Here is a 56,784-nt window from a genome sequence, read left to right on the forward strand (position 1 = left end):
AAGAAGCTGCCGGCCTTTCTGCGGGAAAGCCTGACCTACGATCGCGGATCGGAAATGACCTGTCATGTCGAGCTGGCTGAACGATTGAATCTGGATATCTGGTTCGCGGATCCCTACGCGCCTTGGCAACGAGGCAGCAACGAAAATACCAACGGCCTGCTGCGCCAGTTTCTACCCAAAGGAATGGACCTGTCAGGCGTGACCCAGATGCAGTTGAACGATATTGCCAAGCTGATGAACGGACGCCCTCGTCAAACCCTCAACTGGAAAACCCCCGAAGAGGCCATGGCGATGGAATTGGCTGCCACCGGGTTGGCTAAACGTTGCACTTGATTCTTGAGACCGCCCACCGATGAGGCTAGCCCAATCGTCTTAGTTGGAAAATATCAGCTCTTCAGGGCGGTCGGCAGGCGAATTCCGCCAGCGTTATCCACTGCAGCGCAGAGTGAGGGCGCGCCTTGTTATAGTACTCGCGCCAGACGTTGATTTGGCGTCTGGCGTCGCCCAGCGACAAGAACCAAGGTGCGTTGAGGCATTCTTCGCGACAGCGTCTATTGAGGGGTTCATTCTTCGCACTGTCGGTCGACTTGTCGGGACGAGAGACGTCTATTTCCGCGCCATTCTGGTACGCCCATTGGTCGAGTGTCTACGAAATGAATTCGCTGCGATTGTCTGCCTTGATATAGCCTGGGCGCACGATGCAAAGCAGCAGTCTTCATGACCCAGTTCGCGCTGCTTTACCCGGAACGATTCAACATTGGAGTTTGAATCTCACACACACGGAATTCCGGATACCTCCCGTGGGAAAAGCTTCCCTCCGTCTCCGCCACAAGCGTTGACAAAGCCCCGCAAGTTCTCGGACTTGCGGGGCTTTTTCCTTCGGTTGTCACCTTTATACCGTCGCACCCCTCAATCCCCCTCGACTTCCCCCAAGCTCCCGCGCTAAATAGCGATATAGCCTCGCGCCCCTCAGCCGGAGTCCCGCCCCGCATGCATTCCGTCCTCACGCTTCTTTCGCATCGCCCCGTCGACGGGCTCGTCGCCAACCACGCCGATTATGCGCACAGCCACGGCTACCGCCACGCGGTCGTCGACAGCGCGCACATCTACGGCGAGCGTCAACAAGTGCTTCACAAGTACCACGCGATCATCGCGCAGCTCGCGGCGATGGAGCCGCAGGCATTGCTTCTCGTGCTCGACCCATTCTCCGTCGTACTGGCCCGGCACGCACTGCCGGAGATCGCCGACGGCTACGACGCGATCGTCACCACCCAGACGCCGACGTCGCCATTACCCGCGCCCAGCGGCATGATCTTCCGCAACGTCCCCGACGTTCGCGAGCGCTTGCGGCGTCTTACGGTCGAACTCGGCAAGTGGGCGATGCATCTGCCCGAGCGGCAGAACGAATGCGAAGCGACGCTGCTCGCCGAACACTTCCCGCCGTTGCCGTTCGATCAGCCGCTGTCGAACCGCCATTACGCATCGGCCCAGACCGTGTGGCGCGACGGCCATGCAATCGACGTGGTCGTGAGCGCGCGTCCGCTCGTCGCGCATCAGGCGCCCGAATGGCGGCAGATCGACGGCGTATGGGCGCCGACGCCCGACTACGACTTCCGCTACGTGCTCGCGCTCGTCGACGATGCGGCGCGCGTGCTGCACGGCGAACAGCCGCACGCGATGGCCGACTGGCGCGCCGCGCAACAGCGCACGCGCGAGCCGGTGCGGCATCTGAATCCGCAGGCGCGCATTGCATTCGTGAGCCTGCATACGTCGCACATCGCCGGCTACGGCGATCTGCACGAAGAGAACTTCGTTCGCTATTGCACGCGACACGGCTACGCGTACCACGCCTATCGCGAGCCGCCGTCGTTCCTGCCGCCCGGCGTCGACGCGAACTGGGCCAAGCTGCATCTGATTCGCGAACACCTGCCGCAGCACGACTTCGTGTTCTGGGTCGATGCCGACATCCTCGCGATCGACCAGCGTCAGCCGGTCGACGGCGTGATCGACGGCCGCGATTTCGTGATCGGCACCGATCACACGGCCTGGGCGATCAACTCCTGCATGATCGGCGTGCGCAACGTCGCGCCGATGCATGAACTGGTCGGCCGCATATGCGCCCGCATCGAGAGCTTCGACGACCGCTCGTCGGTATACGCGAGCGGCGGCGACCAGCAGGCGATCTACGTTGAACTGCTGGCGGCCGGCATGATCGATGCGCGCTACATCGTCGATGCGACGTCGCTCGCCTCGTCGCCGGTCTATGCGACGCGCGACAGCCGCTTCGTCCATTTCCCCGCGCAGCACAATCACTATCGCGCGGTGTCGATGCAAGTGTGGGACCGGCTGAGCCGCGAGCGCTGACACGACGCGCGGCCGCCGATGCCGCGCGTTGAAGCCAAAACGAAAGGGTGCCTGTAAGGATCGAGCGGCGCTCCGACCTCGCGCGCTGCGGCTCGTCGTTGCATGCACAGCAGCATGCTTCCGGAAAAAAATGCGACGGCGCGCGCCCTCCGGCACGCCAGGTGCCCGTTCAATACGAAAAATTACGCATAAAAATCAGCGGTCTATCGGGCGAACGGAATTTCATGTTCTGTTGCGCTGCAAAAAATAATTAATCGCCTTATGCTGGTTAACCCGATAGCGCTTGAGCGGCATCAATCTTTGTTCTGATTCCGCTTTACATTTTGCCAACATTGTCGATCCACGAAATCTATCTGTCGATTTGATTTCGTTCCTTCGTCGCGTCTGTTCCCGATGCAGCGCGCGACCCACCCAGGGCCTGTTGACATGCATGAGTTCCCCTTTCTGAGCCTGGCGATCTGGGCTCCGATCCTGTTCGGCGCGTGTTTGCTGCGCGCCGGTTCCGACGATCGCGTACATCGCATCAGAGTGATCGCGCTCGTCGGCGCGCTTGCCGGCCTGGCCGCGGTCGTGCCGCTCGTCGCCGGTTTCGACGCGCATTCGGCCGCGATGCAGTTCACCGAATCGCGCGACTGGCTGGCCGCTTTCCACGCCGGCTGGCGCGTGGGCATCGACGGTGCGTCGCTGTGGCTCGTCGTGTTGACGGCGTTCACGACGCCCGTCGTCGTGATCGCCTCGTGGGAGTCCGTCACGGTGCGCGTCGCGCAGTATTACGCGTCGTTCCTGATCCTCTCCGGGCTGATGGTCGGCGTGTTCGTCGCGCAGGACGGGCTGCTGTTCTTCATCTTCTTCGAAGCGACGCTGATCCCGCTGTATCTGCTGATCGGCACGTGGGGCGGCGAGCGTCGCGTCTACGCCGCGGTGAAGTTCTTCTTCATGTCGTTCGCCGGTTCGCTGTTGCTGCTGATGGCGATGCTGTACCTGTCAGCGAAGTCGCATACGTTCGACATGAACGCATGGCGCACGCTGCAGCTCGGCTTCACGCCGCAGCTGCTCGTGTTCCTCGGCTTCTTCGCCGCGTTCGCGGTCAAGGTGCCGATGTGGCCGGTTCACACGTGGCTGAGCGACGTCTACAAGGACGGCCCGACCGGCGCCGCGCTGATGCTCGCGATGCTCAAGCTCGGCGGCTACGGCTTCCTGCGCTTCGCGCTGCCGATCACGCCGGACGCGAGCCACTTCTTCGCGCCGGCCGTGATCGCGCTGTCGCTGTTCGCGATCGTCTACGCAAGCCTGATCGCGCTGGCGCAGACCGATCTCGGCAAGCTGCTCGCGTATTCGACGGTCGCGCACATGGGCATCGTCACGCTCGGGCTGTTCCTGTTCAACCGCATCGGCGTCGAAGGCGCGATCGTGCAGCTGGTGTCGTACGGCTTCGTCGCGGGCGCGATGCTGCTGTGCGTGAGCGTGCTGGTCGATCGCACGAAGCAGCGCGAGATCGCCGCGTACGGCGGCGTGGCCGGCGTGATGCCGCGCTTCGCGACCTTCTCGATGCTGTTCGCGATGGCGAACATCGGCCTGCCGGGCACCTCGGGCTTCGTCGGCGAGTTCATGGTCATCATGGGCGCGATCCGCATGAACTTCTGGATCGGCGCGATCGCGGCGCTGACGCTGATCCTCAGCGCGTCGTACACGCTGTGGATGGTCAAGCGCGTGATCTTCGGCAAGGTCGCGAGCCCGCGCATCGCGAAGCTCGCCGACCTCGGCCGGCGCGAGGTCGTGCTGTTCGCGTCGCTCGCGCTGATCGTGCTGATGGTCGGCGTCGATCCGAAGCCGTTTACCGACGCGATCGACCCGACGGTCGGGCGGCTGATCGAAGACGCGAGCCATTCGAAGCTGCCTGCCGGCGACGACGCCGCGCCGGCACGACCCGCCTACATGGCCGCCGCGCACGGCTGACCGGAGGAGGCCGCGCGCAGCGGCCGCCTCGTCAGACGAATGCGATGGTTGCGCGCACATCCAGTGGCGCGGCGCTTGTCGCGCCGGCTTCCGGCGCGCGGCCGGCTGCGTGAAATTGCCCCGCGACAATGTGTCTCACATCGGATTTTGCAATGATGATTTGTCGTACATCAAGGTTTTTGCTTGCGTCCGGGCGACGTATGATGCGGCCACTTTCGTGGATCGAATGCGCATCGGGCATACGCAAACGGTTTCAATGACTCTCGGGCTGTGTGATGAAAAGAAGAGCTTCAAGAGGCTGGGCGGCGCTGATGTCAATCGGCGCGGCACTGAGCCTGTCAGGCTGTAATTTTGACGTACTTAATCCGAAAGGAAGCGTCGGCGCTGCCGAAAAGGCGCTGATCGCGACGTCGACATGGGCGATGCTGATCGTCGTCGTGCCGGTGATCCTGCTCACGCTGTACTTCGCGTGGCGTTATCGCGCGTCGAACCGCAACGCGACCTATGCGCCGCACTGGTCGCACTCGACCGCGATCGAAGTCGTGATCTGGACGGTCCCGACGCTGATCATCCTGTTCCTCGGCGTGCTCACGTGGAACACCACGCACGAACTCGACCCGTACAAGCCGCTCGAATCGGCGGTCAAGCCGATCGACGTCGAAGTCGTCGCGCTCGACTGGAAGTGGCTGTTCATCTATCCGGAGCTCGGCATCGCGTCGGTGAACCAGCTGGCGATTCCGGTCGGCACGCCGGTGAACTTCCGCATCACGTCGGACTCGGTGATGAATTCGTTCTTCATCCCGCAGCTCGGCGGCCAGGTGTACGCGATGGCCGGCATGCAGACGCGCCTGCATCTGATCGCCGACGAAGCCGGCGACTACGCGGGCACGTCGGCCAACTTCAGCGGCCGCGGCTTCTCCGACATGAAGTTCCGCACGCTCGCCGAGCCGCGCGAGCAGTTCGACGCGTGGGTGCAGAAGGTGAAGGCTTCGCCCGACCGGCTCGACGCCACCGTGTACGGCACGGTCGCGCAGCCGAGCGAGAAGGCGCCGGTGCGCTACTTCTCGTCGGTCGATCCGAAGCTGTTCCACAACATCATCGCGAAATACAACGATGGCCACGTCCTCGACCTGAAGGACGCCGCCTGCGGCACGAAGGGGTAACGCATGTTCGGCAAACTCACACTATCGGCGATCCCGTTCGATCAGCCCATCATCATGGGAGCCGGCGGCTTCATGGGGCTCGTCGTGCTGGGCATTCTCGCCGGCCTCACGATCACCGGCCGCTGGAAGTGGCTGTGGACGGAATGGTTGACGACGGTCGACCACAAGCGACTCGGCGTGATGTACATCATCGTCGCGCTGATCATGCTGCTGCGCGGCTTCGCCGACGCGATCATGATGCGTCTGCAGCTCGCGCTCGCGTACAACTCGCCCGGCTACCTGCCGCCGCATCACTATGACCAGGTCTTCACCGCCCACGGCGTGATCATGATCTTCTTCATGGCGATGGTGTTCATGGTCGGTCTGATGAACCTGATCGTGCCGCTGCAGATCGGCGCGCGCGACGTCGCGTTCCCGTTCATCAACTCGCTGTCGTTCTGGATGACGGCGGTCAGCGCGATCCTGATCAACGTGTCGCTCGTGATCGGCGAATTCGCGCAGACGGGCTGGCTCGCGTATCCGCCGTTGTCGGAGCTGCAGTTCAGTCCGGGGGTAGGGGTCGACTACTACCTGTGGGCGCTGCAGATCTCGGGCGTCGGCACGCTGCTGACCGGCGTGAACTTCTTCGTGACGATCCTGAAGATGCGCGCACCGGGCATGTCGCTGATGAAGATGCCGGTGTTCACGTGGACGGCGCTCTGCACCAACGTGCTGATCATGGCGTCGTTCCCGATCCTGACCGCGACGCTCGCGCTGCTCGGCCTCGACCGTTACCTCGGCATGCACTTCTTCACGAACGAAGCCGGCGGCAACGCGATGCTGTACCTGAACCTGATCTGGGCGTGGGGCCATCCGGAGGTGTACATCCTGATCCTGCCCGCGTTCGGCATCTTCTCGGAAGTCATCGCGACGTTCTCGAAGAAGCCGCTGTTCGGCTACAAGACGATGGTCTACGCGTCGTGCGCGATCATGGTGCTGTCGTTCCTCGTGTGGCTGCATCACTTCTTCACGATGGGTTCCGGTGCGAACGTGAACGCGTTCTTCGGGATCATGACGATGATCATCGCGATCCCGACCGGCGTGAAGGTGTTCAACTGGCTGTTCACGATGTATCGCGGCCGGATCGAATTCACGACGCCGGTGCTGTGGACGATCGGCTTCATGGTGACGTTCACGCTCGGCGGGATGACCGGTGTGATGATGGCGATCCCGGGCGCCGACTTCGTGCTGCACAACAGCCTGTTCCTGATCGCGCACTTCCATAACGTGATCATCGGCGGCGTGGTGTTCGGCTATCTCGCTGGCTTCAACTACTGGTTCCCGAAGGCGTTCGGCTTCAAGCTGAACGAGAAGCTCGGCAAGGCGGCGTTCTGGTTCTGGCAGATCGGCTTCTACGTCGCGTTCGTGCCGCTGTACGTGCTCGGCTTCATGGGCATGACGCGTCGTCTGAACCACTACGACAACCCGGCATGGCATCCGTGGCTGCTGGTCGCCGCGTTCGGCGCCGTGCTGATCGCGATCGGCATCGCGTGCCAGCTGCTGCAGCTCGTCGTCAGTATCCGCAACCGCAACCTGCCGGCCTATCGCGACACGACGGGCGACCCGTGGGGCGGCCGTACGCTGGAATGGGCGACCTCGTCGCCGCCGGCCGACTACAACTTCGCGGTGCTTCCGCAGGTGCGCACGCTCGACGCGTATGCCGACATGAAGGCGCGCGGCGACGCCCGGCCGAACCCGGCAGCGATCCGCGACATCCACATGCCGTCGAATACCTGCGCGGGCCTGGTGATCGCGATCTTCAGCCTGGTGCTCGGTTTCGCGCTGGTGTGGCACATCTGGTGGATGGCGATCGGCGGGCTGATCGGGATCGTCGCGACGCTGGTGATCTACAGCTCGCGCAATAACGACGGCTACTACATCCCGGCATCGAAGGTGCGCAAGATCGAAGAGAAGCAACCGGCGGCGCGCGTGTCGACGCGTGTCGACGTGGAACTGGAGGCCAACTGATGCTGCAGAAAACCTTGAGCGCAACCTTGCTCGAGCACGACGACCATCCGCCGTCGCACTCGGTGTTCGGCTTCTGGCTGTACCTGATGACGGACTGCGTTATCTTCGCGGCGCTGTTCGCGACCTTCGCGGTGCTGGGCAACCAGACCGCGGGCGGTCCGACCGCGAAGGACCTGTTCGACATCCCGGGCGTCGCGGTGGAAACCGCCGCGCTGCTGCTGTCGAGCATCACGTACGGCTTCGCGATGCTGGCCGGCTACAAGCAGCGGCGCGGTGCGCTGCTCGGGTGGCTCGCGGTCACGTTCGTGCTCGGCGCCGCGTTTCTCGCGATGGAGCTGCGCGAGTTCTCGCACCTGATCGCGGACGGCGCGGGCCCGCAGCGTAGCGCGTTCCTGTCGGCGTTCTTCACGCTGGTCGGCACGCACGGGCTGCACGTAACCGCCGGCCTGTTGTGGATGATCGTGCTGGCCGGACAGATCGTGCTGCGCGGCGGCGATCTGACCGATCGCGATCTGCGGCGCCTGACGTGCCTGAGCCTCTTCTGGCACTTCCTGGACATCGTCTGGATCTGCGTGTTTTCCTTTGTCTATCTCGCGAGCGTGATCTAAATGGCTCATTCGCATTCGTCTCAAATGGAAGAAGGGCACGGCAGCGTTGGCGGCTATTTCGCCGGTTTCATCCTGTCGGTGCTGCTGACGGCCGCGTCGTTCGGCCTCGTGTTGGGCGGCGTGCTGTCGCCGCATGCGTCGCTGATCGCGCTGGCCGCGCTCGCGTTCGTGCAGATCGTCGTGCACCTCGTGTACTTCCTGCACATGAACGGCTCGTCGGGCCAGCGCTGGAACGTGATGGCGTTCAGCTATACGGTGCTGACCGCGGCGATCCTGATCGTCGGCACGTTGTGGGTGATGCACAACGTCAGCATGAACATGATGTCGCGTTGAGCGACGGCGCGCCGCAGCGGATCTGCTGCGGCGCGCATCTCATGTAAGGAAGGGCGGCACGCGAGTGCCGCCTTTTTTCATTCGGCGCGTGCAGTTCGCGCGGAACTCGGCGGCGAGGCGGCGCTTCGCGTTGTCCAGGCCCGCCGGGGAGTAGGGGCTCGCGTATGCGGGCCAGCCGGCCGGCGCAAATACTGGCGTCAATTGTTACGAGACGTTAGCTCGCATGTGCGGCTGCGATGCCGCGAATCAGTTCTTACAAAGTGGAAATATGCGGTGAGGCGGCTTGTCGCTATAGTCGAATCACACATCACACGACTCGAAGAGGATCCATGAAGACTTTGCGTGTTGCCTCGCTCTTGACCGGTATGACGGCCTTGCTCGTGTCGGGCGCAGCAATGGCGGGAGTCAACGTCGGTATCAACGTCGGCGTGCCGGCGCCGGTCTACGTCGCTCCGGCGCCGGTGTACGCGCCGCCTCCTCCGCCGCCGGTCGTCTACCAGCCGGCACCGGTCTACGCACCGGCGCCTGTTTATGCGCCCGCGCCGGCCATCGTGATCGGCTGGCATGGCGACCGTTACTGGGATGGCCGCCGCTACTGGGGCCGCGACGAGTGGTATCGCCATCATGGCCGCGGCTGGGATCGCGGGCATGGGCACTGGGACAACGGGCGCCACAACGGCTGGCGGTGATTGGTTGAGGTGCGCCGAGTCGCTCGAGCGGCGCGAGCAGGTCGGGCGTCCGAGCACCGGAGCACCGACTGGCCGGGCACCCAAGCACCCGAACGTCGCGCTCCCAACGGCCGCGCGGCCGAGCGCCCCAAGCGCTCCAACGACACGCCCGCCCACCCGACGAACCGCCCATCGGCACACCCGCCCACGGGCGGTTTTTCTTTGCCCGTGCGGACGTGCGCGCAGTTCCAGCCAAGCGTCGCCACGCCGCACGCAGGCCGCCATCTGGCTCGATGTCGACTTGAATGGGTAGAATCGACCCCGTTCCATCCCTCAATCGACCGACAGGGCCTCTATGACGAAGGGTTCGCGCCACGCTGCCGCCGCGTCCATCCGCTGCGGCGTCGCGCACGTGCTGCGCACGGCCGGCCGCAGCGCGGCCGTATGGGCAATACAGGCGGTGCTGGCCGCGACGGCCGCGCACGCCGCCTATGCGATCGCACAGTATGGCGAGCCGAAATATCCGCCGGGCTTCAAGCACTTCGACTATGTGAACGCCGACGCGCCGAAGGGCGGCACGCTCGTGCTCGCGAACCCGAACCGGCTGACCTCGTTCGACAAGTTCAATCCGTTCACGATGCGCGGCAACTCGGCGCCCGGCATCGACATGCTGTTCGAAAGCCTCGCGACCGGCAGCATGGACGAGCCGTCGTCCGCGTACGGGCTGCTCGCCGACGACATCGACATCGCCGCCGATCGCCGCTCGGTCACGTTCCACCTGAACCCGCGCGCGCGCTTCTCGAACGGCGATGCGGTCACCGCCGACGACGTCAAGTTCTCGTTCGACACGCTGAAGAGCAAGCAGGCCGCGCCGCAATTCGCCGCGTATTTCGCCGAGATCACGAAGGCGGTCGTGGTCGATCGCGCGACCGTGCGCTTCGAGTTTCGCAGCGCGAATCGCGAGTTGCCGCTGATCGCCGGCGGCGTGCCGGTGTTCTCCCGCAAGTGGGGCTTGCGCGCCGACGGTTCGCGCATCCCGTTCGACCAGCTCGCGTTCGAGCAGCCGATCGGCAGCGGCCCGTATCTGATCGAGCGCTACGACAACGGCCGCACGATCACGTACCGGCGCAATCCCGCGTACTGGGGCGCCGACCTGCCGGTGCGGGTCGGCACCGACAACTTCGAGCACATCGTCTACAAGCTGTACGGCGACGGCGTCGCGCGGCTGGAGGCCTTCAAGGCCGGCGAGTACGACGTGCTCGTCGAATACATCGCACGCAACTGGGCGCGCCGCGACGTCGGCAAGCGCTTCGACAGCGGCGAGCTCGTCAAGCGCGAATTCCGCCAGCACAACGGCGCGGGGATGCAGGGCTTCTTCATGAACTTGCGCCGGCCGCTGTTTCGCGACGTGCGCGTGCGTGAGGCGCTCGACCTCGCGTTCGACTTCGAATGGCTGAACCGCCAGTTGTTCTACGGCGCCTACACGCGGCTCGACAGCTATTTCGCCGACACCGACCTGCAGGCGACCGGCACGCCGGGCGCGGGCGAGCTGAAGCTGCTCGAGCCGCTGCGCGCGCAGCTCGACCCGGCCGTGTTCGGCCCGATGGTCACGCAGCCGAGCACGAATCCGCCCGGTTCGCTGCGCGCGAATCTGCTGAAGGCGCGCACGCTCCTCGCGCAAGCCGGCTGGACCTATCGCGACGGCGCGCTGCGCAATGCGCGGGGCGAGCCGTTCAGGTTCGAGATCCTCGACGATTCGGGTGCCGCGATGGAAGGCATCGTGACCGCGTATCAGCGCAACCTCGCGAAGCTCGGCATCGACGCACGCTTTCGCACGGCCGACTACGCGCTGCTGCAAAAGCGGCTCGACGCGTTCGATTACGACATGACGACGGTGCGCCTGCCCGGCGTGCAGGTGCCGGGCGCCGAACAGTATTCGCGCTACGCGAGCAAGTTCGCCGACGAACCGGGCTCCGACAACCTGATCGGGCTGAAGTCGCCGGCCGTCGACGCATTGCTGCATGCGCTCGGCACCGCGCAGACGCGCGACGAGCTGCTCGACGCGACTCACGCGCTCGACCGCGTGCTGATGCACGGCTATTACGCGGTGCCGCAGTGGTACAGCACCACCCACCGCATCGCGTACAAGCGCTCGCTCGGCTACCCGCAGACGCTGCCGCTGTACTATTCCGCCGAGGGCTGGGTCGTGTCGACGTGGTGGGCGAAGCCCGACCACTGAAGCCTGCCTGCCGTTCGTTCAACCCAGCCTATCGATCACGAGTCGCCGCCCTATGTGGAGCTACATCCTCAAACGTCTGCTGCTGATGATTCCGACGCTCGTCGGCGTGCTCACGCTCACCTTCGCCGTGATCCAGTTCGTGCCGGGCGGCCCGGTCGAACAGGCCGTGCAGGAATTGCGCAAGGGCGCCACGGGCGAGGGTGCGGTGCCGTTCGGCATGCGCGCGCATACCGGCGTCGACGCGCAGCAGCTCGCGCAGCTCAAGGCGCTGTACGGCTTCGACAAGCCGCCGCTCGAACGCTACTGGCTGATGCTCAAGCGCTTCGCGCGCTTCGATCTCGGCGACAGCTACTTCCGCCACCAGAGCGTCTGGTCGCTGATCGTGCAGAAGCTGCCGGTATCGATCAGCATCGGGCTGTGGACCTTCTTCCTCACGTATCTGATCTCGGTGCCGCTCGGCATCGCGAAGGCCGTGCGCAACGGCTCGCCGTTCGACGTCGCGACGAGCCTCGTCGTGCTGGTCGGCTATGCGATTCCCGGCTTCGTGCTCGGCGTGCTGCTGCTCGTGCTGTTCGGCGGCGGCTCGTTCTGGCAGCTGTTTCCGCTGCGCGGCCTCACGTCGGACAACTTCTCGCAGCTGTCGCTGCTCGGCAAGGTGCTCGACTATCTGTGGCACATCGCGCTGCCGATCACCGCATCGGTCGTCGGCAGCTTCGCGGTCATCACGATGCTCACGAAGAACGCGTTCCTCGACGAGATCCGCAAGCAGTACGTGCTCACGGCGCGCGCGAAGGGGCTCACCGAGCGCACGGTGCTGTGGAAGCACGTGTTCCGCAACGCGATGCTGCCGCTGATCGTCGGCTTTCCGGCCGCCTTCATCGGCGCGTTCTTCACCGGCAGCCTGCTGATCGAGACGCTGTTCTCGCTCGACGGCCTCGGGCTGCTGTCGTACGAATCGGTCGTGCGGCGCGACTATCCGGTCGTGCTCGGCACGCTGTACCTGTTCACGCTGATCGGGCTCGCGACCAAGCTCGTCTCCGACCTCTGCTACGTGTGGGTCGACCCGCGCATTCAATTCGAAAACCTGGAGCGCTGACATGAAACCGTCCGTTCGCACGCCGATCGCCGGCGCGCCTCTACGCCTGCCCGCGCGCGCCGGGCGAGGTGCGCGATGAGCCGGGCCATCGCGTCGTCCCGCATCGACGCCGCGCGGGCGCGCGTGTCGCCGTCGCCCGCGCGGCGTGTGTGGCAGCGCTTCCGCCAGCAACGGCTCGGCTACTGGAGCTTCGTGATCTTCGTCGTCGCATTCGCCGCGAGCCTCGCGGCGCCGCTGTGGTCCAACGACAAGCCGCTCGTCGTGCGCTACGACGGGCACACCTATTTCCCGATGTTCCATGCGTATCCGGAGACGACCTTCGGCGGCGACTTCCCGACGCCGGCCGATTATCTCGATCCGTACGTGCGCAAGCGCCTCGAAGCGCCGGGCAACTTCGCGATCTACCCGCCGAACCGCTATTACTACGACACGCTGAACTATTTCTCGAACGTGCCGAACCCCGCGCCGCCGTCGCGCGCGAACTGGCTCGGCACCGACGCGCAGGGCCGCGATCTGCTCGCGCGCCTCGTGTACGGGTTTCGCGTGTCGGTCGAGTTCGCGCTGATCCTCACCGCCATCGGCACGCTGCTCGGCATCGCCGCGGGCGCGGTGCAGGGCTTCTTCGGCGGCCGCATCGACATCGTCGGGCAGCGTCTGATCGAAATCTGGAGCTCGCTGCCGGAGCTGTATCTGCTGATCATCTTCGCGTCGATCTTCGAGCCGAGCTTCCTGCTGCTGATCGTGCTGCTGTCGCTGTTCGGCTGGATCGGCCTCGCCGACTACGTGCGTGCCGAATTCCTGCGCAACCGCACGCAGGACTACGTGCGCGCGGCCCGCGCGATGGGCCTCACGAACTGGCAGATCATCTGGCGCCACGTACTGCCGAACAGCATGACGCCGGTGATCACGTTCCTGCCGTTCCGGATGAGCGGGGCGATCCTCGCGCTCACGAGCCTCGATTTCCTCGGCCTCGGCGTGCCGCCGCCGACGCCGAGCCTCGGCGAACTGCTCGCGCAGGGCAAGGCCAATCTCGACGCGTGGTGGATCTCGCTGTCGACGTTCGGCGTGCTGGTCGCGACGCTGCTGTTGCTGACCTTCATGGGCGACGCACTGCGCAATGCGCTCGACACGCGGATCGCCGACTCGGTGCGCGCCGCAGGAGGCCAGCGATGAGCGCCATCGACGCCTCGCAGCCGGGCGAACCGCTGCTGTCGCTCGAGCATCTGCACGTGCGCTTCGGCGACACGGTGGCCGTCGAAGACGTGACGCTCGCGATCGGTCGCGGCGAACGCGTCGCGCTGGTCGGCGAGTCGGGCTCGGGCAAGAGCGTGACCGCGCTGTCGATCCTGCGGCTGCTGCGTGATGCGGACGTGAGCGGCACCATCCGCTTCGCCGGGCAGGATCTCGCCGGCAAGAGCGAGCGCGAGATGCGCGGGCTGCGCGGCTCGGACATCGCGATGATCTTCCAGGAGCCGATGACGGCGCTCAATCCGCTGTACACGGTCGGCGCGCAGATCGCCGAGACGATCGTGCTGCACGACGGCGTGACGGCCGGCGAAGCGCGCAAGCGCACGATCGCGCTGCTCGCCCGCACCGGCATCGCGGAGCCCGAGAAGCGCGTCGACAGCTACCCGCACGAGCTGTCGGGCGGCCAGCGGCAGCGCGCGATGATCGCGATGGCGCTCGCCTGCCGGCCGCGCCTGCTGCTGGCCGACGAGCCGACCACCGCGCTCGACGTGACGATCCGCGCGCAGATCGTCGACCTGCTGCTCGAACTGCAGCGCGACGAGGCGGAAAAGCGCGGGATGGCGATCCTGCTGATCACGCACGATCTGAACCTCGTGCGGCGCTTCGCCGAGCGGGTCGCCGTAATGGAGCACGGCAGGCTGGTCGAGAGCGGGCCGGTGGAGCGGATCTTCGCGCAGCCCGAGCATCCGTATACGCAGCGGCTGCTGAACAGCCGGCCGCAGCGCACGGTCGCGCCGGTGCTGCCGATCGCGCCGGTCGTGCTCGACGCGCGCCACGTCAGCGTGCAGTTCGCGCGCAAGCGGCCGGGGCTGGCCGGCTGGTTCGGGACGCTGCCGGTGACGGCGGTGGATGACGTGTCCGTGTCGGTGCGGCAGGGCGAGACGCTCGGGATCGTCGGCGAATCCGGCTCCGGAAAGTCGACGCTCGCGATGGCGCTGCTCGGGCTGCAACGGACGGTGGCCGGCGAGATCGAGTTCCAGGGGCGCGCGCTGTCGACCTATCGCGGCCGCGAACAGACCGCGCTGCGCTCGAACATGCAGGTCGTCTTTCAGGATCCATTCAGTTCGCTGTCGCCGCGTCAGACGATCGAGCGGATCGTCGGGGAGGGGCTCGAGTTGCATCGCCCGGAACTGAGCGCGGACGCGCGCCGCGCGAAGTCGCTGACGGTGCTGCGCGAAGTCGGCCTCGACCGCACGGTGCTGCATCGCTATCCGCACGAGTTCTCCGGCGGCCAGCGGCAGCGGATCGCGATCGCACGCGCGCTCGTGCTCGAGCCGCGCATCCTGATCCTCGACGAGCCGACTTCCGCGCTCGACGTGTCGATCCAGCAGCAGGTGCTGAAGCTGCTCGCGAATTTGCAACAGAAATACAACCTGGGCTATGTATTCATCAGCCACGATCTGGAGGTGATCGGCGCGATGGCGCACCGCGTCGCGGTGATGCAGGGCGGGGCGGTCGTCGAGTCCGGCGACGTGGCGGATATCTTCACGAGACCGTCACATCCTTACACACAAAAGCTGTTGAAAGCCGTCTGGAAAGCGTGATAGCGGGTCCAATGGTCCAACCATCTCGATTGTATTTTTTAATTTGTTTTGACAAACGATTACGCGCTGGCTAGTATCGACCGAAATTTTCCGCCAATCAGCTGATTTTTAAGCAAATTCCATCGACCAATGCAGCATCGATCCCTGTCCCAGGCATGTGTGCGCACCGTCGCCGGGCTGTTCATCGGCGCCCTGATCGCAGCAGCTCCCGGCGCGTTCGCCGACGAAGTCAGCAGTTTCAATCAGAATGTCAGCAATTCGACTCAAATCGGGTCGACTTCCCTCCAGCAGACCTCTGCGCAGCCGGCTAGTGGCGGCGCGAAGTCGTTCCTGTCCGGCATGGCGGGCAAGGCGGGCGACGTCGTGGTCAGCGCGCTGAACATGATCGGCGTGCGCTATCGCTGGGGCGGCAATTCGCCGGACTCCGGCCTCGATTGCAGCGGCTTCGTGCGCTACGTGTTCCAGGATACGCTCGGCATGTCGCTGCCGCGTCGCGCGGAAGAAATGAGCCGCGTCGGCGAGAAGGTCAGCATGAGCAACCTGAAGCCGGGCGATCTCGTGTTCTTCAACACGATGCGCCGCACGTTCTCGCACGTCGGCATCTACATCGGCGACAACAAGTTCGTGCATTCGCCGTCGACCGGCAGCACCGTGCGCGTCGACGATCTCGACAGCGGCTACTGGGAAAAGCGTTTCACCGGCGCGCGCCGGCTCGAATCGACGTTTCCGATGAACGCCGAGGATCTGCGCCAGCGCGTGCGCGCCACGATCGGCGACGACGCCGCGAACGGCAGCAACTGATCCGTTCGTCAGGTCGAAAAAAACCCTGTCACCGAAAGGCGACAGGGTTTTTTGCTTTTGGGGCCGTGCGCGCTCATGCGGCCACGCCGCCGCGCGCGGCCGCGAGCTTGCGCTGCAGTTCGGGCATGATGCGCGCCACCGCTTCCTCGCCCGCGAGGATCGCCGCGTTGCGCTGATTGAAGTCGCTGCCGCCCATCGCGGCGAGATTCGGGCGGATCACGACGTCCGCATACTTGTCGAGCTCGTAGGTCTTGATCGTCTGGCCCATGATCGTGAAGGTCTGCAGCAGCATCTCGATCGGGTTGTCGGTCGCCGCGCCGTCCGGCCGCGACGAGATGTCCACCGCGATCACGAAGCTCGCGCCCATCTTGCGGGCGAACGACGCGGGCACCGGGCTCACGAGGCCGCCGTCGACGTATTCGCGGTTGCCGATCTTCACGGGCTCGAACACCGACGGCACGCTGCACGACGCGCGCACCGCGAGCCCCGTGTTGCCCTGCTGGAACAGGATCGGCTGACCGTTCTGCAGGTCGGTCGCGACGACGCCGAGCGGTTTGGCCATCTTCTCGATCGGCCGGTTGTTCAGCGTCTTGTTCAGGAAGTTCTGCAGCGCGATGCCCTGCAGCAGCCCGCGCGAGCGGAACGGCAGCGCCCAGTCGCTGATCGCGGCCTGATCCATGTCGAGCGCGATCTTGTTGATCTGCAGCCCGCTCATGCCCGACGCGTACAGCGCGCCGACCACCGAGCCCGCGCTGGTGCCGGCGACGAGGTCGATCGGGATGCCGCGCGCCTCGAGCGCCTTCAGCACGCCGATGTGCGAAAAACCGCGGGCGGCGCCGCCGCCGAGCGCGATGCCGATCTTCACGGGCTTCTGCGCGGTCGCGGCATTGTCGGGACGGGACTTCTCGCCGAACGACGTGCATGCGGCGAGAGTGGCGGACGCGCATGCGATCGTGAAGTGGCGGCGCGACAGGCGAGGGGACGACATCGAATGATTCTCCGGCGGCTGGGTGGCGGGCCTTGCGGCCCGCGGCGGCGATGGATTGCGAGCGGCCGCGCGGGGCAATCCGGGCGGCCGGCGCCGCGCCCGCGGGCGGTGGCGGCGCGCACATCATAAAGCAAGCGGTGCGCTTGGCGCGCAGACCGGCGCGAGTATAATTCCGGCTTCTTTCCCGTTCCGGGCGCGGCCGGCCCCGTCGTTGTGCGGTTTGCCGCCGTCGTCCCGCGTCGAATCATTCATGCGCCCCAGGCGTTCGAGTTACCGTTTATGACCCGTCCTGTCCGTACCCGCTTCGCACCGAGTCCAACCGGCTTCATCCACCTCGGCAACATCCGCTCCGCGCTCTATCCGTGGGCGTTCGCCCGCAAGATGAAGGGCACGTTCGTGCTGCGTATCGAGGATACCGACGTCGAGCGCTCGTCGCAGGAAGCCGTCGACGCGATCCTCGAAGGGATGCAATGGCTCGGCCTCGATTTCGACGAAGGTCCGATCTACCAGATGCAGCGCATGGATCGCTATCGCGAGGTGCTGGCGCAGATGCTCGAACAGGGCCTCGCTTACCCGTGCTACATGTCGGCCGAGGAGCTCGATGCGCTGCGCGAACGCCAGCGCGCGGCCGGCGAGAAGCCGCGCTATGACGGCACGTGGCGCCCGGAGCCTGGCAAGGTGCTGCCCGAGCCGCCGGCCGGCGTGAAGCCGGTGCTGCGCTTCCGCAACCCGCTGACCGGCACGGTCGTGTGGGACGACGCGGTGAAGGGGCGTGTCGAGATCTCGAACGAGGAGCTCGACGACCTCGTGATCGCGCGTCCGGACGGCACGCCGATCTACAACTTCTGCGTGGTCGTGGACGACATGGACATGAACATCACGCACGTGATCCGTGGCGACGACCATGTGAACAACACGCCGCGCCAGATCAACATCCTGCGCGCGCTCGGCGGCGAGCCGCCCGTCTACGCGCACCTGCCGACCGTGCTGAACGAGCAGGGCGAGAAGATGAGCAAGCGCCACGGCGCGATGAGCGTGATGGCGTATCGCGACGCGGGTTTCCTGCCGGAGGCCGTCGTCAACTATCTCGCGCGCCTCGGCTGGTCGCACGGCGACGCGGAAATCTTCTCGCGCGAACAGTTCGTCGAGTGGTTCGATCTCGAGCACCTGGGCAAGTCGCCCGCGCAGTACGACCACAGCAAGCTGAGCTGGCTGAACGCGCACTACATCAAGGAAGCCGACAACGCACGCCTCGCCGCGCTCGCGAAGCCGTTCCTCGACGCGCTCGGCATCGACGACGCGGCGATCGCGACCGGCCCCGCGCTCGACGCGGTGATCGGCCTGATGAAGGACCGCGCGACGACGGTCAAGGAAATCGCGGAAGGCGCTGCGATGTTCTATCGCGTCCCGGCGCCCGACGCCGATGCGCTCGCGCAGCACGTGACCGACGCGGTGCGCCCGGCGCTGGCCGATCTCGCAGCCGCGCTGAAGGCCGCCGACTGGACCAAGGAAGCGGTATCGGCAGCGTTGAAGGCGACGCTCGCGACGCACAAGCTGAAGATGCCGCAGCTTGCGATGCCGGTCCGGCTGCTGGTGGCGGGTACCACGCATACGCCGTCGATCGACGCGGTGCTCGTGCTGTTCGGCCGCGACGCGGTCGTATCGCGTATCGAGGCCGCGCTGGCTTGAGGTTGGGGCGGCGCGAGGCTGCCGTCCGGCGACGCGATGGCGGCTTCGCAAAAAATTTCGCGCCAATCGCAAAAAGGGTATTTACAAGTTCAAATTCGGTCCATATAATCTCATTTCTGTTCTGCAAGGGGGTATAGCTCAGCTGGGAGAGCGCTTGCATGGCATGCAAGAGGTCAGCGGTTCGATCCCGCTTACCTCCACCATCAGAACAAAACAAATTGATTTGCGAAGCGCTGGTAGTAATAAATGCTTCACAAAAAGATTTAAAGCAGTTAGAATTCCGGCCTTCGCTGTTGACGGTAAGTGAATAGCGAAAGTCAGACAGATCTGAAAAGATCATGTCCCCTTCGTCTAGAGGCCTAGGACATCACCCTTTCACGGTGAGTACAGGGGTTCGAATCCCCTAGGGGACGCCAGAATTTAGCGGCGTTTCGTAGAAGTGTCGCGAGGCTTGCAGGAACGTAACCGACGTCCTGCGGGTAACGGTGCAGAAAGTTGGAGCGGTAGTTCAGTCGGTTAGAATACCGGCCTGTCACGCCGGGGGTCGCGGGTTCGAGTCCCGTCCGCTCCGCCAGAACGAAGCCCGTTCAAGACGTATTTGAGCGGGCTTTTGTATTAAGGATGTAAGCAGTACGTTGTCCCCTTCGTCTAGAGGCCTAGGACATCACCCTTTCACGGTGAGTACAGGGGTTCGAATCCCCTAGGGGACGCCAGATTCAGCGGCGTTTCGTAGAAGTGTCGCAGCGCTTGCAGGGCGTGAACGAGGTCCTGCAGGTGGTGATGAAGAAAGCTGGAGCGGTAGTTCAGTTGGTTAGAATACCGGCCTGTCACGCCGGGGGTTGCGGGTTCGAGTCCCGTCCGCTCCGCCAGAACGAAGCCCGTTCAAAGAACGTATTTGAACGGGCTTTTTCGTTAAAGATGTAAGCAGTACGTTGTCCCCTTCGTCTAGAGGCCTAGGACATCACCCTTTCACGGTGAGTACAGGGGTTCGAATCCCCTAGGGGACGCCAGATTTCGGCGTCGTTCGAACAAACGATGCGCCGGCAGGAAGTAACCGACGCCTGCCAGGCAAGAAGCAAGACTGGAGCGGTAGTTCAGTCGGTTAGAATACCGGCCTGTCACGCCGGGGGTCGCGGGTTCGAGTCCCGTCCGCTCCGCCAGAAAATGAAGAAGCCCGCCTCGTGCGGGCTTTTTCATTTGCGTTTTCTTCTCGTGCCCGCATGCGGGCACGTGACTGCTGAGCGGAGGAAGCCGCCTGCGCGGCTTCCGGCGGGACGCGAAGGGTTGCGCGTGCACGCGCAACCGCGGCCTGCGGGATGTAGGCGAGTCCCGTCCGCTCCGCCAGAAAATGAGAAAGCCCGCCTCGTGCGGGCTTTTTCATTTGCGTTTTCTTCTCGTGCCCGCATGCGCGGGCGCCTTGATCCTCATCGCCGCTCCGAGAAATTCGCGATTGCATCCGCCGGCGACTGCGCTATCGTGGCGGAGTGCGATCTCGACCCAAGCGCGATGCTCGATCCGACCGACCTGCGACTGCTGTATCAGCTCCGACCTGCGGAGTCCGGCGATTTCCCGTTTGCCGAGGCGCTCACGCACGGCAACATGGGCGCCTATTACAAGCGCCATGGGCTCGTGTGGCGCAGCGACCTGTTCTACGCGAGCTGGCGCGAATCCGAGAACTTCATCCTGGAAGCCGACGGCGAGCGCATCGGCGTGCTGCGCGTGACCGAGGAGGGCGATTCGCTGCATATCCGCGACGTGCAGATCGCCGCCGGTCATCGAGGGCAGGGCGCCGGCACCTACATGCTCGACATGTCGCATCGCTGGGCACGCGCGCGCGGCCTGCACGAACTGCAGTTGCGCGTGTTCGTCGACAACCCGGCCGCCCGCCTTTATCAGCGCATGGGCTATCGCGTCACCGGGCCGCGCCCGGCGCAGCTCGGCTCGATCCGGCACATGGTACGCGCGGTCTGAGCGCACGCACCCGGCACACCGTGCGAGTTACCCGATCGTGTCGAGCGCACCGCGGCCGTCGGTGTCGTCCTCGTCATCATCTGCGGCCGGCACGCGGTCTTCCGTGCCGCGATGCTCGAAGCCGCGCAGCATGAACGCGCGCGGGCTTTCGCCGAATGCACGGCGGAACATCGCCGAAAACGCGCTCTGGCTCTGGTAGCCGAGCTCGCGCGCGACATGCGACAGCGCGCGCCCCTGGTTCAACAGCGGAATCGCCCGCGCGAGCAGCGCCTGCTGCCGCCACTGCGAAAAACTGACGCCTAGCTCCTGCTTGAACAGCCGCGAAATCGTGCGCGTGCTCGCGCCGACCTCGCTCGCCCAATGCTCGAGCGACTCCGCATGCGCCGGCTGCGCGAGCACCGACTCGCACAGCATGCGCAGCCGCTTTTCTTCCGGCATCGGCACCGCGAGCGGCAGCGGTTCGGCATGGCTCAGCTCGTCGAGCACGAGCCCGCACAAGAGCCGCTCGCGCGCGCTGCTCAGCGCGCGGGCATCGAGCGCGACGATCAGTTCGCGCAACAGGCCCGTGACCTCGACGACTCGGCATGCGTCGAGCCCGTCCGGCACGATCGATTCGTCGAGATAGACCGTGCGCAGGTACGCCTCCTCGACGATCACGACCTCGTGCGTCACGTGCGGCGGCACCCAGATCGCGCGCGACGGCGGCACCATCCAGGTCGTGCCGGTCGTGGCGACCCGCAGCACGCCGCGCGACGCATACGCGAGCTGCGCCCATGCATGCGTGTGCCGCGGAATCCGCCGGCCCGCGTCGACCTGCCGCGCGCGCACGCGCATCGGGTGCACGCGGGTCGGTGCGAATTCGGGCGGAATGTCGATGACGTCGTACGGGTTCGATGCGTCGGCTTGGGCGGGCGGATTCATGGGCGATTCGGTCGGCGCGGCTGCGATGCCGTTATTGTAGAAGGCGCCGCGCAGGCGCATGCGGCGGTTTTTCAGCTGATAATGACCGGCCCGAATGAACTTTGTATGGAGCTGCGCGCATTCCGTCCGGCGTAACGCACGCCGTCGCCGCGACGCCCCGGCGATACCAGAATCGAAGAGGAGAACCACGATGCGCCATGTATTCGTCTACGGCACGTTGCGAGCAGGCGAGGCCAACGACATCGGCCATGCGGCCGCGCGCCACGGCATCCCTGCGCCCACGCTCCTCGGAGCCGTCGCGCTGCCCGGCGAACTGTACGATTTCGGCACTTATCCAGGCATGGTGGCCGGTGCGGCCGGTCAGTCGCTCGTGTGGGGCGACGTGTACGCGGTCGACGAACTGTTGCTGCCCGTGCTCGACGAGATCGAACGCGTCTATCCCGGCGTCGACACGTTGTTCCGGCAGGAACCGGTGACCGTCGAACTCGGCGGCCGAGCCTATGCGTGCGTGTACTACCCGGTCGCCGCGCATGCGGCCGCCGACCGCCCGCGCATCGCGTCCGGCGACTGGGTCCAGCATCGCCGCGAGCGCGAAGCGGCCTGAGCCTGCGCGCCGCGCACGCGCACGCTCCCGCTCACGCGGCCAGCGAAAAAAAAGCGCCCCGCGGGGCGCCTGGTCCAGCCGGCCGCCGTGTCGCACGGCCGGCGGCGGCCTGGCGGCGTCGGCCGGATCCCGCAGGATCCGGCCGCGCGGTCAGATTTCCTCGTACAGCGGCAGCGTCAGGAATTCGGTGAAGCCTTCCGACGTCGACATCTGTTCGAAGATCGCCGCGGCCCGCTCGTACGGCTGAGTGTTGCCGCCGACCGAGCGCTTCACGTTTTCCAGCTCGGCCTTCGTGTATTCGCGCACGAGTTCGGCGGTCACCTTGCGGCCGTCGTCGAGCACGCCCTTCGGCGAGCGGATCCACTGCCACACCTGCGAACGCGAGATTTCCGCGGTGGCCGCGTCTTCCATCAGGTTGTGGATCGGCACGCAGCCGTTGCCGTCGAGCCACGCGCCGAGGTAGTGGATGCCGACGTTGATGTTGTTGCGCAGGCCGGCTTCGGTGATCGGTGCTTCCGGCTGGAAATCGAGCAGGTTGCGGCCTTCGATCTGCACGTCGTCGCGCTGCTTGCCGATCTGGTTCGGCTTGTCGCCGAGCACCTTGACGAATTCCTCCATCGCGATCGGCACCAGGCCCGGATGCGCGACCCAGCCACCGTCGTAGCCGTCGGTCGCGTCGCGCTGCTTGTCCGAGCGCACGCCGCCCATCGCCTTGTCGTTCGCTTCCGGATCGTTCTTGATCGGAATCAGCGCGCTCATCCCGCCGATCGCCGGCGCGTTGCGCTTGTGGCAGGTCTTCAGCAGCAGCAGCGCGTATGCGCGCATGAACGGCACCGTCATCGTGATCTTCGAGCGATCGGCCAGGCAGAAGTCGCGGTCATTCTTGAACTTCTTGATCGCCGAGAAGATGTAGTCCCAGCGGCCGGCGTTCAGGCCCGAGCTGTGTTCACGCAGTTCGTACAGGATCTCGTCCATCTCGAACGCGGCGAGGATCGTCTCGATCAGCACCGTCGCGCGGATCGTGCCGCGCGGGATGCCGACCGCTTCCTGCGCGGCGACGAAGATGTCGTTCCACAGGCGCGCCTCGAGATGGCTTTCCATCTTCGGCAGATAGAAGTATGGGCCCGAGCCGCGCGCAATCAGTTCCTTCGCGTTGTGGAACAGGTACAGCGCGAAATCGAAGATCCCGCCAGACACGCGCTGGCCGTCGACCGTCACGTGCTTTTCGTCGAGGTGCCAGCCGCGCGGACGCACGATCAGCGTCGCGACCTTGTCGTTCAGCTTGTAGGACTTGCCGTTCTGCTCGAGCGAGATCGTGCGGCGCACCGCGTCCTTCAGGTTGATCTGGCCGTCGATCTGGTTGGTCCAGCTCGGCGCGTTCGAATCCTCGAAGTCGGTCATGTACGAGTCCGCGCCCGAATTCAGCGCGTTGATGATCATCTTGCGCTCGACGGGACCGGTGATTTCGACACGGCGGCATTGAAGGTCGGCCGGCAGCGGCGCGACCTTCCAGTCGCCTTCGCGGATCGCCTTCGTATCGGCGAGGAAATCGGGGCGCTCGCCGGCGTCGAGGCGCTTCGTGCGCTCGACGCGCGCCTGCAGCAGCGCCTGGCGACGCGGCTCGAATGCGCGATGCAGCGCCGCGACGACGGCGAGCGCGTCGGGCGTCAGGATCGCTTCGTAGCCCGGCTTGATTTCGCCGGTGATCGCCATGCCTTGCGGCAGCGTGATCGGGGTGCTCATGAGTGTCATCTCCTTGGTCGGTCAGTTGCGGTTTCGGTGAAAGGGTGAGGCGGCAGCGCGGCGCGCGTCATGCGCCCGGGCCGGGGCGCGCGCGGTTGGCCGTTCTGCCGGACGAAGCCGGGGTGGCGAGGAATGCGAGCAGGTCGGCCATGCCACTGCCGGTGCCGTCGGGCGACACGCCGAGCTCGTCGGCGGGCGCGCCGGTGCGGTTCAGCCAGAACGTCGTGTAGCCGAACCAGGCGGCGCCCGCGACGTCCCACGCGTTCGACGACACGAACACGAGCTCGCGCGGCTGCGCGCCGAAGGCGGCGGTGCCGAGCGCGTACGCGAGCGGACTCGGCTTGTACGCGCGCACGGTGTCGGCGGACAGCACGCGATCGAACAGGCCGGCCATGCCGGCGCTCTTGATCGCGATGTCGAGCATGTCGGGGTTGCCGTTCGACAGGATCGCGAGCGCCGGGCGCGGTTCGAGCGCGCGCAACCGGCGCAGCGCGGGCACCGTGTCGGGATAGGTCGACAGGCATGCGTATTGGTCCATCAGCCGCTTTTCGGCCGCGCTGTTCAGCGCGAGGCCGAGCGCGCGTGCGGCGAAGCGCAGCGCGTCGAGCGTGATGTCTCGAAACGGGCGATAGCGCGCGCCGGCCGGATCGGCGAGCGTGCGCAACTGCGAATATTCGATCTGCTTGCGCCGCCACAGCTGCGACAGCCGGTCGCCGTGACCGGGAAACATCTGCTCGGCCGCGGCCACGACCGCATGCACGTCGAACAACGTGCCGAATGCGTCGAACAGGATGGCGGCGGGAGAGGAGAGTGTCGTTGTGGCCGACATAGCCTTGCGCTCCAGTTTCAGAGGTCGAATCGATTCTATTCGTGATCGCAGCTTCTAAAAAAGACGCGAATCATCACTTGATTTTTTACTTTCACATACATAATCTTGGTCGCTCAGACGAATTGAAGGGCGGCGGCGCCGTCGCCTGTTGCGAGTCATGGACCGGTTCAAGCAGATCGAAACGTTCGCCGCGGTCGCGGCGAAGGGCAGCCTGTCGGCGGCCGCGCACGCGGAGGGCGTCGCGCCGGCGATCATCGGCCGCCGCCTCGACGCGCTCGAGGAGCGGCTCGGCGTGAAGCTGCTGGTGCGCACTACACGCAAGCTCACGCTGACCTTCGAAGGCTCGGCGTTCCTCGAGGATTGCCAGCGGATCATCAACGACATGCAGAACGCCGAAGCCAGCGTGTCGGCGGGCGGCGTGAAGGCGAGCGGCCATCTGCGCATCTCCGCGCCGGCGGGCTTCGGGCGGCGTCACGTCGCGCCGCTCGTGCCGGAGTTCAGCGGCGCGCATCCGGACGTATCGGTCACGCTCGACCTGTCCGACCGGATGGTCGACCTCGTCAACGAAGGGTTCGATTGCGCGGTGCGGCTCGGCGAGCTGCCCGATTCGTCGCTGGTGTCGCTGAAACTGGGCGAGAACCGCCGCGTGTGCGTCGCGTCGCCCGCGTATCTCGCGCGCCGCGGCACGCCGGCGACGCTCGCCGAGCTCGCGCGCCACAACTGCCTGGCGCTTGCCGCCAACGCGAACCAGCAGCGCGGCTGGACGTTCCAGGAGGACGGCAAGGTCGTGTCGATCCGCGTGAGCGGCACGATGGAGTGCTCGGACGGCGCGGTGCTGCACGAATGGTGTCTCGCCGGCTACGGCCTCGCCTGGCGCTCGTGGTGGGAGGTCGGCGACGACGTCGCGGCCGGCCGTCTGGTCAGCGTGCTCGACGCGTTCGCGGCGCCGCCGATCGGCATCCATGCGGTGTTTCCGCAGCGCCGCCATTTGCCGTTGCGCGTGCGGCTCTTTCTCGACTATCTGAAGCACACGTACGAACGGCCGGGGTATTGGGGCGCATAGGGCGCATGGCATGCTGCCGCGTCGTCCCGCGCGTTTCCGATATGAGGGCGAACCCGCTGCCGGCGTCGGCAGCCAGGTTTCGCGCACTACAATCGAAGCTGGCGTGCGCGACGTTCCGCGGCGGCTTGGCTCGCGGACGCGGCGCGCGCGGTCCGACTGACGCAGGAGGGCGCGATGTTCCGGCACATCCTCGTTCCAACTGACGGCTCCGAGCTGTCGCAGAAGGCGATCGACGGCGCGATCGATCTCGCGCGTGCGGTCGGCGCGCGCGTCACCGCCTATGCGTGCCTGCCGCAGTACCCGTACTCGCCGTTTTCCGAGGTGATCATCGAGCCGCCGGCCGATTTCCGGGCCCGCAGCGAGCGCGAGGCGCGCGCGCATCTCGACGACGTGCAGGCCGCCGCGAAGGCGGCCGGCGTCGCATGCGACAGCTGGACGAGCGTGCATCCGTCGCCGTACCTCGGCATCATCGAGGCGGCCGAGCGCGGCGGCTGCGACGTGATCTTCATGGCGTCCCACGGACGTCGCGGGCTCGGCAGCCTGCTGATCGGCAGCGAAACGCAACGCGTGCTGACCCATACGAAAATTCCGGTGATCGTCTATCGGTAACGGCGGCGGCCTCGGCGCTACGGCCGTACGACCGTACGACCGTACGGCGGCGCCGAAAAAGGGCGCGCCGGACCAGGCCGGCGCGCGTCGTTGCAGGCGGCCGAAGCCGCGCGGCCGGTCGCGCGACTTTCGTCGCGCGCCTGCCGTCTCCTCCCTGATTGTTGTCCGGTGCGGTGCTGGCGCGCCTTATGCCACCTTCTTGCCGTCGAAGAACTGTTCGTCCTCGGTCGAGCCGTGCAGCGCGGTGGTCGACGCTTCGCGCTCGACCGTCTGCGTCACCGCGTCGAAGTAGCCGGTGCCGACCTCGCGCTGGTGCTTGACCGCGGTGAAGCCCTTGTCGGCCGCTTCGAACTCGGCCTGCTGCAGTTCGACGAACGCGCTCATCTGCGTGCGGGCATAGCCGTGCGCGAGGTTGAACATCGAGTAGTTCAGCGCGTGGAAGCCGGCCAGCGTGATGAACTGGAACTTGTAGCCCATCGCGCCGAGTTCCTTCTGGAACTTCGCGATCGTCGCGTCGTCGAGGTTCTTCTTCCAGTTGAACGACGGCGAGCAGTTGTACGACAGCATCTTGCCCGGGAACTGCTTGTGGATCGCCTCCGCGAACTTCTTCGCGTACTCGAGATCCGGCTTGCCCGTCTCGCACCACACGAGGTCCGCATACGGCGCATACGCGAGGCCGCGCGAGATCGCCTGCTCGAGGCCCGGCTTGGTGCGGAAAAAGCCTTCGACCGTGCGCTCGCCGGTGAGGAACGGCTTGTCGTTGTCGTCGATGTCGGAGGTGATGAGGTCCGCGGCTTCCGCGTCAGTGCGGGCGACCAGGACGGTCGGCGTGCCCATCACGTCGGCGGCGAGCCGTGCCGCCGACAGCTTCGCCACGGCCTCGCGCGTCGGCACGAGCACCTTGCCGCCCATGTGGCCGCACTTCTTCACCGACGCGAGCTGGTCCTCGAAGTGGACACCCGACGCGCCGGCCTCGATCATCGCCTTCATCAGCTCGAACGCGTTCAGCACGCCGCCGAAGCCGGCTTCCGCGTCCGCGACGATCGGCGCGAAGAAATCGACGTAGCCTTCGTCGCCGGGGTCCTTGCCTTCCGACCACTGGATCTGGTCGGCGCGCGTCAGCGTGTTGTTGATGCGCTTGACGACGAGCGGCACCGAGTTCGCCGGGTACAGCGACTGGTCCGGGTACATTTCACCGGCGACGTTCGCGTCGCCGGCCACCTGCCAGCCCGACAGGTAGATGGCCTTCAGCCCGGCCTTCACCTGCTGCATCGCCTGGTTGCCGGTGAGCGCGCCCAGCGCGTTGACGAACGGCTCCTCGTTGATGAGCCGCCAGAGCTTTTCCGCGCCGCGCTTCGCGAGCGTGTGCTCGACGGCGATCGAGCCGCGCAGGCGGACCACGTCGTCGGCCGTGTAGCCGCGCTTGATGCCCGTCCAGCGCGGATCGGTGTCCCACTGCTTCTGCAGTTCCAGTGCCTGTTGCTGTCGCGACATGATGTGCTCCTTGATACGGTGTATTGCCTGATGGTTCGAATCGGACGCTGATGATGCTGTTTCGCGAGACCGGTGAAGGTCGCGAAGTCTTGTATAAGAGTCTAGGCAAACCGCTGGAGCGGAAACAGAGGCTTTTCGGAACCCGCTGAAATTTTTTAATCGTTATGAATCAGTGGGATATGCGGAGCGTGTCGCATTGAGAAACGGGTTTTTCCATCACGCAACGGCGCGGGTTGTGCCACGCAGCATGATTTTTTACGACGCAAAAAAATTTCCCGCATCGTGAAATGTGGAGCGAGACGAAAAAAAACCGGCGCGGGTGCGCCGGTCTTGCCGATGGCTGGGGCGGCGGGGCCGCCCGGGGCGTGCTTACGACGCCGAGTTGCTGCGACGCGGGCCGCCGCTGCGCTGGCCGTCGCGGCGCGGACCGCCGTCGCGGCTGCCGCCCGGCTTGCCGCTCCAGCCGCCGCCGTTGCCGTTACCAGTGCCGCCGCCGTAGCTACGGCCATTGCCGCTGCCGTAGCCGCCGCCCGGCTTGCCGCCGAAACGGCGACCGCCGTTACCGCCGCCCGGACGGCCGCGACCGCCGCTGCCCGGCGTGCGGGTCGGTGCCTTGCGCGGCTCGAAGCCTTCGATCACGTTGACCGGCAGCGGCGAGCGCACGAAGCGCTCGATGCGCTTGAGCGCGCCTTGTTCCGCGTGGTGCACGAGGCTCACCGCGGTGCCCGAGCGACCGGCGCGGCCGGTGCGGCCGATACGGTGCACGTAGTCTTCCGCGAACTTCGGCAGGTCGTAGTTGAACACGTGCGTGATGCCGGGGATGTCGATGCCGCGGGCCGCGACGTCGGTCGCGACCAGCACGCGCACGCGACGCTCGCGCAGCGCACGGATTGTGCGGTTGCGCGCGCCCTGCGGCAGGTCGCCGTGCAGCGCGGCCGATTCGAAGCCGGCGTCGGCGAGGCGGCCGGCGAGCTGGTCGGCGTCGATCTTGGTCGCCGTGAAGATGATCGCCTGGTCGAGCGCGTCGTCGCGCAGCAGGTGATCGAGCAGGCGATCCTTGTGGTCGCGGTCGTCGACGTAGTGCACCGTTTGCGCGATGTTCGCGCGCGACTCGATCTTCGCGACGATCTCGATGCGCTCCGGGTTGTTCAGCAGACGGCTCGTCAGCGAACCGATCTTGCCGTCGAGCGTGGCCGAGAACAGCATCGTCTGGCGCGACGCGGGCGTCGCGGCGACGATCGTTTCGATGTCGTCGATGAAGCCCATGTCGAGCATGCGGTCGGCTTCGTCGAGCACGAGCATCTTCAGTTCCGACAGGTCGATGCGGCCGCGCTCGAGGTGGTCGAGCAGGCGGCCCGGCGTCGCGACGAGGATCTCGGGGTTCTTCGCGAGCAGCATCAGCTGCTGGCCGTAGGCCACGCCGCCGAGGATGCTGACCGTGCGCAGGCGACGCAGGTGCTTGCCGTAGGTCGTCGCGGCCGTGGTGACCTGCATCGCGAGTTCGCGGGTCGGCGTCAGCACGAGCAGGCTCGGACGAGCGACCGGTTGCGGGCGGCGCGCACGGCGGTCGCCCTGGTTCGGTTCACGCGGCGCGCGCGGTTGCTGCGCCTGCGATTTCTGGAGCTGCGCGAAGCGTTCGATCGCGGGCAGCATGAAGGCGGCCGTTTTGCCCGAACCGGTCGGGCTCGATACCAGTAGATCCCGGCCGGCGATACCGGCCGGAATCGCGCGCTGCTGCACCGGCGTCGGCTTGGCGTAGCCGGCTGCCTCCAGCGCGGAGACGATCTCCGGCGACAGCCCGAGCGACGCGAAAGTCGGCTCGTCCGACGCCGGTTCGACTGCGGCCGGTGCGGCGGCGTCGAGACCGAGCGCCTGGTCGGCGATCGCGTTGAGCGGGCTGGTATTGATGCTCGAAGTCATAACAATCCTTGAAACACAGTGGGTGAAACGTCGGCGCCAATCGCGCATACCCAAGTCGTCGGATTCAGCGAGCAAATCGGGAAACGGGTGCAATCCGCCGAACCGTCGGCGGATGAGGCATTAGAAGCTGTTTTGGGTGCGGCGCGCTTCTGGAGCGGGGCCGCCAGCCTGATACGTGACGACCGCGAGGGTCGAAGCAGGAGGGGACAGGTTCTAAACCGGATTGGAGCTTAACGCTACGAGGCGTCGTGCCGGAACGGCTTACGAGCCGAGCGCGGGAGGTGACGCAGCCAGCATTATAAGGATATTTGCTGCGCTGCGCCACTGATTTGAGCAGTGCTTGCGGCGGGCGGGCCCGATCAGGACGCCGTGCCGTTCTTCAGCGATTCGACCAGCTCGACGTATTGCTGCTTCGCCGCGTCCTGCGACGTGCCTTTCAGCGCTTCCCACGCGTCGTACTTGTACTTGCCGACGATGTCGGTGAAGCCCGGCTTGTCGCCGTGCGCGTCGCCGTCGGTCGCCTGCTTGAACAGCGCGTACAGACGCAGCAGCGTCAGGTTGCCCGGGCGCTCGGTCAGTTGCTTGACGTCGATCTGGGCCTGGTCGAATTGGGCGGTGAGGTCGCTCATCGCGTGTCTCCGTAAATAGTTCAGTAAGGGTTTCAGGTCCGGCCGATCTTAACAAGCGCCGCGCCGCGCGGGGTCGAGCGATCCTTCCAAACCGCCCGCGGCGCGCCGCGAGCGCCGCGATCATCGCCGAACGCCCGTCGGAGCGGGGCGCCGCATTACAATGTCGGCCATGACGCAAACAGTGCTCCTCGCCATCGATACGTCGACCGAATACTGCTCGGTCGCGCTGCTGCGCTCGGCTCCGGCCGACGCCGCCGTTTCCTCCCCGCAAACCTGGGTCCGCCACGAGCTGACGGGCGCCGTGTCCAGCACCCGCGTGCTGCCGGCCGTCCAGGAGCTTTTCGCCGAATCGGGCCTCGCGCTCGCCGATTGCGATGCGATCGCGTTCGGCGCGGGCCCCGGCTCGTTCACCGGCCTGCGTACCGCGACCGGCATCACGCAGGGTCTCGCGTTCGGCCGCGGGCTGCCGGTCGTGCCGGTCGGCACGCTGCTCGTGTGCGCCGAGCACGCGCGGCTGCGCGCGCCGGGCACGACGCGCGTGCTGGCCGCGCTCGATGCGCGGATGGACGAGGCGTACTGGGCCGATTTCGCGTGGGACGAGCGTGCGGGCGACTGGCAGACGCTGCATCCGGCGGCGCTCGATGCGCCGGGCGCAGTCGGCGTGCCCGATGCGCCGTTCACGCTCGCGGGCAACGCCGCCGCCGCGTTCGGTGCGCAATTGCCGGCTGCCGCACGGGCCGCCGTGATCGACGGCGAAGCGCTGCCGCATGCGCTGGCGCTCGCGCATGTCGCGCTGCGCGCGTTCCGCGCCGGCCGGACGGTGCCGGCCGAGCATGCCGCGCCCGAATACGTGCGCGACAAGGTCGCGCAGACCACCGCCGAACGCATGGCCGCGCGCGCCGCGCAGGCAGGCGGAGCGAAGCCATGACGGGTGTGTTGCTCAGCGATCGCTACCTGTCGCCGATGACCGATGCCGATCTCGACGAAGTCGTCGCGATCGAGCAGGTCGCGTACGAATTCCCGTGGAGCCGCGGCAACTTCGAGGATTCGCTGCGCAACGGCTATTTCGGCGTGTGCCTGCGGCACGTGACCGGCGCGCTCGTCGGCTATTGCGTGCTGATGCCGGTGATCGACGAGATGCATCTGTTGAATCTGTGCGTCGCGCCGGCCGTTCAGCAATCGGGCGCCGGCCTCGCGCTGCTGCGCGAAGCGGTGCGCATCGCGCGCGCGGAACGGCTCGACGGCGTGTTGCTCGAGGTGCGGCCGTCCAATGCGCGCGCGATCCATCTGTACGAGCGCTTCGGCTTTGCGACGATCGGCCGGCGCAAGAACTACTATCCGGCGAAGCATCGCAGCCGCGAGGACGCGATCGTGATGCGTCTGACGCTGAACAAGGACGAGGGGGACGCGCATGGCGTGGGCTGAAGCAGCGCTCGAGGAAATGGGTCTCGCGCAGATCTGGGTGCGGCGCGGGCAGGGGAGGCAGGGCAGTGCGGCGGGTGATGCGGTGGCGGGCGCGATGGATGATGCGGTGGCTGCAACGACCGCAACGACCGCGACCGCCGTGCCGGCCGACGTCGCTGAGGCCGCGGCCTCGCCAGCGCAACGCACGACGCGATCGGCACAGCCGGCCCAGCCCGTGCAAGCGCGCGAGGATGCGACGCGCGTCGGCACAGCCATGCCGAGAGCCGAATCGGACCGTCCCGCCCACGCCGCCGCCGCGGCCGACCATGCATCGATGCCCGCTACATCGCCCGCTCCCGCGAGCGACATGCCGCTCGCCGCCGAGGACGATTTCGCCTGGTTCGACGCGACGCCGCCCGGCGATCCGCTGCCGCCGGCCGAGATGCGCGCCGACGTCGCGCCGGTCGCGACGCTCGACTGGGACGCGCTCGCCGCGCGCGTGGCCGGCTGCACGAGCTGCCGCCTGTGCGAGAAGCGCACGCAGACGGTGTTCGGGGTCGGCGATCGCGAAGCGGACTGGATGCTGATCGGCGAGGCGCCGGGCGAGAACGAGGACAAGCAGGGCGAGCCGTTCGTCGGCCAGGCCGGCAAGCTGCTCGACAACATGCTGCAGTCGCTCACGCTCGCGCGCGGCACGAACGTCTACATCGCGAACGTGATCAAGTGCCGCCCGCCCGGCAACCGCAATCCGGAGCCGGACGAGGTGGCGCGCTGCGAGCCGTATCTGCAGCGCCAGGTGGCGCTCGTGAAGCCGAAGCTGATCGTCGCGCTCGGCCGCTTCGCCGCGCAGACGCTGCTGAAGACGGACGCGAGCATCGCATCGCTGCGCGGCCGCGTGCACACCTACGAAGGCGTGCCGGTGATCGTCACCTACCATCCGGCCTACCTGCTGCGCAGCCTGCAGGACAAGTCGAAGGCATGGGCCGACCTGTGCCTCGCGCGCGATACGTTCCGGCAGTCGGCGGCGACCGACGCGAGCGGGCCGGCCGGCCGATGACGCACGACGCGGCGTTCGCATTCGTCGATACGCTGCGCGATGCCGCGGTACGCGATCTGGGCTGGCTCCTCGCGAGCCCGAGCCTGCTGACGGCGGCGCCCGGTGCGCCGCTCGCGCATCCCTGGTCGGATGCGATCGAGCGCGTGGCCGTCGAAGCATGGCTCGCCGCGCTCGACGCCGCGCCGCAGCCGCTGCACCGCGCGCTCGACGGCGTGCGCCCGGTGCGGCTCGGCCGCTATGCCGAATGCCTGCTCGAATATTTCCTCACGCATGGGCCGTCGTTGCGGCTCGTCGCCGCGAACCTGCCGCTGCGCAGCAACGGCAAGACGCTCGGCGAAGTCGACTTTCTCGTCGACGCACCGGACGGGCAGCGCCTGCACTGGGAACTCGCGGTCAAATGCTATCTGTGCGCGCCGGTCGCCGGCGCGGCATCGCTCGCCGATTTCGTCGGCCCGAACCTCGCCGACCGTCTCGATCGCAAGCGCAGCCGGCTGCTCGAGCACCAACTGCGGCTCGGCGATCGGCACGGCTTCGCGCTGCTCGGCTACGGCGCGCCGTCCGACGCGCAGATGTTCGTCAAGGGCTGGCTGTTCTATCCGTACGGCGTGCCACTGCCGCCGGTGTCCGCCGAAATCGCCGACGATCATCCGCGCGGCTTCTGGCTCACGCACGCGCAATGGCCGGCATGGGCGGCCGCGCAACCCGACGGCGCGGCATGGAGCGTGCTGCCGCGGCTCGCGTGGCTCGCGCCGCGCCGGCTCGCGCCGGATGCCGCGCCCGAAGCGCTGGCGGATACGTCCGGCGTGCCGTCCGCGCTCACCGCGCGCCAGGCGCCCGCGCTGATCGGCGTCTATCGGCAGCGTAACGATCGCCTCTGGCGCGAGACGGCGCGCGGCTTCATCGTGCCCGACGACTGGCCGGCGCGCGCTGTCGCGTTCGCCGCGCCGGACCGCTGACGCACGCTCGGCCGGCGCTCACCACCACCGATGGAAGTGATGCACCGGGCCGACGCCGCGACCGACGTCGAGCCGGCCGCTCGCGGCGATCGCGCCGGTCAGGTAGGTCTTCGCGTCGCGTACCGCGCTGTCGAGGTCGGGCCGTTGCGGCAGCAATGCGGCGATCGCCGACGCGAGCGTGCAACCGGTGCCGTGCGTGTTGCTGAGCGGCACGCGCGCGCCGTCGAGCCGCACCGCGTGCGCGGCGTCGACGAGCCAGTCGGGGCTCACGGCCGCATCGGGCAGGTGACCGCCTTTCATCAGCACCGCGCGCGCGCCGGTCTGCAGCAGCGCGCGGCCTTGCCGGACCATGTCGTCCTCGGTCGTCGCGTGCGCATCGCCGAGCAGCGCGGCCGCTTCGGGCAGGTTCGGCGTAACGACGGTTGCGAGCGGCAGCAGCGCGCGGCGCAGCGCATCGACCGCGTCGGGCGCGAGCAGCGCGTGCGCGCTCTTCGAGATCATCACCGTGTCGAGTACGACGAACCGCGGCGCGTAACGCCGCAGCGCCTCGGCCACCGCATGCACGATCGACGCGTTCGCGAGCATGCCGATCTTCACCGCGTCGATCCGGATGTCGTCGAACACCGCATCGAGCTGCGCGGTGACGAACGCGGCGTCGGGCGCATGCACGCCGGTCACGCCGCGCGTGTTCTGCGCGGTCAGCGCGGTGATCGCGCTCGCGCCGTACGCGCCGAGTGCGGAGAAGGTCTTCAGATCGGCCTGGATGCCCGCGCCGCCGCCCGAATCGGAACCGGCGATCGTCAGGACGTTGGGTATCGGGTGCGTCATGATGGCAACGCGCCGGTTCGACGACCGGCGCGGATGGACTGGAGCGGAAGGAACGGCAAGTGTAGCGTCAGTGCCGCGATTCGCCGATCAGCGCGACCGAGTCGAATTGACGCTGATTCGCCTGATGGCGGCGCATCACGAGCCACATCGTCAGGCAGACGAACGTGCCGAACAGCACGATCACGATGCCGACCGGCACGTCGAGCCAGACCAGCACCGCATACAGGCACAGCATCACGAGCACCGACAGGTTCTCGTTGAAGTTCTGCACCGCGATCGAGTGGCCGGCCGACAGCAGCACGTGGCCGCGATGCTGCAGCAGCGCGTTCATCGGAACGACGAAGTAGCCGGACAGCGCGCCGACGGCGATCAGGAAAAGGTAGGCGACGATCAGGTAGACCGGCAGGCGCAGATGGCCGATATGCACGGCCCAGTGCGCCGGGAACAGGTTGCGCGTATAGAACGCCATCAGCATCACGGCGATGCCCATCATGATGCCGACCGGCAGCACGGTGAGCGACTTCTTCAGCGGGATCCGCGCGGCAGCGGCGATCGCGCCGCCCGCAACGCCGATCGCGACGACCGCCTGCAGGATCGCGCCTTCCGACAGCGACATGTTCAGCGAAACCTCGGCCCACTTCAGCACGATGAACTGCAGCGTCGCGCCCGCGCCCCAGAACAGCGTCGTGACCGCGAGCGAGATCTGGCCGAGCTTGTCGCGCCAGAGCACCATGAAACAGTCGGCGAAGTCGGTGAGCAGCTTGACCGGGCCGCGCTCCTGCTTCGGGTAGCGGGCGCCGGTATCGGGAATGCGCAGATTGAACAGCGCGGCGACCACGTAGATCATCATGATGATCGCCATCGCGGCTTCGGCCGGCGTGGCGATCCACGCAGGCGTGTGCGCGATCACGTGCACCGCGATGTGCGGGCTGATCAGCGCGCCGCCGAGCACGGTGCCGAGAATGATCGAGCTGACCGTCGTGCCTTCGATCCAGCCGTTCGCGGCCACCAAGCGGTCGGCCGGCAGCAGCTCGGTCAGAATCCCGTATTTGGCCGGCGAGTACGCGGCGGCGCCGAACCCGACGATCCCGTACGCGAACAGCGGATGGGCGCCGACCAGCATGATCAGGCAGCCGAGGACCTTGATCGTGTTCGTGATGAACATCACGCGACCCTTCGGGCGCGAGTCGGCGAATGCGCCGACGTACGCGGCCAGCACCACATAGGACAACACGAAGAACAGCTTGAGCAGCGGTGTCATCCAGTTGGGCGCGTGGAGGTCTTTCAGCAGGGCGATGGCGGCGATGAGAAGCGCATTGTCGGCCAGCGACGAGAAAAACTGCGCGGCCATGATGGTGTAAAAACCTTTTTTCATCTGATGCGATGCTTTCGTCGCTGCGGCAGGGCCGCGTAGGCCGCCTGGTATGCGATCGGCTTATTCCGTTCGAAATGGGTTGTGCGCAGGGCTTTATAACACGAAAATACGGCAGTTCGGACTAGCAAGATCCCCCGATCGTTCCGCAAAGTGTCGGCTTCGGTGCTCAAAAGGCGCGGTAAGCTGCTGATTTGCAAGCGTCTTTACGTAAATTTCCCATGCCGCGCCCGATCTCCGCCACCATCCATACCGCCGCTCTCGCGAACAATCTCTCCGTCGTGCGTCGCTTTGCCGGTCCGTCCAAGGTCTGGGCGGTCGTCAAGGCCAATGCGTACGGCCACGGTCTCGCGCGCGTGTTTCCCGGCCTGCGCGGCACCGACGGCTTCGGCCTGCTCGATCTCGACGAAGCGGTGAAGCTGCGCGAGCTCGGCTGGGCCGGCCCGATCCTGTTGCTCGAGGGGTTCTTCCGCTCGACCGACATCGACGTGATCGACCGCTACAGCCTCACGACCACCGTCCACAACGACGAGCAGATGCGGATGCTCGAGACGGCGCGGCTGTCGAAGCCCGTCAACGTGCAGCTCAAGATGAACAGCGGGATGAACCGGCTCGGCTACCAGCCGGAAAAATACCGCGCCGCATGGGAGCGTGCGCGCGCGTGCCCGGCGATCGGCCAGATCACGCTGATGACGCATTTTTCGGATGCCGACACCGAGCGCGGCGTCGCCGAGCAGCTCGCGACGTTCGAGCGCGGCGCGGAAAACATCGCCGGCGCGCGCAGCCTCGCGAATTCGGCCGCCGTGCTGTGGCATCCGGACACGCACTTCGACTGGGTGCGGCCGGGGATCGTGCTGTACGGCGCATCGCCGTCGGGGCTGTCGGCCGACATCGCCGACACGGGCCTGCAGCCGACGATGACGCTCACGTCCGAGCTGATCGCCGTCCAGACGATCGCGAAGGGGCAGGCGATCGGCTATGGGTCGACGTTCTCGGCGCCGGCCCGGATGCGCATCGGCGTCGTCGCGTGCGGTTACGCGGACGGCTATCCGCGCGTCGCGCCCGAAGGCACGCCGGTGATCGTCGACGGGGTCCGCACGCGGATCGTCGGCCGCGTGTCGATGGACATGATCACCGTCGACCTGACCCCGTGCCCGCAGGCCGGCGTCGGCGCGCGCGTCGAGCTGTGGGGCAACACGCTGCCGATCGACGACGTCGCGCGCCATTGCGGAACCATCGGCTATGAATTGATGTGTGCGGTCGCGCCTCGCGTACCGGTGCGGGCGGAATAAGGGCGACGCGTGGCGAAACAGAAAACCGTCTACGTCTGCAGCGAGTGCGGCGGACAAACCCCGAAATGGCAGGGCCAGTGCCCGTCGTGCCATGCCTGGAACACGCTCGTCGAGTCGGTCGCGGAATCGCCGGCCGCCCATCGGTTCCAGTCGCTCGCGAAACGCGCGCCGGTGCAGCGCCTGGCCGACATCGAGGCAGCCGACGTGCCGCGTTTCTCGACTGGCATCGGCGAATTCGACCGCGTGCTGGGCGGCGGCCTGGTGCCCGGCGGCGTGGTGCTGATCGGCGGCGATCCGGGCATCGGCAAGTCGACGCTGTTGCTGCAGTCGCTCGCCGACATCGCGAGCGAGCGGCGCGCGCTGTATATCAGCGGCGAGGAGTCGGCCGCGCAGATCGCGTTGCGCGCGCAGCGGCTCGCGCTGCTCGACGGCGGCGCGCCGGTGGCCGAGTTGAAGCTGCTCGCCGAGATCCAGCTCGAGAAGATCCAGGCCGCGATCGACACCGAACGGCCCGACGTGGCCGTCGTCGACTCGATCCAGACGGTGTACTCGGAGGCGCTGACTTCCGCGCCCGGGTCGGTCGCGCAGGTGCGCGAGTGCGCGGCGCAGCTCACGCGCATCGCGAAGCAGTCGGGCACCGCGATCATCATGGTCGGCCACGTGACGAAGGAGGGCAATCTCGCGGGCCCGCGCGTGCTCGAGCACATCGTCGACACGGTGCTGTACTTCGAAGGTGACACCCATTCGTCGTTCCGGCTCGTGCGCGCGTTCAAGAACCGCTTCGGCGCGGTCAACGAGCTCGGCGTGTTCGCGATGACCGAGCGCGGGCTGCGCGGCGTCGCGAATCCGTCGGCGCTGTTCCTGTCGCAGCATGAGCAGGTCGTGCCCGGCTCCTGCGTGCTGGTCACGCAGGAGGGGACGCGCCCGCTGCTCGTCGAAATCCAGGCGCTCGTCGATACGGCGCACGTGCCGAATCCGCGCCGGCTCGCGGTCGGCCTCGAGCAGAACCGGCTCGCGATGCTGCTCGCGGTGCTGCACCGGCACGCGGGCATCGCGTGCTTCGACCAGGACGTGTTCCTGAATGCGGTGGGCGGCGTGAAGATCACCGAGCCGGCCGCCGACCTCGCGGTGCTGCTGGCGATCCATTCGTCGATGCGCAACAAGGCGTTGCCGAAGGGGCTGATCGTGTTCGGCGAAGTGGGGCTCGCGGGCGAGATCCGGCCGTCGCCGCGCGGCCAGGAGCGGCTGCGCGAGGCCGCGAAGCTCGGTTTCACGGCCGCGCTGATTCCGAAGGCGAATGCGCCGAAGCAGCCGATCGAAGGGCTGAACGTGATGGCCGTCGAGCGCATCGAGCAGGCGATCGACCGCGTGCGCGAACTCGAATGAGGCGGTGCGGCCGGCGTCGCGCAGACGGTCGGCCGCGTAACGTGCTGTAAACGATATGTAGGCAGTTGTAACCCGCCGGACATCGCTTTTCCCTATCCTTTGCCCGATTGTCGAACCGCGCAATGCGAAGGGAACCTATGTTGAAACCGTATAGGGAAGCGCCGAGCGGACGCCTTTACCAGCTGCGCGGCTGCCGCGTGTCGGAGCCGATCGTCCAGCCGTGGGGCGGCGGATGCCGGATCGTCGAGTGGATCGACGACGAAGGACGCCTCGCGCGCCGCGTCGTGTCCGAGGACGTGACGGAAGCGGAAGTCGCCGCGGCGATTCGCCGGCCGATCGAAGGGCGGCGTCACCTGATGGGCGACGACGAGCAGTTGCCGCGCGATACGCTGCCGCGGCGTTGAGCGGCGGTGCGATCGGGGCAGGTCGGTGCATCGACGTCGGACGCGGTATGGGCAAAGAGGCCGGGCAGATGCCCGGCCTCTTTGCATTCGGGCCGGTAAACCGGCACGTCCGTCGACGTGCGGCGCGCCGCCGCCGCGCGGCTGCCGTGGACGCGCTCGCGACGGCGTCCGGCCGGCGTTGCAGTTCAGCGTTGCCGTTCAGCCGATCTGCTCGAGCTCTTCCTGCACCGCGAGCCACTCCGCCTCGACGGCTTCGAGGCGCGTCGTGACTTCGCCGAGCGTGCGGATCGCGTCGGTCAGCTCCGTCTTGCGGGCGGCCTCGTAGCTCGCCGGATCGGCGACGAACGCATCGAGCCGCGCCTTTTCCGCATGCAGCGTTTCCATTTGCTTTTCGAGCTTCGAGATGCGGTTCTGCAGCGGCTTCTTCAGCTGCGACAGGCGCTGACGCTCCTCGGCGGCCTGGCGCTTCTGATCCTTGCGATTGACGCCGGGCTCCGTAGCGGACGCCGCGCTGTCGGCCTTCGCGGCCGCGCGTTGCTCGGCCGCGTGCTGCAGCAGCCAGTCGCGGTAATCGTCGAGGTCGCCGTCGAACGGCTGCAGCCGGTGCTTCGCGACGAGCATGAACTGGTCGGTCGTCGCGCGCAGCAGATGGCGGTCGTGCGACACGAGGATCAGCGTGCCTTCGAACTGCGCGAGCGCCATCGTCAGCGCGTGACGCGTTTCGAGATCGAGGTGGTTGGTCGGCTCGTCGAGCAGCAGCAGATTCGGCTTTTGCCAGATGATCAGCGCGAGCGCGAGCCGCGCCTTCTCGCCGCCCGAGAACGGGCCGACCGCGCTCGTCGCCATGTCGCCCGAGAAATTGAAGCCGCCGAGGAAGTCGCGCAACTCCTGCTCGCGCGTGTCGGGCGCGAGCCGTGCGAGATGCGCGAGCGGCGAATCGTCTTCGCGCAGCGTTTCCAGCTGATGCTGCGCGAAATAGCCGATCGTCAGCCCCTTGCCTTCGCGCACGTGGCCGGACAGCGGCGCGAGCGTGCCGGCCAGCGTCTTGATCAGCGTCGACTTGCCCTGGCCGTTCGCGCCGAGCAGGCCGATGCGCTGGCCGTTCTGGATCGACAGCGTGACGCGCTCGACGATCGGAATTTCCGCACCGTCGTCGGCATGGTAGCCGCAGCGGACGTCTTCCATCACGAGCATCGGGTTCGGCGCCGCGTCGGGCGTGCGGAACTCGAACGTGAACGGCGACGCGATGTGCGCGGGCGCGATCAGCTCCATCTTCTCGAGCGCCTTCATCCGGCTTTGCGCCTGCTTCGCCTTGGTGGCCTTCGCCTTGAAGCGGTCCACGAAGCTCTGCAGATGCTCGATCGTCTTCTGCTGCTTCTCGTAGGCGCTTTGCTGCAGCGCCAGCTGCTGCGCGCGCAGCACTTCGAACTGCGAGTAGTTGCCGCCGTAGCGCTTCACCTGGCGATTCTCCAGATGCAGCGTGACGTTGCAGATCGAATCGAGGAATTCGCGGTCGTGCGAGATCACGACCAGCGTGCCGGCGTAGCGGTGCAGCCAGTCTTCGAGCCAGACGATCGCGTCGAGGTCGAGGTGGTTGGTCGGCTCGTCGAGCAGCAGCAGGTCGGAACGGCACATCAGCGCCTGCGCGAGGTTCAGCCGCATGCGCCAGCCGCCCGAGAAGCTGGCGACCGATTCGCGCGTCTGCGCGAGCGTGAAGCCCAGGCCGAGCAGCAGCGCTTCGGCGCGCGCCGGCGCCGTATAGCCGTCGGCGTCGGCGAATGCCGCGTGCGCGTCGGCCTCGGCTGCGCCGTCATGCGCGGCCGAGGCCGCGGCGATGCGCGCCTCGATCTCGCGCAGCGCGGTGTCGCCGTCGAGCGTGTAGTCGAGCGCCGAGCGGTCGACGGCCGGCGTTTCCTGCGACACGTGGGCGATGCGCCACGACGGCGGCATCGCGAAATCGCCTCCGTCGGAATGCAGCTCGCCGCGCAGCACCGCGAACAGCGTCGATTTGCCGGCGCCGTTCGCGCCGATCAGGCCGGCTTTCTCGCCGGGATTGAGCACGAACGAGGCCGACTCGAACAGCGGCTTGGTGCCGCGCGCAAGGCTGAACTGATTGAAACGGATCACGGCGGGAATGGCTGACGAAAACCGCTATTCTAGACTGCGCGCGCGCCGTGCCGGAGATCGTCCGTTCGGCCAGTGCCGCAACGGCGCGATTTCGCCTAGACTCCACGTCGGTCCGGTTTCATATAAGGAGTGCCCGATGTCCACCCTGTATTCGTTCAGCGCAGAGACGCTCGCCGGTGAGCCGGTGTCGCTCGACGCGTATCGCGGCAAGGTCCTGCTGATCGTCAACACCGCGAGCGAGTGCGGTTTCACGCCGCAGTACGCGGGCCTGCAGAAGCTGTACGACCGATACGCGGCGCGCGGCTTCTTCGTGCTCGGCTTTCCGTGCAACCAGTTCGGCAAGCAGGAGCCGGGCGATGCGACGCAGATCGGCGCGTTCTGCGAGCGCAACTACGGCGTCACGTTCCCGATGTTCGCGAAGATCGACGTGAAGGGCGACCACGCGCATCCGCTGTACCGCTACCTGACTGACGAGGCGCCCGGCATCCTGGGCCTGAAGGCGATCAAATGGAACTTCACGAAGTTTCTGATCGGTCGCGACGGGCGCATCGTCAAGCGCTACGCGCCGTCGACGAAGCCCGAGGAGATCGCCGCGGATATCGACAAGCTGCTGTGATGGTGGGCTGAGCGAGTTCGTGTCGAGCGAGGCGGTAAGGCGGCACCGCACGAGCGGCGCGAATGCATGCGGGCCGCGCCGCGTGGCGGCCCATACGGCCGGCTACAGAATCGGCGCGAACAGGCGGGCGACGTGCATCGCGATGCGCCGCCATGCAGGCGAGCGCCGATACTCGGTGGCGTCGACCTCGTCCGCCAGCGCGAAGTCGGCATCGAGCATCGTCGCGACGTCCGCTGCGAACGCCGCGTCGACGGTCAGCACCATGATCTCGAAGTTGAGCCGGAACGAACGGTTGTCGAGGTTCGCGCTGCCGACCGCGGCCGCGACGCGATCGATCAGCACGACCTTCTGGTGGAGGAAGCCGCTGCGGTAGCGGAACACCTTGACGCCGGCGTCGACGAGGTCGCGCGCATAGAGCTTCGACGCCTCGAACACGACGTAGTGATCGCGCCGGCTCGGTATCAGGATGCGCACGTCGACGCCGCGCATCACCGCGAGCTTCAGCGCGGCGAGCACCGCTTCGTCGGGCACGAGATACGGCGTCGTGATCCACACCCGTTCGCGCGCGGCGTTGATCGCCTCGACGAAGAACAGCGAGCCGGTTTCCTGTTTGTCGGCCGGCCCCATCGGCACGGCCAGGCAGTGCATCGTGTCGCCGGGCAGGGCGGCCGGCGGCGCGGCGAGCGCCGGCAGCGTCTGCGTGGCCCAGTGCCAGTCTTCGGCGAACACGTACTGGATGCTCGCGACCACCGGCCCGCGGATCTCGATATGGGTATCGCGCCACGGCGACAGGCGCGGGTTCGCGCCGAGATATTCGACGCCGACGTTGTGGCCGCCGACGAACGCGCGGTCGCCGTCGACGACGACGATCTTGCGATGGTTGCGGAAGTTCAGCTGGAAGCGGTTGACGAACTTGCGGCGGGTCGCGAACGGATGCACGTCGACGCCGCCGCGGCGCAGCGTGTCGACGTAGTTGCGCGGCAGATCGAAGCTGCCGATGCTGTCGTACAGCAGATAGCAGCGCACGCCGGCTGCGGCGCGCGCGAGCAGTGCATCGCTGAGCATCCGGCCGAGCGCGTCGTCGCGCACGATGAAGAACTGGACGATCACGTAGTCGCGCGCGGCGTCGATCGCCGCGAGGATCGCCGCGAAGGTCGCATCGCCGTTGACCAGCGTGCGCACGGTGTTGCCGCCGACGAACGGCATCCCGCCGAGACGCGTGAGCGCGAGCACGGCGGCCGGGCCGATCGCCGCGGCTGCCGGCCCGTCGGCGCCGTGCGCATCGAGCCACGGTGCGCGCTGCGTATGCGTGCGCAGCGCCCGCAACTCCTGGCGGCGCGCGTCGACGTAGCCGGAGAACTTGCTGCGGCCGAGGAACAGATAGGGGACCAGCGTGAGGTACGGCATCGCGACGAGCGACACGGCCCACGCGACCGCGCCTTGCGACGTGCGCGTGTTCATGATCGCGTGGCACGCCGCGACGATCCCGAGCACATGGATGGCCAGGAGCAGGGTGCCGAGGTGAAGCCAGTCATGAAGCCAGTCGAAGGTCATAGGCGCGTGGCGGACGGCTGGAGTCGTGCGGCGCGACGGCCGCTTACGCGCATCTTACCGAACCGTGCGGGGCGGCGGGGCACCGCATCGCACGGTTCGCGTCCGGCATGCGCGGGGCGTTCAGCCCTTGCGCGGCAGGTCCGACGCCTGGATCAGGAACACCGCGTCGTCGCCGGCGCTGGTCGGCAGCCACGTGAGCTCCAGGCCGCCGAACGCCGCTTCGACGTTCTCGCGCTCGTTGCCGATCTCGACGACGAGCACGCCGTCGTCGTGCAGCCACCGGTGCGCTTCGCCGACGATCCGCCGCACGATGTCCATGCCGTCGTCGCCGCCGGCGAGCGCCATCTCGGGCTCGTGGCGGTATTCGGGCGGCAGCGCCGCCATCGACGCCGCATTCACGTACGGCGGGTTCGTCAGGATCACGTCGTAGCGCCCGTCGGGCTCGGCGCGGAATGCGGGCAGCGGCGCGTAGAGGTCGCCGCGATGCAGCGTGATGCGGTCGTCGAGCCCGTAGTCGCGCACGTTGATGCGCGCGACTTCGAGCGCGTCGTCGGACAAGTCCACCGCGTCGATGTCCGCATTCGGAAACGCGCTCGCCGCGAGGATCGCGAGGCAGCCCGAGCCGGTGCACAGCTCCAGCACGGCGCCGACCTGCTCCGGATCGGCCACGTACGGCTGCAGCCCGTCGTCGAGCAGCTCGCCGATGAACGAGCGCGGCACGATCACGCGCTCGTCGACGTAGAAGCGGTGGCCGTGCATCCACGCTTCATGGGTCAGGTACGCGGCCGGCACGCGGTCCGCCGCGCGCCGTTCGATCACGGCGAGCACGGCCGCGATTTCGTCGGGTAGCAGGCGCGCGTCGAGGAACGGTTCGAGCGTGTCGAGCGGCAGGTCGAGCGTGTGCAGTACGAGGTAGGCGGCTTCGTCGTAAGCGTTGTCCGAGCCGTGGCCGAACGCGAGCTTCGCTTTCGAGAAGCGCGTGACCGCGTAGCGCAGCAGGTCGCGAACGGTTGCAAAAGGTGTCGTCATGCGAGGCTCCGTCAGGCGATCAGTTGTTCGAGCACGCGGCGGTACACGTTTTTCAGCGGGTCGACGAAGCGCAGCTCGATGTGCTCGTCGATCTTGTGGATGCTGCCGTTCGGCGGCCCGAACTCGATCACCTGCGGGCAGATGCGCGCGATGAAGCGGCCGTCGGAGGTGCCGCCCGTCGTCGACAGCTCGGTCGTGACGCCGGTCTCGGCGCGGATCGCGTGCTCGAGCGCGTTCGACAGCTCGCCGCGCGGCGTGAGGAACGGCAGGCCGCTCACCGACCACTTCAGCGTGTAGTCGAGGCCGTGCTTGTCGAGGATCGCATGCACGCGTGCCTGCAGGCCTTCGACGGTACTCGCGGTCGAAAAGCGGAAGTTGAACATCAGGTCGGCGTGGCCGGGGATCACGTTGGTCGCGCCGGTGCCGGCGCGCAGGTTCGACACCTGCCAGGTGGTCGGCGGGAAGTACTCGTTGCCGGCGTCCCACTGTTCGGCGGCGAGCTCGGCGAGCGCCGGCGCGAGCAGGTGGATCGGGTTCTTCGCGAGGTGCGGGTAGGCGATGTGGCCTTGCACGCCCTTGACGATCAGTTCGCCCGACATCGAGCCGCGGCGGCCGTTCTTCACGACGTCGCCGAGCTCGGCGCTGGAGGTCGGCTCGCCGACGATGCAGTAGTCGAGTTGCTCGCCGCGCGCGTCGAGCAACTCGACGACCTTCACGGTGCCGTCGGTGGCCGGGCCTTCCTCGTCGCTCGTGATCAGGAACGCGATCGCGCCGCGATGGTCGGGATGCGCGGCGACGAATTCCTCGGACGCGACGATGAACGCCGCGAGCGACGTCTTCATGTCGGCCGCGCCGCGGCCGTACAGCTTGCCGTCGCGATGTGCGGGAATGAACGGCGGCGAGGTCCACTGCTCGAGCGGGCCGGTCGGCACGACGTCGGTGTGGCCCGCGAACGCGAGCAGCTTGCCGTCGCGGCCGGCGGTGCCGCGCTTCACGGCCCACAGGTTGGTCACGCCGTGCGACGCGATGGTCTCGCATTCGAAGCCGAGCGCGGCGAGGCGCTCGGTCATGATCTGCTGGCAATGCTGGTCGTCGGGCGTGACGGACGCGCGGGCGATCAGCTGTTCGGTAAGGGCTAGGGTGGCGGACATGGTTCGGACCACTTTCGATGAAAAATGCCGGCGCGGTGGCCGGCAGCGATGAGACGGCGGGCCGCGCCCGCGGGCGCGGCGCGGGCGACCCTAGGCGGCGAACAGCGCCGCGTATTGATCGGCCGCGAAGCCGAGCGACTTCACGCGACCGTTGACGACGAGCACCGGGCGCTTGATGACCGACGGCTTGTGGATCATCAGCGCGACCGCGCCCGACTTCGTTTCCGCGGCCGCCTTCATGGCGTCGTCGAGGCCGCGCCAGGTGGTGCCGCGCTTGTTGACGAGCGCGTCGAGCGACACGTCCTTCAGCCAGTCCTCGACGAGCGGTGCGCTGACGCCAAGCTTCTTGAAGTCGTGGAATTCGAACTCGACGCCGTGCTCGTCGAGCCACACGCGGGCCTTCTTCACGGTGTCGCAGTTCGGAATGCCGTAGACCACCACGGTGCGCGGCTTGGCCATCAGTCGCCTCGCAGCAGCTCGTTCAGGCCGACCTTCGCGCGGGTCTTCGCGTCGACCTTCTTCACGATCACCGCGCAGTACAGGCTGTGCGAGCCGTCCTTCGACGGCAGGTTGCCCGCGACGACGACCGAGCCGGCCGGGATGCGGCCGTAGCTCACTTCGCCGGTTTCGCGATCGTAGATCTTCGTGCTCTGGCCGAGATAGACGCCCATCGAGATGACCGAGTTTTCCTCGACGATCACGCCTTCGACCACTTCCGAGCGCGCGCCGATGAAGCAGTTGTCTTCGATGATGACCGGGTTCGCCTGCAGCGGCTCGAGCACGCCGCCGATGCCGACGCCGCCCGACAGGTGGACGTTCTTGCCGATTTGCGCGCACGAGCCGACGGTCGCCCACGTATCGACCATCGTGCCTTCGTCGACGTAGGCGCCGATGTTGGTGTACGACGGCATCAGCACGACGTTCTTCGCGATGAACGAGCCGCGGCGCGCGATGGCCGGCGGCACGACGCGGAAGCCGCCCGCGGCGAAGTCTTCGGCCGTGTAGTTCGCGAACTTCGACGGCACCTTGTCGTAGAACTGCGAGTAGCCGCCGGCGGGCATCGGCGCGTTGTCCTCCAGACGGAACGACAGCAGCACCGCCTTCTTCAGCCACTGATGCACGGTCCAGTTGCCGTCGATCTTCTCGGCGACGCGCAGCGCACCTTTGTCGAGTTGCTCGATCGCGTGAGCGACGGCTTCGCGCACGTCGGCGGGCGCGGCCTTCGGCGACAGCTCGGCGCGGTTTTCCCAGGCGGTATCGATGATTTGCTGAAGTTGTTGCGACATGTTCGTTTTCGCAGGAGATGAATGGAATTGATCGGGATGGACGTGTTACCGCGCGAGAGCGCGGCAGAACTCGACGATGCGTTGCGCGCCCTCGACGCATTCGGGGGTGCCCGCGACGAGCGCGATCCGGATGAAATCGCGGCCCGGATTCGTGCCGTGCGCATCGCGCGCGAGGTACGAGCCGGGCAGAACCGTCACATTATAGTCGGCGTACAGGCGGCGGGCGAACTCGGTGTCCGACAGGCCGGTGCGCGCGACGTTGGCCCACAGATAGAACGCGGCGTCGGGCAGCTTCACGTCGATCACGTCGGCGAGCATCGGCGTGACGGTCGCGAACTTCTGCAGATACAGCGCGCGGTTGTCGCGCACGTGCGCCTCGTCGTTCCACGCGGCGATGCTCGCGTGCTGCCAGACCGGCGACAGCGCGGCGCCGTGGTAGGTGCGGTACAGCAGGAATTTCTTCAGCAGCGCGGCGTCGCCCGCGACGAAGCCGGAGCGCATGCCCGGCACGTTCGAGCGCTTCGACAGGCTCGACAGCATCACCAGCCGCTCGAAGCCGCGGCCGAGGCGGTGCGCGGCCTCGAGGCCGCCGAGCGGCGGCGCCGCTTCGTCGAAATAGATTTCCGAATAGCACTCGTCGGACGCGATCACGAAACCGTGGCGGTCCGACAGCGCGAACAGCTCGCGCCAGTCGTCGAGCGTCAGCACGGCGCCCGTTGGGTTGCCGGGCGAGCACACGTACAGCAGCTGGGTGCGCGCCCACACTTCGTCGGGCACGGCCGCGTAGTCGCACGCGAAATTGCGCGCCGGGTCGCTGTTCGCGAAATAGGGTTCGGCACCGGCCAGCAGCGCCGCGCCTTCGTAAATTTGATAGAACGGATTCGGACAGAGTACGATCGCCTTCTTGCCGTCCGCGCGCGGTCGCGCGTCGATCACTGTCTGCGCGAGCGAGAACAGCGCTTCGCGCGAGCCCGACACCGGCAGCACCTGCGTGGCCGCGTCGATCGCCGGCAGCCCGTAGCGGCGTTCGAGCCAACGGGCGATCGAAGCGCGCAGCGCGTCCGAGCCGGCCGTGGCCGGGTACGACGCGAGGCCGTCGAGCGATGCCACGACGGCGTCGCGGATCAGCGCCGGGGTCGGGTGCTTGGGCTCGCCGATGCCGAAGCTGATCGGTTTCAGGCCGGCGGTCGGCGTCACGTCCTTGAACAGGGCGCGCAGCTTTTCGAAGGGATAGGGCTGGAGCGAGTCGAGTCGAGGGTTCACGGGCGAAGCGGCCATCGCGGCCGGTTGGAGCGAAAGGAGCGGCGCGCAGGCCGCACGGTTGCGAACGGGCGCGGAAGGCGCGCGGCTCGCGACCGACGATTATAACGTGACGCCATGCGCTCACGGCCCGCCGCGACGGCGGCCGGGGCGGGCGAACCAAGGGTATCGAAGCACATGAACAACGCGGTACGCGGCAGCCTGCCGACGCTCGCCATCCTGATCGGCGCATCGGTGTGGGGCCTGATCTGGTATCCGCTGCGCATCCTCGCGTCGCTGGGGCTGACCGGCACGCTCGCCAGCGCGCTGACGAGCGCGGTCGCGTTCCTGTTCGTGATCGTCGTGCGGCGCCGCACCATCGCGACGCTGCGCTGGCACTGGGTGCTGCCGGGCATCGCGATCACGGCCGGCGTGACGAATCTCGGCTTCGTATGGGGCACGATGCACGGCGAAGTGCTGCGCGTGATGCTGCTGTTCTATCTGACGCCGGCATGGACGGCGATCTACGCGCACTTCCTGCTGCGCGAGCGGCTCACCTGGGCCGGCGCCGGGCTCGCGGCGCTGTCGATCGGCGGCGCGATGCTGATGCTGTGGTCGCCGGCGCTCGGCTTGCCGCTGCCGGCCAATCCGGCGGAATGGGCGGGGCTCGCGGCCGGGCTCAGTTTCGCGATGAGCAACGTGCTGGTGATCAAGGCGAGCCGTGAAGTGCCGCAGATCCGCGCCGAGATGCGTACCGCGACGCTGTTCGGCGGCGCGGCGGTGTTCGGCGCGATCGCGTCGCTGGTCGAAGGGCTGCCGGCCGCGCCGGCCGGCGGCCACCTCGGGCTCGCCGCCTCGATCGTCGTCGCGATCGGCGTGACGATGGCCGCCAACAACCTGCTGGTCCAGTACGGGCTCGCGCGCGTGCCGGCGAACCGCGCATCGATCATCATGCTGTTCGAGATCGTGATCACCGCGCTGTCGGCGTGGGTGTTCGCGAATGAACTGCCGAGCGCGCGCGAGTGGGCGGGCGGCGCGTGCATCGTGCTCGCGACGCTGCTGTCGAGCCGCGTGCATCGTGCGGCGCCGAAGTCCGGCGAACCCGGCGACGGGCGGGACGGTGCACGCGCGATGGTATGATGAACGCCGTTTGCGGGGCCCAACGCTGGAAATGCGCGCGGCCCCGTTTTTGAATTCCGGGGCGCATCGCGCATACGGGGCATTTGGCCCCGCACCGCGCGGCTCCGTCCGTTTCACCTCTTCTTCACATCCGATACCGCCGTGCGTCTGAGCTCGATCAAACTCGCTGGCTTCAAATCCTTCGTCGATCCCACGCATTTCCAGGTTCCGGGCCAGCTCGTCGGCGTGGTCGGCCCGAACGGATGCGGCAAGTCCAACATCATCGATGCCGTGCGCTGGGTGCTCGGCGAGTCGCGCGCGTCCGAGCTGCGCGGCGAGTCGATGCAGGACGTGATCTTCAACGGCTCGACCGCCCGCAAGCCCGGCAGCCGGGCGAGCGTCGAACTGATCTTCGACAACTCCGACGGCCGCGCGGCCGGCCAGTGGGGCCAGTACGGCGAGATCGCCGTGAAGCGCGTGCTCACGCGCGACGGCACGTCGAGCTACTACATCAACAACCTGCCGGCGCGGCGTCGCGACATCCAGGACATCTTCCTCGGCACCGGCCTCGGCCCGCGCGCGTACGCGATCATCGGCCAGGGGATGATCGCGCGGATCATCGAGGCGAAGCCCGAAGAACTGCGCGTGTTCCTCGAAGAAGCCGCCGGCGTGTCGAAGTACAAGGAACGCCGCCGCGAGACCGAGAACCGCCTGCACGACACGCGCGAGAACCTGACGCGCGTCGAGGACATCGTGCGCGAACTCGGCGCGAACCTCGAGAAGCTCGAGGCGCAGGCCGTCGTCGCCACCAGGTACAAGGAACTCGTCGCCGACGGCGAGGAGAAGCAGCGGCTGTTGTGGCTGCTGCGCAAGAACGAGGCCGCGGGCGAGCAGCAGAAGCAGCAGCGCGCGATCGAGCAGGCGCAGATCGACCTCGACGCGCAGACCGCCAAGCTGCGCGAAGTCGAGGCGCAGCTCGAGACGCTGCGCGTCGCGCATTACTCGGCGAGCGACGCGATGCAGGGCGCGCAGGGCGCGCTCTACGAGGCGAACGCCGAAGTGAGCCGCCTCGAGGCCGAGATCAAGTTCATCGTCGAATCGCGCAACCGCGTGCAGGCGCAGATCGCCGCGCTGAACGCGCAGCGCGAGCAATGGCGCGCGCAGGCCGAGAAGGCGCAGGACGAGCTCGAGGAAGCGGAAGAAGCGCGCGCGATCGCCGACGAAAAGGCCGCGCTGGCCGAGGACGCGGCCGCCGCCAAGCATGACGCGCTGCCGGCGCTCGAAGCGAAATGGCGCGACGCGCAGGCGCAGCTCAACGACGAGCGCGCGCGCATCGCGCAGACCGAACAGTCGCTGAAGCTCGAAGCCGCACACCAGCGCAACGCCGACCAGCAGCTGCAACAGCTGCAGCAGCGCCACGAGCGGCTGAAGTCGGAGGCCGGCGGTCTCGACGCGCCCGACGAGGCGCAGCTCGAGGAGCTGCGCATGCAGCTCGCCGAGCAGGAAGAGGTGCTCGCCGAAGCGCAGGCGCGTCTGGCCGATGCGCAGGAGACGCTGCCGCGGCTCGACGGCGAACGCCGCGCCGCGCACGAGCGCGTGCAGGCCGAGAGCGCGCAGATTCACCAGCTCGAGGCGCGCCTCGCCGCGCTCAAGCAGCTGCAGGAGAACGTGCAGACCGAAGGCAAGATCCAGCCGTGGCTCGACAAGCACGAGCTCGGCGCGCTGCCGCGGCTGTGGAAGAAGCTGCATGTCGAAGCCGGTTGGGAAGCCGCGCTCGAAGCCGTGCTGCGCGAGCGCCTCGCGGCGCTCGAGGTGTCGAATCTCGACTGGGTGAAGGCGTTCGCCACCGATGCGCCGCCCGCGAAGCTCGCGTTCTACGCGCCGCCCGCCGCGGGCGAGCCGCCGGTCGCCGCAGCCGGGCTGCGCCCGGTGCTGTCGCTCGTGCGCATCGACGATGCGGGCATCCGTGCGGTGCTGAACGACTGGCTCGGCAACGTGTACGTCGCCGACGACGTCGCGCAGGCGCTCGCGACGCGTGCGCAACTGCCGGCAGGCGGTGCGTTCGTCGTGAAGGCCGGTCACATCGTGACGCGGGTCGGCGTGCAGTTGTACGCGGCCGATTCGGAGCAGGCCGGGATGCTGGCCCGCCAGCAGGAAATCGAGAACCTCGCGCGCCAGGTGCGGGCGCAGGCGCTGCTCGCCGACGAGGCGCGCACCGCCGCCGTGCGCGCGGAGGCCGCGCACACGCAGGCTGCGCAGGCGCTCGGCGACGTGCGCGCGCAGGCCGACCGCGCGACGCAGCGCGTGCATGCGCTGCAGATGGACGTGCTGAAGCTCGCGCAAGCGCACGAGCGCTACACGCAGCGCAGTACGCAGATCCGCGAGGAGCTCGAGGAAATCGGCGCGCAGATCGACGAGCAGCGTGCGTTGCGGGCGGAATCGGAAGCCAACTTCGAGCGTTTCGACGGCGAACTGGCGGAGCTGCAGGCGCGCTTCGAGGACAACCAGCTCGCCTTCGAGGCGCTGGACGAATCGCTGACGCAGGCGCGCCAGGAAGCGCGCGACCTCGAGCGCGGCGCGAACGACGCGCGCTTCGCGGCGCGCAACGCGGCCACGCGCATCGACGAGCTCAAGCGCAGCATCCAGGTCGCGCACGAGCAGAGCGAGCGCGTCGCCGTGTCGCTGGAAGACGCCCGTGCGGAACTCGAAACGATCAACGAGCAGACCGCGCACACCGGCCTGCAGGACGCGCTCGAGATTCGCGCGGCGAAGGAGCAGGCGCTGCAGGCCGCGCGGCTCGAACTCGACGACCTGACCGCGAAGCTGCGCGCATCGGACGAGCAGCGCCTCGTCGCCGAGCGTTCGCTGCAGCCGCTGCGCGACCGCATCACCGAGCTGCAGCTGAAGGAGCAGGCCGCGCGCCTCGCGGTCGAGCAGTTCGCCGAGCAGCTCGCGGCGGCCGAGGTCGACGAGGAAGCGCTGCGCGAGAAGCTCACGCCCGATCTGAAGCCGTCGTACCTGCAGGGCGAAGTCACGCGCCTGAACAACGCGATCAACGCACTCGGCCCGGTCAACATGGCCGCGCTCGACGAGCTGAAGGCGGCGAGCGAGCGCAAGGTGTTCCTCGACGCGCAGTCGGCCGACCTGACCGACGCGATCACGACGCTCGAGGACGCGATCCACAAGATCGACCAGGAAACCCGCACGCTGCTGCAAGGCACCTTCGACGAGGTCAACCGCCATTTCAGCGATCTGTTCCCGCGCCTGTTCGGCGGCGGCCAGGCGAAGCTGATCATGACGGGCGACGAGATCCTCGACGCGGGCGTGCAGGTGATGGCGCAGCCGCCGGGCAAGAAGAACGCGACGATCCACCTGCTGTCGGGCGGCGAGAAGGCGCTCACCGCGACCGCGCTGGTGTTCGCGATGTTCCAGCTGAATCCGGCGCCGTTCTGTCTGCTCGACGAGGTCGACGCGCCGCTCGACGACGCGAACACCGAGCGTTTCGCGAACCTCGTGCGCGCGATGTCCGACAAGACGCAGTTCCTGTTCATCTCGCACAACAAGATCGCGATGGAGATGGCGCAGCAGCTGATCGGCGTGACGATGCAGGAGCAGGGCGTGTCGCGCATCGTCGCGGTGGACATGGAAACCGCCGCGGGTTTTGCCCAGAATTGACGTTTGACGAAACCGGACCGCGTTCGCGCGGCGCATGGGCGCCCGTTCGCGGTTCCGACGAAAAAGAATTGCTGATGGAGCGTGCATGGACGAGTTGACACTCGGTTTGATCGGCGCGGGCGCCGTCGTGGTGGGCGGCGTCGTGGTCTACAACGCATGGCAGGGTGCGAAGGTGCGGCGCAGGATGCCGCGTCCGATGCCGGAAGAGGCGGCCGACGCGATGAACCGCCCCGAGCGCGACGAAGAGCTGCCGTTCATCGAGCCGGTGCGCCAGCCGGTGCGCCGCGAACCGGCAGCGCCTGCGCCCGCCCCGGCCGCGAGCGCGGCGTCGGAAGCCGCACGCGTAGAGCCGACGTTCGGCGGCGTGGCGCCGGCCGATGAGCCGGTCGACCTGCAGGCCGAGAGCGTCGGCGTCGGCGCCGATGTGTCGGCCGAGTCCGACGGCGCGGCCGAGCAGGCCGCCGACGAAGGCACGCCGGCCGCCGCCGCGCACGAAGCGCCGGCCGCCGGCGTAGCGGACGACGAGCACGTCGAGCCGGTGCTGCCGGCCGCGACGACCATCTCGTCGGCTCCGCCCGCGATCGTCGATCGCCGCATCGACTGCATCGTGCCGATCCGGCTCGGCGCACCGCTGCCGGGCGACAAGATCCTGCCGGTCGCGCAGCGGCTGCGGCGCGCGGGCAGCAAGCCCGTGCATATCGAAGGCAAGCCGGAAGGCGGTCAGTGGGAGCTGCTGCAGAACGGCGTTCGCTACGAGGAACTGCGCGCGGCCGCGCAGCTCGCGAACCGCAGCGGCGCGCTCAACGAGCTCGAGTTCTCCGAGTTCGTGACGGGTGTCCAGCAGTTCGCCGACGCGATTGACGGCGCGCCGGAATTCCCCGACATGATGGAAACGGTCGCGATGGCGCGCGAGCTCGACGGATTCGCCGCGCAGTGCGACGCGCAGCTGTCGATCAACGTGATGTCGGACGGCGCGCCGTGGTCGGCGAACTACGTGCAGGCCGTCGCGTCGCAGGACGGGCTCCTGCTGTCGCGCGACGGCACGCGTTTCGTGAAGCTCGACGCGAAGCAGAACCCGGTGTTCATGCTGCAGTTCGGCGACACCAACTTCCTGCGCGACGACCTGACGTACAAGGGCGGCAACATGATCACGCTGGTGCTCGACGTGCCGGTCGCCGAAGAGGACATCCTGCCGTTCCGGCTGATGTGCGACTACGCGAAGTCGCTGTCCGAGCGCATCGGCGCGCGGGTCGTCGACGATTCGCGCCGGCCGCTGCCGGAGTCCGCGCTGGTCGCGATCGACCAGCAGCTGATGAAGCTGTACGCGAAGCTCGAGGAAGCCGGCATTCCGGCCGGCTCGCCGGTCACGCGCCGCCTGTTTAGCCAGTAACGCGTTCGACGCGCAGCGGCCGCGACGCCGCTGCGCGTCGCTGCAGTGCCGCATCTGCGCGGTGCGGCGGGCCGGCGCGGGCGCGCATCGCGCGCCCACGTCGCGGCGTCAAACTGAGATAATCGGAATTCCGATTTTTCAGAACGCACCTGCCGCCAGCATGGCCCGAACCCAAGCCGAACCGCCAGCCAGCCAGCCCGACGCGCGCGCCGCGTGGCTGCGCGATCAACTCGAGCGGGCGAACTACGCCTACTACGTGCTCGATCAGCCGGACCTGCCCGACGCCGAATACGATCGACTGTTCGGCGAGCTGCAGCAACTCGAAGCCGATCATCCCGAACTCGTGACGCCCGATTCGCCGACGCAGCGCGTCGGCGGCGCAGTGGCGAGCGGGTTCACGCCGGTCGTTCACGACGCGCCGATGCTGTCGCTGAACAACGGCTTCAGCGACGACGACATCGTCGCGTTCGACAAGCGCGTCGCCGATGCGCTCGACAAGCCGACCGATCTCGCCGGCTCGGTGACGGACCCCGTCGAATACGCGTGCGAGCTGAAGTTCGACGGGCTCGCCATTTCGCTGCGCTACGAGCGCGGCGTGTTCGTGCAGGCGTCGACGCGCGGCGACGGCACGACCGGCGAGGACGTGACCGAGAACGTGCGCACGATCCGCTCGATTCCGCTGAAGCTGAAGGGCGCCCACGTGCCCGCGCTGCTCGACGTGCGCGGCGAAGTGCTGATGTTCAAACGCGATTTCGCGCGCCTGAACGAACGCCAGCGGGCGGCCGAGCAGCGCGAATTCGCGAACCCGCGCAACGCGGCGGCCGGCAGCCTGCGCCAGCTCGATCCGAAGATCACCGCGCAGCGTCCGCTGTCGTTCTTCTCGTACGGGATCGGCGTGCTCGACGGGATGCCGATGCCCGATACCCACAGCGCGCTGCTCGACTGGTACGAAGCGCTCGGCCTGCCGGTGAACCGCGAACGCGCCGTCGTGCGCGGCGCGCAGGGGCTGCTCGAATTCTTCCGCAAGGTCGGCGAGCGGCGCGAATCGCTGCCGTACGACATCGATGGCGTCGTCTACAAGGTGAACCGGCGCGACGAGCAGGACCGCCTCGGCTTCGTATCGCGCGCGCCGCGCTTCGCGCTCGCGCACAAATTCCCCGCGCAGGAAGCGCTGACGAAGCTCGTCGCGATCGACGTGCAGGTCGGCCGCACCGGCGCGATCACGCCGGTCGCGCGGCTCGAGCCGGTGTTCGTCGGCGGCGCGACGGTGACCAACGCGACGCTGCACAACGAGGACGAAGTGCGCCGCAAGGACATCCGGATCGGCGACACCGTGATCGTGCGGCGCGCAGGCGACGTGATTCCGGAGGTCGTCGGCGCGCTGCTCGAGCGCCGGCCGGTCGACGCGGCCGAATTCGTGATGCCGACCGAGTGCCCGGTGTGCGGCTCGAAGATCGAGCGCCTGCCGGACGAGGCGATCGCGCGCTGCACGGGCGGCCTGTTCTGCCCGGCGCAGCGCAAGCAGGCGCTGTGGCACTTCGCGCAGCGCCGCGCGCTCGACATCGACGGGCTCGGCGAGAAGATCATCGATCAGCTGGTCGAGCTGAACCTCGTGCGCACGCCGGCCGACCTGTTCAATCTCGGTTTCGCGACGCTCGCGGAGCTCGACCGCTTCGCCGAAAAGTCCGCGCAGAATCTGCTCGATTCGCTCGAGAAGGCGAAGCACACGACGCTCGCGCGCTTCATTTACGGGCTCGGCATTCGCCACGTCGGTGAATCGACCGCGAAGGATCTCGCGAAGCATTTCGGCTCGCTCGATCCGATCATGGACGCGTCGATCGAGGAACTGCTCGAAGTCAACGACGTCGGGCCGATCGTCGCCGAGTCGATCCACCAGTTCTTCGCGGAGGAGCACAACCGTACCGTGATCGACCAGTTGCGCGCGCCCGGCAAGGTCACGTGGCCGGAAGGGCCGCCCGCGCCGAAGGCGCCGCAAGGCGTGCTCGCCGGCAAGACGGTCGTGCTGACCGGCACCTTGCCGACGCTCACGCGCGACGCGGCGAAGGAGATGCTCGAAGCGGCCGGCGCGAAGGTGGCCGGCTCGGTATCGAAGAAGACGGATTACGTGGTCGCGGGCGCCGAAGCCGGCAGCAAGCTCGCGAAGGCCGAGGAACTCGGCATCCCGGTGCTCGACGAAGACGGACTGCACCAACTCCTGGAGGGCAATACGCAATGATTCGCGAGATCCTGAAGATGGGCGACCCGCGCCTGCTCGAAATCGCCGAGCCGGTCGGACAGTTCGATACGCCGGAACTGCACGAGATCGTCGCGGACATGTTCGAGACGATGCATCACGCGAACGGAGCGGGGCTCGCCGCGCCGCAGATCGGCATCGGGCTGCAGATCATCATC

At 67.2% G+C, this 56,784-nt stretch carries 48 protein-coding genes, 7 tRNA genes and 1 pseudogene (1 of these 56 only partly in view); 38 read left to right on the forward strand and 18 right to left on the reverse strand.

What is annotated here, in order from left to right:
* On the forward strand, positions 1-333 hold a 333-nt coding region (locus EX20_RS26460; protein WP_034193563.1), incomplete at its 5' end, for an IS30 family transposase.
* Positions 334-394: 61 nt separating this feature from the next.
* Here EX20_RS26460 and EX20_RS31445 read toward each other — a convergent pair.
* Positions 395-691 (reverse strand): annotated as a pseudogene (locus EX20_RS31445) (integrase core domain-containing protein); the annotation flags it as partial.
* Between the two features lie 299 nt (positions 692-990).
* On the opposite strand from EX20_RS31445, the gene EX20_RS26465 reads away from it, so the two are divergent.
* Both EX20_RS26465 and EX20_RS26470 read left to right on the forward strand, forming a co-directional pair.
* Positions 991-2,364: a glycosyltransferase family protein gene (locus tag EX20_RS26465; RefSeq protein WP_034195293.1), complete on the forward strand. Its 1,374-nt coding sequence runs from the start codon at positions 991-993 to the stop codon at positions 2,362-2,364.
* 426 nt (positions 2,365-2,790) lie between these two features.
* Complete coding sequence (locus EX20_RS26470; RefSeq protein ID WP_034195294.1) at positions 2,791-4,320, forward strand: complex I subunit 4 family protein; 1,530 nt, start codon at positions 2,791-2,793, stop codon at positions 4,318-4,320.
* Between the two features lie 31 nt (positions 4,321-4,351).
* On the opposite strand, the gene EX20_RS31450 is transcribed toward EX20_RS26470, so the two are convergent.
* Positions 4,352-4,561 carry a hypothetical protein gene (locus EX20_RS31450; protein WP_081060006.1) on the reverse strand — a complete coding sequence of 70 codons (210 nt, stop codon included), beginning with the start codon at positions 4,559-4,561 and terminating at the stop codon, positions 4,352-4,354.
* 34 nt (positions 4,562-4,595) lie between these two features.
* On the opposite strand from EX20_RS31450, the gene cyoA reads away from it, so the two are divergent.
* From cyoA to EX20_RS26525, 10 genes are all read left to right on the forward strand, one after another.
* Entirely contained in the window at positions 4,596-5,483 is an 888-nt protein-coding gene (gene cyoA, locus EX20_RS26480) for a ubiquinol oxidase subunit II (RefSeq protein WP_034195296.1), read from the forward strand.
* Positions 5,484-5,486: 3 nt separating this feature from the next.
* On the forward strand, positions 5,487-7,490 hold the full coding sequence (gene cyoB / locus EX20_RS26485; RefSeq protein ID WP_011885190.1) for a cytochrome o ubiquinol oxidase subunit I: 2,004 nt from the start codon (positions 5,487-5,489) through the stop codon (positions 7,488-7,490).
* Positions 7,490-8,098, forward strand: a complete 609-nt coding sequence (gene cyoC, locus EX20_RS26490) for a cytochrome o ubiquinol oxidase subunit III (RefSeq protein ID WP_011885189.1) — start codon at positions 7,490-7,492, stop codon at positions 8,096-8,098. The genes cyoB and cyoC overlap by 1 nt, the downstream gene beginning before the upstream one ends.
* Positions 8,099-8,431 carry a cytochrome o ubiquinol oxidase subunit IV gene (gene cyoD, locus EX20_RS26495; protein WP_011885188.1) on the forward strand — a complete coding sequence of 111 codons (333 nt, stop codon included), beginning with the start codon at positions 8,099-8,101 and terminating at the stop codon, positions 8,429-8,431.
* Between the two features lie 329 nt (positions 8,432-8,760).
* Entirely contained in the window at positions 8,761-9,120 is a 360-nt protein-coding gene (locus EX20_RS26500) for a hypothetical protein (protein WP_034195297.1), read from the forward strand.
* A 334-nt stretch (positions 9,121-9,454) separates the two neighbouring features.
* Positions 9,455-11,338 (forward strand): extracellular solute-binding protein, encoded by a 1,884-nt coding sequence (locus EX20_RS26505; RefSeq protein ID WP_034195298.1) that lies wholly within the window; start codon positions 9,455-9,457, stop codon positions 11,336-11,338.
* A 52-nt stretch (positions 11,339-11,390) separates the two neighbouring features.
* The gene (locus EX20_RS26510; RefSeq protein ID WP_011885185.1) at positions 11,391-12,434 is read left to right on the forward strand and encodes a microcin C ABC transporter permease YejB; all 1,044 of its coding nucleotides are present in this window, start codon (positions 11,391-11,393) and stop codon (positions 12,432-12,434) included.
* A gap of 75 nt (positions 12,435-12,509) precedes the next feature.
* Complete coding sequence (locus EX20_RS26515; RefSeq protein ID WP_011885184.1) at positions 12,510-13,607, forward strand: ABC transporter permease; 1,098 nt, start codon at positions 12,510-12,512, stop codon at positions 13,605-13,607.
* On the forward strand, positions 13,604-15,226 hold the full coding sequence (locus tag EX20_RS26520; RefSeq protein ID WP_011885183.1) for an ABC transporter ATP-binding protein: 1,623 nt from the start codon (positions 13,604-13,606) through the stop codon (positions 15,224-15,226). Before EX20_RS26515 ends, EX20_RS26520 begins: the two co-directional genes overlap by 4 nt.
* A gap of 129 nt (positions 15,227-15,355) precedes the next feature.
* A complete protein-coding gene (locus tag EX20_RS26525; RefSeq protein ID WP_011885182.1) occupies positions 15,356-16,027 on the forward strand; it encodes a C40 family peptidase in 672 nt (223 codons plus the stop codon).
* A gap of 73 nt (positions 16,028-16,100) precedes the next feature.
* On the opposite strand, the gene EX20_RS26530 is transcribed toward EX20_RS26525, so the two are convergent.
* The gene (locus EX20_RS26530; RefSeq protein WP_011885181.1) at positions 16,101-17,015 is read right to left on the reverse strand and encodes a patatin-like phospholipase family protein; all 915 of its coding nucleotides are present in this window, start codon (positions 17,013-17,015) and stop codon (positions 16,101-16,103) included.
* A gap of 279 nt (positions 17,016-17,294) precedes the next feature.
* On the opposite strand from EX20_RS26530, the gene gltX reads away from it, so the two are divergent.
* From gltX to EX20_RS33400, 9 genes are all read left to right on the forward strand, one after another.
* Positions 17,295-18,704 (forward strand): glutamate--tRNA ligase, encoded by a 1,410-nt coding sequence (gene gltX, locus EX20_RS26535; protein WP_034195299.1) that lies wholly within the window; start codon positions 17,295-17,297, stop codon positions 18,702-18,704.
* A 127-nt stretch (positions 18,705-18,831) separates the two neighbouring features.
* Positions 18,832-18,907 (forward strand) — tRNA-Ala (locus EX20_RS26540).
* 137 nt (positions 18,908-19,044) lie between these two features.
* A tRNA-Glu gene (locus EX20_RS26545) sits at positions 19,045-19,120 on the forward strand.
* An 81-nt stretch (positions 19,121-19,201) separates the two neighbouring features.
* Positions 19,202-19,278, forward strand: a tRNA-Asp gene (locus EX20_RS26550).
* 63 nt (positions 19,279-19,341) lie between these two features.
* Positions 19,342-19,417: transfer RNA gene (locus tag EX20_RS26555), tRNA-Glu, on the forward strand.
* A gap of 79 nt (positions 19,418-19,496) precedes the next feature.
* Positions 19,497-19,573: transfer RNA gene (locus tag EX20_RS26560), tRNA-Asp, on the forward strand.
* A 65-nt stretch (positions 19,574-19,638) separates the two neighbouring features.
* Positions 19,639-19,714, forward strand: a tRNA-Glu gene (locus EX20_RS26565).
* A gap of 73 nt (positions 19,715-19,787) precedes the next feature.
* Positions 19,788-19,864 (forward strand) — tRNA-Asp (locus EX20_RS26570).
* 346 nt (positions 19,865-20,210) lie between these two features.
* Complete coding sequence (locus EX20_RS33400) at positions 20,211-20,675, forward strand: GNAT family N-acetyltransferase (RefSeq protein WP_011885179.1); 465 nt, start codon at positions 20,211-20,213, stop codon at positions 20,673-20,675.
* A 27-nt stretch (positions 20,676-20,702) separates the two neighbouring features.
* On the opposite strand, the gene EX20_RS26580 is transcribed toward EX20_RS33400, so the two are convergent.
* Positions 20,703-21,596: an AraC family transcriptional regulator gene (locus EX20_RS26580; RefSeq protein ID WP_011885178.1), complete on the reverse strand. Its 894-nt coding sequence runs from the start codon at positions 21,594-21,596 to the stop codon at positions 20,703-20,705.
* A 190-nt stretch (positions 21,597-21,786) separates the two neighbouring features.
* On the opposite strand from EX20_RS26580, the gene EX20_RS26585 reads away from it, so the two are divergent.
* Complete coding sequence (locus tag EX20_RS26585; protein ID WP_011885177.1) at positions 21,787-22,200, forward strand: gamma-glutamylcyclotransferase family protein; 414 nt, start codon at positions 21,787-21,789, stop codon at positions 22,198-22,200.
* Between the two features lie 150 nt (positions 22,201-22,350).
* On the opposite strand, the gene aceB is transcribed toward EX20_RS26585, so the two are convergent.
* Together aceB and EX20_RS26595 are read right to left on the reverse strand one after the other, a co-directional pair.
* The gene (aceB, locus tag EX20_RS26590; protein WP_034195300.1) at positions 22,351-23,943 is read right to left on the reverse strand and encodes a malate synthase A; all 1,593 of its coding nucleotides are present in this window, start codon (positions 23,941-23,943) and stop codon (positions 22,351-22,353) included.
* Between the two features lie 67 nt (positions 23,944-24,010).
* A complete protein-coding gene (locus tag EX20_RS26595) occupies positions 24,011-24,772 on the reverse strand; it encodes a haloacid dehalogenase type II (protein ID WP_034195301.1) in 762 nt (253 codons plus the stop codon).
* 157 nt (positions 24,773-24,929) lie between these two features.
* Here EX20_RS26595 and EX20_RS26600 point away from each other — a divergent pair, with 157 nt between their 5' ends.
* Positions 24,930-25,835, forward strand: a complete 906-nt coding sequence (locus tag EX20_RS26600) for a LysR family transcriptional regulator (protein WP_011885174.1) — start codon at positions 24,930-24,932, stop codon at positions 25,833-25,835.
* A 174-nt stretch (positions 25,836-26,009) separates the two neighbouring features.
* Complete coding sequence (locus EX20_RS26605; protein WP_011885173.1) at positions 26,010-26,444, forward strand: universal stress protein; 435 nt, start codon at positions 26,010-26,012, stop codon at positions 26,442-26,444.
* A 186-nt stretch (positions 26,445-26,630) separates the two neighbouring features.
* Here EX20_RS26605 and aceA read toward each other — a convergent pair whose 3' ends face one another.
* From aceA to EX20_RS26620, 3 genes are all read right to left on the reverse strand, one after another.
* Positions 26,631-27,938 (reverse strand): isocitrate lyase, encoded by a 1,308-nt coding sequence (gene aceA / locus EX20_RS26610; protein WP_014723240.1) that lies wholly within the window; start codon positions 27,936-27,938, stop codon positions 26,631-26,633.
* 369 nt (positions 27,939-28,307) lie between these two features.
* Entirely contained in the window at positions 28,308-29,858 is a 1,551-nt protein-coding gene (locus EX20_RS26615) for a DEAD/DEAH box helicase (RefSeq protein ID WP_011885171.1), read from the reverse strand.
* 359 nt (positions 29,859-30,217) lie between these two features.
* Positions 30,218-30,487, reverse strand: a complete 270-nt coding sequence (locus tag EX20_RS26620) for an acyl-CoA-binding protein (RefSeq protein WP_011885170.1) — start codon at positions 30,485-30,487, stop codon at positions 30,218-30,220.
* Between the two features lie 160 nt (positions 30,488-30,647).
* Here EX20_RS26620 and tsaB point away from each other — a divergent pair, with 160 nt between their 5' ends.
* The 4 genes from tsaB to EX20_RS26640 are packed head-to-tail and all read left to right on the forward strand — an operon-like array spanning position 30,648 to position 33,904.
* Positions 30,648-31,415 carry a tRNA (adenosine(37)-N6)-threonylcarbamoyltransferase complex dimerization subunit type 1 TsaB gene (tsaB, locus tag EX20_RS26625; RefSeq protein WP_011885169.1) on the forward strand — a complete coding sequence of 256 codons (768 nt, stop codon included), beginning with the start codon at positions 30,648-30,650 and terminating at the stop codon, positions 31,413-31,415.
* On the forward strand, positions 31,412-31,912 hold the full coding sequence (gene rimI, locus EX20_RS26630) for a ribosomal protein S18-alanine N-acetyltransferase (RefSeq protein ID WP_014723236.1): 501 nt from the start codon (positions 31,412-31,414) through the stop codon (positions 31,910-31,912). Before tsaB ends, rimI begins: the two co-directional genes overlap by 4 nt.
* Positions 31,899-32,948 (forward strand): uracil-DNA glycosylase, encoded by a 1,050-nt coding sequence (locus tag EX20_RS26635; RefSeq protein WP_034195302.1) that lies wholly within the window; start codon positions 31,899-31,901, stop codon positions 32,946-32,948. Before rimI ends, EX20_RS26635 begins: the two co-directional genes overlap by 14 nt.
* Positions 32,945-33,904, forward strand: a complete 960-nt coding sequence (locus EX20_RS26640; protein WP_034195303.1) for a DUF1853 family protein — start codon at positions 32,945-32,947, stop codon at positions 33,902-33,904. The genes EX20_RS26635 and EX20_RS26640 overlap by 4 nt, the downstream gene beginning before the upstream one ends.
* An 18-nt stretch (positions 33,905-33,922) precedes the next feature.
* Here EX20_RS26640 and thiD read toward each other — a convergent pair whose 3' ends face one another.
* Positions 33,923-34,732, reverse strand: a complete 810-nt coding sequence (thiD, locus tag EX20_RS26645) for a bifunctional hydroxymethylpyrimidine kinase/phosphomethylpyrimidine kinase (RefSeq protein ID WP_034195304.1) — start codon at positions 34,730-34,732, stop codon at positions 33,923-33,925.
* 67 nt (positions 34,733-34,799) lie between these two features.
* Positions 34,800-36,107 carry a lysophospholipid transporter LplT gene (gene lplT / locus EX20_RS26650; RefSeq protein WP_014723234.1) on the reverse strand — a complete coding sequence of 436 codons (1,308 nt, stop codon included), beginning with the start codon at positions 36,105-36,107 and terminating at the stop codon, positions 34,800-34,802.
* A 218-nt stretch (positions 36,108-36,325) separates the two neighbouring features.
* Here lplT and alr point away from each other — a divergent pair, with 218 nt between their 5' ends.
* The 3 genes from alr to EX20_RS26665 all read left to right on the forward strand — a co-directional run bounded on the left by alr (position 36,326) and on the right by EX20_RS26665 (position 39,186).
* A complete protein-coding gene (gene alr, locus EX20_RS26655) occupies positions 36,326-37,396 on the forward strand; it encodes an alanine racemase (RefSeq protein WP_011885163.1) in 1,071 nt (356 codons plus the stop codon).
* 9 nt (positions 37,397-37,405) lie between these two features.
* Entirely contained in the window at positions 37,406-38,782 is a 1,377-nt protein-coding gene (gene radA, locus EX20_RS26660) for a DNA repair protein RadA (protein ID WP_011885162.1), read from the forward strand.
* A 137-nt stretch (positions 38,783-38,919) separates the two neighbouring features.
* The gene (locus EX20_RS26665) at positions 38,920-39,186 is read left to right on the forward strand and encodes a DUF2866 domain-containing protein (RefSeq protein WP_014723233.1); all 267 of its coding nucleotides are present in this window, start codon (positions 38,920-38,922) and stop codon (positions 39,184-39,186) included.
* A gap of 198 nt (positions 39,187-39,384) precedes the next feature.
* On the opposite strand, the gene EX20_RS26670 is transcribed toward EX20_RS26665, so the two are convergent.
* Complete coding sequence (locus EX20_RS26670; RefSeq protein ID WP_014723232.1) at positions 39,385-41,313, reverse strand: ATP-binding cassette domain-containing protein; 1,929 nt, start codon at positions 41,311-41,313, stop codon at positions 39,385-39,387.
* A gap of 136 nt (positions 41,314-41,449) precedes the next feature.
* Here EX20_RS26670 and EX20_RS26675 point away from each other — a divergent pair, with 136 nt between their 5' ends.
* Positions 41,450-41,929: a glutathione peroxidase gene (locus EX20_RS26675; RefSeq protein ID WP_014723231.1), complete on the forward strand. Its 480-nt coding sequence runs from the start codon at positions 41,450-41,452 to the stop codon at positions 41,927-41,929.
* A gap of 102 nt (positions 41,930-42,031) precedes the next feature.
* Here EX20_RS26675 and cls read toward each other — a convergent pair whose 3' ends face one another.
* The 6 genes from cls to dapC all read right to left on the reverse strand — a co-directional run bounded on the left by cls (position 42,032) and on the right by dapC (position 48,227).
* On the reverse strand, positions 42,032-43,483 hold the full coding sequence (cls, locus tag EX20_RS26680) for a cardiolipin synthase (RefSeq protein ID WP_034195305.1): 1,452 nt from the start codon (positions 43,481-43,483) through the stop codon (positions 42,032-42,034).
* 120 nt (positions 43,484-43,603) lie between these two features.
* Positions 43,604-44,512, reverse strand: coding sequence for a 50S ribosomal protein L3 N(5)-glutamine methyltransferase (prmB, locus tag EX20_RS26685; protein WP_034195306.1), 909 nt, complete (start codon positions 44,510-44,512; stop codon positions 43,604-43,606).
* Positions 44,513-44,523: 11 nt separating this feature from the next.
* Positions 44,524-45,663, reverse strand: a complete 1,140-nt coding sequence (dapE, locus tag EX20_RS26690) for a succinyl-diaminopimelate desuccinylase (RefSeq protein ID WP_011885156.1) — start codon at positions 45,661-45,663, stop codon at positions 44,524-44,526.
* A 90-nt stretch (positions 45,664-45,753) separates the two neighbouring features.
* Positions 45,754-46,122, reverse strand: a complete 369-nt coding sequence (locus EX20_RS26695) for an ArsC family reductase (protein WP_011885155.1) — start codon at positions 46,120-46,122, stop codon at positions 45,754-45,756.
* Entirely contained in the window at positions 46,122-46,949 is an 828-nt protein-coding gene (dapD, locus tag EX20_RS26700) for a 2,3,4,5-tetrahydropyridine-2,6-dicarboxylate N-succinyltransferase (RefSeq protein WP_006478479.1), read from the reverse strand. The genes EX20_RS26695 and dapD overlap by 1 nt, the downstream gene beginning before the upstream one ends.
* Positions 46,950-46,994: 45 nt before the next feature.
* Positions 46,995-48,227 carry a succinyldiaminopimelate transaminase gene (gene dapC / locus EX20_RS26705; protein WP_011885154.1) on the reverse strand — a complete coding sequence of 411 codons (1,233 nt, stop codon included), beginning with the start codon at positions 48,225-48,227 and terminating at the stop codon, positions 46,995-46,997.
* A 159-nt stretch (positions 48,228-48,386) separates the two neighbouring features.
* Between dapC and EX20_RS26710 the strand changes: the two genes are divergently transcribed.
* The 5 genes from EX20_RS26710 to def all read left to right on the forward strand — a co-directional run.
* Complete coding sequence (locus EX20_RS26710) at positions 48,387-49,328, forward strand: DMT family transporter (RefSeq protein ID WP_011885153.1); 942 nt, start codon at positions 48,387-48,389, stop codon at positions 49,326-49,328.
* A 141-nt stretch (positions 49,329-49,469) separates the two neighbouring features.
* On the forward strand, positions 49,470-52,982 hold the full coding sequence (gene smc / locus EX20_RS26715; protein WP_034195307.1) for a chromosome segregation protein SMC: 3,513 nt from the start codon (positions 49,470-49,472) through the stop codon (positions 52,980-52,982).
* An 85-nt stretch (positions 52,983-53,067) separates the two neighbouring features.
* Positions 53,068-54,372, forward strand: a complete 1,305-nt coding sequence (locus tag EX20_RS26720; RefSeq protein WP_034195308.1) for a cell division protein ZipA C-terminal FtsZ-binding domain-containing protein — start codon at positions 53,068-53,070, stop codon at positions 54,370-54,372.
* A gap of 160 nt (positions 54,373-54,532) precedes the next feature.
* Positions 54,533-56,608 carry an NAD-dependent DNA ligase LigA gene (gene ligA, locus EX20_RS26725; RefSeq protein WP_011885150.1) on the forward strand — a complete coding sequence of 692 codons (2,076 nt, stop codon included), beginning with the start codon at positions 54,533-54,535 and terminating at the stop codon, positions 56,606-56,608.
* Positions 56,605-56,784, forward strand: the 5' portion of a protein-coding gene (gene def, locus EX20_RS26730) for a peptide deformylase (RefSeq protein WP_011885149.1). The gene runs 354 nt beyond the window's last position; only the first 180 of its 534 coding nucleotides appear in the window; the start codon lies at positions 56,605-56,607; the stop codon falls past the right edge of the window. The genes ligA and def overlap by 4 nt, the downstream gene beginning before the upstream one ends.

Source organism: Burkholderia sp. WP42 (assembly GCF_000745665.1).
Classification (GTDB): domain Bacteria; phylum Pseudomonadota; class Gammaproteobacteria; order Burkholderiales; family Burkholderiaceae; genus Burkholderia; species Burkholderia vietnamiensis.

Coding starts and splice junctions, on each gene's coding strand:
- ligA (WP_011885150.1), top strand. CDS start 54,533: ATGGCCCGAACCCAAGCCGAACCGCCAGCCAGCCAGCCCGACGCGCGC.
- EX20_RS26640 (WP_034195303.1), top strand. CDS start 32,945: ATGACGCACGACGCGGCGTTCGCATTCGTCGATACGCTGCGCGATGCC.
- EX20_RS26520 (WP_011885183.1), top strand. CDS start 13,604: ATGAGCGCCATCGACGCCTCGCAGCCGGGCGAACCGCTGCTGTCGCTC.
- cyoD (WP_011885188.1), top strand. CDS start 8,099: ATGGCTCATTCGCATTCGTCTCAAATGGAAGAAGGGCACGGCAGCGTT.
- alr (WP_011885163.1), top strand. CDS start 36,326: ATGCCGCGCCCGATCTCCGCCACCATCCATACCGCCGCTCTCGCGAAC.
- cyoA (WP_034195296.1), top strand. CDS start 4,596: ATGAAAAGAAGAGCTTCAAGAGGCTGGGCGGCGCTGATGTCAATCGGC.
- cyoC (WP_011885189.1), top strand. CDS start 7,490: ATGCTGCAGAAAACCTTGAGCGCAACCTTGCTCGAGCACGACGACCAT.
- tsaB (WP_011885169.1), top strand. CDS start 30,648: ATGTCGGCCATGACGCAAACAGTGCTCCTCGCCATCGATACGTCGACC.
- EX20_RS26600 (WP_011885174.1), top strand. CDS start 24,930: ATGGACCGGTTCAAGCAGATCGAAACGTTCGCCGCGGTCGCGGCGAAG.
- EX20_RS26620 (WP_011885170.1), bottom strand. CDS start 30,487: ATGAGCGACCTCACCGCCCAATTCGACCAGGCCCAGATCGACGTCAAG.
- EX20_RS26675 (WP_014723231.1), top strand. CDS start 41,450: ATGTCCACCCTGTATTCGTTCAGCGCAGAGACGCTCGCCGGTGAGCCG.
- EX20_RS26595 (WP_034195301.1), bottom strand. CDS start 24,772: ATGTCGGCCACAACGACACTCTCCTCTCCCGCCGCCATCCTGTTCGAC.
- EX20_RS26465 (WP_034195293.1), top strand. CDS start 991: ATGCATTCCGTCCTCACGCTTCTTTCGCATCGCCCCGTCGACGGGCTC.
- rimI (WP_014723236.1), top strand. CDS start 31,412: ATGACGGGTGTGTTGCTCAGCGATCGCTACCTGTCGCCGATGACCGAT.
- thiD (WP_034195304.1), bottom strand. CDS start 34,732: ATGACGCACCCGATACCCAACGTCCTGACGATCGCCGGTTCCGATTCG.
- EX20_RS26470 (WP_034195294.1), top strand. CDS start 2,791: ATGCATGAGTTCCCCTTTCTGAGCCTGGCGATCTGGGCTCCGATCCTG.
- gltX (WP_034195299.1), top strand. CDS start 17,295: ATGACCCGTCCTGTCCGTACCCGCTTCGCACCGAGTCCAACCGGCTTC.
- EX20_RS26525 (WP_011885182.1), top strand. CDS start 15,356: ATGCAGCATCGATCCCTGTCCCAGGCATGTGTGCGCACCGTCGCCGGG.
- dapC (WP_011885154.1), bottom strand. CDS start 48,227: ATGGCCGCTTCGCCCGTGAACCCTCGACTCGACTCGCTCCAGCCCTAT.
- EX20_RS26695 (WP_011885155.1), bottom strand. CDS start 46,122: ATGGCCAAGCCGCGCACCGTGGTGGTCTACGGCATTCCGAACTGCGAC.
- EX20_RS26510 (WP_011885185.1), top strand. CDS start 11,391: ATGTGGAGCTACATCCTCAAACGTCTGCTGCTGATGATTCCGACGCTC.
- EX20_RS26720 (WP_034195308.1), top strand. CDS start 53,068: ATGGACGAGTTGACACTCGGTTTGATCGGCGCGGGCGCCGTCGTGGTG.
- cyoB (WP_011885190.1), top strand. CDS start 5,487: ATGTTCGGCAAACTCACACTATCGGCGATCCCGTTCGATCAGCCCATC.
- dapE (WP_011885156.1), bottom strand. CDS start 45,663: ATGTCCGCCACCCTAGCCCTTACCGAACAGCTGATCGCCCGCGCGTCC.
- dapD (WP_006478479.1), bottom strand. CDS start 46,949: ATGTCGCAACAACTTCAGCAAATCATCGATACCGCCTGGGAAAACCGC.
- EX20_RS26585 (WP_011885177.1), top strand. CDS start 21,787: ATGCGCCATGTATTCGTCTACGGCACGTTGCGAGCAGGCGAGGCCAAC.
- aceB (WP_034195300.1), bottom strand. CDS start 23,943: ATGAGCACCCCGATCACGCTGCCGCAAGGCATGGCGATCACCGGCGAA.
- aceA (WP_014723240.1), bottom strand. CDS start 27,938: ATGTCGCGACAGCAACAGGCACTGGAACTGCAGAAGCAGTGGGACACC.
- lplT (WP_014723234.1), bottom strand. CDS start 36,107: ATGAAAAAAGGTTTTTACACCATCATGGCCGCGCAGTTTTTCTCGTCG.
- EX20_RS26710 (WP_011885153.1), top strand. CDS start 48,387: ATGAACAACGCGGTACGCGGCAGCCTGCCGACGCTCGCCATCCTGATC.
- EX20_RS26635 (WP_034195302.1), top strand. CDS start 31,899: ATGGCGTGGGCTGAAGCAGCGCTCGAGGAAATGGGTCTCGCGCAGATC.
- EX20_RS26515 (WP_011885184.1), top strand. CDS start 12,510: ATGAGCCGGGCCATCGCGTCGTCCCGCATCGACGCCGCGCGGGCGCGC.
- EX20_RS26500 (WP_034195297.1), top strand. CDS start 8,761: ATGAAGACTTTGCGTGTTGCCTCGCTCTTGACCGGTATGACGGCCTTG.
- EX20_RS26505 (WP_034195298.1), top strand. CDS start 9,455: ATGACGAAGGGTTCGCGCCACGCTGCCGCCGCGTCCATCCGCTGCGGC.
- EX20_RS31450 (WP_081060006.1), bottom strand. CDS start 4,561: ATGCCCGATGCGCATTCGATCCACGAAAGTGGCCGCATCATACGTCGC.
- EX20_RS26530 (WP_011885181.1), bottom strand. CDS start 17,015: ATGTCGTCCCCTCGCCTGTCGCGCCGCCACTTCACGATCGCATGCGCG.
- EX20_RS33400 (WP_011885179.1), top strand. CDS start 20,211: ATGCTCGATCCGACCGACCTGCGACTGCTGTATCAGCTCCGACCTGCG.
- prmB (WP_034195306.1), bottom strand. CDS start 44,512: ATGACGACACCTTTTGCAACCGTTCGCGACCTGCTGCGCTACGCGGTC.
- EX20_RS26665 (WP_014723233.1), top strand. CDS start 38,920: ATGTTGAAACCGTATAGGGAAGCGCCGAGCGGACGCCTTTACCAGCTG.
- cls (WP_034195305.1), bottom strand. CDS start 43,483: ATGACCTTCGACTGGCTTCATGACTGGCTTCACCTCGGCACCCTGCTC.
- EX20_RS26605 (WP_011885173.1), top strand. CDS start 26,010: ATGTTCCGGCACATCCTCGTTCCAACTGACGGCTCCGAGCTGTCGCAG.
- EX20_RS26580 (WP_011885178.1), bottom strand. CDS start 21,596: ATGAATCCGCCCGCCCAAGCCGACGCATCGAACCCGTACGACGTCATC.
- EX20_RS26615 (WP_011885171.1), bottom strand. CDS start 29,858: ATGACTTCGAGCATCAATACCAGCCCGCTCAACGCGATCGCCGACCAG.